Here is a 56,768-nt window from a genome sequence, read left to right on the forward strand (position 1 = left end):
GTTCAGGCTGGCGACAGGTTGGCGTGGCGAGGGAGCAACCCCTCGCCACGGGGGCTCAGTCAATGCGATTCAGATCGTTGTGACGGGTTTCCTTCAGGCACAGCACCGCGATTACGCTGAGCGCTGCGGCCACGGAAACGTAGCCGCCGACGTAGCTCAGGCCGCCCATCGCCACCAGTTTCTGGGCGAAGAACGGTGCCGCTGAGGCGCCGACGATGCCGCCGAGGTTGTAGGCAGCCGACGCGCCGGTGTAGCGCACATGCGTGGGAAACAGCTCCGGCAGCAACGCACCCATGGGTGCGAACGTTACCCCCATCAGGAACAGCTCGATGCACAGGAACAGCGCCACGCCCCAAGTCGAGCCGTGGGTCAGCAGGGGCTCCATGAGGAAACCCGAGGCAATCGCCAGGACGCCACCGACGATCAGCACCGGTTTGCGCCCGTAGCGGTCGCTGGCCCAGGCCGACAGCGGCGTGGCGGCGGCCATGAACAACACGGCGAAGCACAGCAGTCCAAGGAACGTTTCGCGGCTGTAGCCAAGGGTGGCGACGCCGTAGCTCAAGGAAAACACCGTCGAAATGTAGAACAGCGCGTAACACACGACCATGGCGGCAGCGCCCAGCAATGTCGGTGTCCAGTACTGGCTGAACAGCTCGACCAGCGGGATCTTCACGCGTTCCTGGCGAGCCATGGCATTGGCGAATACCGGCGTTTCATGAAGTTTGAGCCGCACATAGAGGCCGACGATCACCAATACGGCACTGAGCAAGAACGGAATCCGCCAGCCCCAGGACCGGAACTGCTCGTCATCCAGGCTCATGGCCAGGGTCAGGAACAAACCGTTGGCAGCCAGGAAGCCGATGGAAGGGCCCAACTGGGGAAACATGCCGAACCAGGCCCGCTTGCCCTTGGGCGCGTTCTCGGTGGCGAGCAATGCTGCGCCGCCCCATTCACCGCCAAGCCCGAGGCCCTGGCCGAAACGCAGCAGGCACAACAGGATCGGCGCCCAGGCGCCGATGCTGGCGTAGCCGGGCAGCACGCCGATAAGCGTGGTGCACACGCCCATCAACAGCAGCGAGGCCACCAGCGTGGACTTGCGTCCGATCCTGTCGCCGAAATGGCCGAACAGCGCCGAACCCAGCGGGCGAGCGAGAAACGCGATACCGAACGTCAGGAAGGACGACAGCATCTGTGCAGTGCCTGAGGTCTGCGGGAAAAACACCGGCCCGATCACCAGTGCGGCGGCTGTGGCGTAGACGTAGAAGTCATAGAACTCGATGGCGGTGCCGATGAAGCTCGCGGTCGCCACGCGGGTCGCCGAGTTGGTCGGTTGCGATGCCACGGCGTCGTTGCAAGTGGTGGTTGTCATGCGGTTATCCCTGACAGTCATGTGCTCCGTTGGAGCGAATTATTATGGTCGAACACCCAGGGATGTGGGTTAGGGCGCTGTCGCTGTTTCGGGTAGGAACAGTCGCAGGGTTGAAGCGGATATTGCCGGTGGACTGCACGAACTGTCCGAATGCAGGGTAGGCACGGGGTTCGGGCGGGGCTGGGTAAGCGAATCGAGTATAGGAAGGGGGCTAACGGATCGACAAGAGCGCTGGCACACAATATTGAAGCGTGCGCTGAGTTTTTGTGGCGAGGGAGCTTGCTCCCGCTGGGCTGCGCAGCGGCCCTGAAACCTGATCACTCGGTGTGTCAGGCAGGTTGGGGTGGCTGCTTTGGGGCTGCTGCGCAGCCCAGCGGGAGCAAGCTCCCTCGCCACGGGTATGGTGTTAGACCACTACCGGCACCGAGCTGTTATGCCACACCAGCACCTGGCTGACGCGGTTGTCGACGGTTTCGATGATTTCCAGCCGGTAGCGGCCGATCTTCAGGCAAACCGGACTCTCGGGGATGGTTTCCAGCGCCTCGGTCACCAGCCCGTTGAGGGTCTTCGGGCCGTCGCAAGGCAGATGCCAGCCCAGGGTCCTGTTCAGCTCGCGGATCGACGCCGCGCCATCGATCATCAAGCGCCCATCGGGCTGGGGATGGACGTGGGGGTTGTCGAGGCTGTGCTCGCTTTCAAACTCACCGACGATTTCTTCGAGGATGTCTTCCAGGGTCACGATGCCCAGCACTTCGCCGTATTCGTCCACCACCATGCCCAGGCGTCGCTGTTGCTTGTGGAAGTTCAGCAATTGCAGCTGCAACGGGGTGCTTTCGGGCACGAAGTACGGTTCGTGGCAGGCCGTCAGCAGCGCTTCCTTGGTCAGGCTCGCATCCGCCAACAGGTGACGGATCTGGCGGGTGTTGAGCACGGCTTCGACCTGGTTGATGTCGCTGTGGAACACCGGCAGGCGGGTACGACGGTTCAGGCGCAACTGCTCGATGATATCGCCGATGGAATCGTCGAGGTTGATGCCGTCTACCTCGCTGCGAGGCACGAGGATGTCGTTGACGGTGATGTTGTCCAGCGCGTGAATACCGGAAACCGGATGCGCCCGGCCGTGGCCGTGCTCCAGCTCGTGGTCGGTGCGCGGCGGTGCGGGCATTTCATCGTCGCTTTGCTGGACCGCGCCGCTCTTGCGGGCCAAGGGACGCAGCAGCAACTGGCTGAGGCCATTGAGCAGCCAGGCTGCGGGATAAAGAATTTTCAATGGCACGCCGAGTAAGCTGTTGCCCACGCTGAGCACCGCATCGGGGTGACGGGTGGCCAGGGTGCGTGGCAGGTAGTCGGCAAAAACCAGCAAGGCCGCGCTGCTGCCGAGCCAGGCCAGCCAGGGGCCATTTTCCAGCCAGGTGAAAATAGCCAGCCAAGTGCCGATGACCACGGCGAGGGCCCGACAGAAGGTATTGCAGAGGACCAGGCTGACCAGTGGAAAACTCAGCTTGGCCAGCGGCTTGTCGCCGGCGCGCGAGGCCCTGCGCTGGGCCAGCAAGTGCTGTTGGGCGGCTTCGATGGCCGTGAACAGGGCCGACCAGAGGATCAGCACGACCATTACCGCAAACAATGGCCCCAAGGGCAGCCTATCCATCAGCGTCATCCATCAAATATGCAGGATGTATTCACGGACCAGCTTGCTGCCGAAGTAGGCCAGCATCAGCAGGCAGAACCCGGCCAGCGTCCAGCGAATGGCCTTGTGGCCGCGCCAGCCGAGACGGTTACGACCCCACAGCAGCACGCTGAACACCACCCATGCCAGGCAAGCCAGCAACGTCTTGTGCACCAAATGCTGTGCAAACAGGTTTTCTACGAACAGCCAGCCGGAGATCAGCGACAGCGACAGCAACGTCCAGCCGGCCCAGAGAAAACCAAACAACAGGCTCTCCATGGTTTGCAGCGGTGGGAAGTTGCGGATCAGCCCGGACGGATGCTTGTGCTTGAGCTGGTGGTCCTGGATGAGCAGCAACAACGCCTGGAACACGGCGATAGTGAACAGGCCGTAGGCCAGGATCGACAGCAGGATATGTGCAAGGATGCCGGGTTCTTCGTCGATGATCTGCACCGTGCCCGACGGCGCGAACTGCGCCAGCAGCACCGTGGCCAATCCCAGCGGGAAGAGCAGCACCAGCAGGTTTTCCACGGGGATGCGCGAGCAGGCCAGCAGCGTCAGGGCAATCACGGCGACGGCGATCAGGCTGGCGGCGTTGAAGAAATCCAGGCCCAGGCCGATCGGCGTCATCAAGTGGGTAAAAAGACTGGCCGCATGGCCGAGCACCGCCAGCACGCCCAGCGTGACCAGCAGGCGTTTGTTCGCCTTGGCGCCAGTGGCCAGGCGGGTACCCTGATAAAAGGTCGCAGCGGCATAAAGACAAGCGGCGGCGAGGGAGGCAAGCAAGCTGGGTGACAAGGGGAGCATAAATCCTGTTAGGCAGGCCCGAAAGGCGCGAGTTTGGCATAGAACCCCCATCGCACGAAAGACCACCGCAACCGACAGCGAGGTGTACGTCGCACGCTTCTTCGCTATAATCCGCGACCTGCCCACGCCGCAGGCTCGCCGAGCACATATTTCACGGTCTGGGCCGCCATTATCCCGGTCTCATCTGGGCCTGAAAGGATCGCGCATGTTTGAAAACCTAACCGACCGTCTCTCGCAGACGCTGCGCCATGTCACCGGCAAGGCGAAACTGACCGAGGACAACATCAAAGACACCCTGCGCGAAGTGCGCATGGCGTTGCTCGAAGCCGACGTCGCCCTGCCGGTGGTCAAGGACTTCGTCAATTCGGTCAAGGAACGCGCCGTCGGCACCGAGGTGTCGCGCAGCCTGACGCCGGGCCAGGCGTTCGTGAAGATCGTCCAGGCCGAACTCGAAAGCCTGATGGGCGCCGCCAACGAAGACTTGAACCTGAGCGCCGTGCCGCCAGCCGTGGTGCTGATGGCCGGCCTGCAGGGCGCCGGCAAGACCACCACCGCCGGCAAGCTGGCGCGCTTCCTTAAAGAGCGCAAGAAGAAGTCGGTCATGGTCGTGTCTACGGACATCTACCGTCCGGCGGCGATCAAGCAGCTGGAAACCCTGGCCAACGATATCGGCGTGACGTTCTTTCCGTCCGACCTGAGCCAGAAACCGGTGGACATCGCCCAGGCGGCTATTAAAGAAGCGAAGCTCAAGTTCATCGACGTGGTGATCGTCGATACCGCCGGCCGCCTGCACATCGATGAAGAGATGATGGGCGAGATCAAGGCGCTGCATGCCGCGATCAACCCGGTGGAAACCCTGTTCGTGGTCGATGCCATGACCGGCCAGGATGCGGCCAACACCGCCAAGGCCTTCGGTGACGCGCTGCCACTGACCGGGGTGATCCTGACCAAGGTCGACGGTGACGCCCGTGGCGGTGCCGCGCTGTCGGTGCGGGCCATCACCGGCAAGCCGATCAAGTTCATTGGTATGGGCGAGAAGAGCGAAGCGCTCGAACCGTTCCATCCCGAGCGTATCGCTTCGCGTATCCTCGGCATGGGCGACGTGCTCAGCCTGATCGAGCAGGCCGAACAGACCCTCGACAAGGACAAGGCCGACAAACTGGCCAAGAAGCTGAAGAAGGGCAAGGGCTTCGACCTCGAAGACTTCCGCGACCAGCTGCAACAAATGAAGAACATGGGCGGTCTCGGCGGCCTCATGGACAAACTGCCGAACATCGGTGGCGTGAACCTGGCGCAGATGGGCAACGCCCAGGGCGCGGCTGAAAAGCAGTTCAAGCAGATGGAAGCCATTATCAATTCCATGACTCCGGCCGAGCGCCGCGACCCTGATCTGATCAGCGGCTCGCGCAAGCGTCGGATCGCCATGGGTTCCGGCACCCAGGTGCAGGACATCGGTCGCTTGATCAAGCAGCACAAGCAGATGCAGAAGATGATGAAGAAATTCTCCGCCAAGGGCGGAATGGCCAAGATGATGCGCGGTATGGGCGGTATGTTGCCCGGCGGCGGCATGCCGAAAATGTAAAGAATCCAGGCGCCGGCAGTCATGCCGGCGCTGCCCACGGGGACGTGGGATCTCCAGCCCGCTCGCTTCGGCGGGGGGCTGACCAGCCGTTTTCAACGACGGCTTCATGGCAGATCTGAACGGCACGCTGATAGGCGCCGGAAAAAGTCATTTGCAAAAGTCCGGATATTCCTTAGAATATGCGGCCTTTCGGGCACCTATGCCCGCTGTGCATTTAGATTTGCAGCACCGACTACAGGAACGATGTTCACATGCTAACAATCCGTCTTGCCCTTGGCGGCTCCAAAAAGCGCCCGTTTTACCACCTGACCGTAACCGACAGCCGCAACCCGCGCGACGGTTCCCACAAGGAACAGGTTGGTTTCTTCAACCCTGTTGCCCGTGGTCAGGAAGTTCGTCTGTCCGTGAACCAAGAGCGCGTAGCCTACTGGCTGAGCGTTGGTGCACAGCCTTCTGAGCGCGTTGCTCAGTTGTTGAAGGAATCGGCTAAGGCTGCGGCCTGAGCAATATGAACGCGACGCCAAAAGCTGCTGATGACTTGATCGTTGTCGGCAAGATCTATTCTGTTCATGGCGTTCGCGGCGAAGTGAAGGTGTATTCCTTTACTGATCCGATCAAGAACCTGTTGGAGTACAAAACCTGGACGCTCAAGCGCGAAGGTAGCGTGAAACAGGTGGAGCTGGTCAGCGGACGTGGGAACGACAAGTTCCTGGTCGCAAAGCTCAAGGATCTCGATGATCGCGAAGAAGCGCGTCTTCTGGCCGGTTATGAGATCTGCGTGCCGCGCAACCTGTTCCCTGAACTGACCGACGGCGAGTACTACTGGTACCAGCTGGTGGGTCTGAAGGTCATCGACCACCTCGGGCAATTGCTCGGGAAAATCGATCACCTGCTCGAGACCGGTTCGAACGATGTCATGGTGGTCAAGCCTTGCGTCGGCAGCCTGGATGATCGCGAACGCCTGTTGCCCTATACCGAGCAATGCGTGTTGGCCGTCGACCTTGCCGCAGGCGAGATGAAGGTGGAATGGGATGCGGATTTCTAGACGTGGCTAATTTGCGCGTTGAAGTCATCACATTGTTTCCCGAGATGTTTTCCGCCATCAGCGAGTACGGCATAACCAGCCGCGCGGTGAAACAGGAGCTGTTGCAGCTCACCTGTTGGAATCCGCGGGACTACACCACGGATCGACATCACACTGTGGACGATCGCCCGTTTGGCGGTGGTCCGGGCATGGTGATGAAGATCAAGCCCCTGGAAGATGCGCTGGTTCAGGCCAGGACAGCAGCCGGGGAGGGTGCGAAGGTGATCTACCTGTCGCCCCAAGGCCGCCAACTGACTCAGTCGGCGGTACGCGAGTTGGCGAATTCGGATGCATTGATCCTGATTGCCGGTCGTTATGAAGGCATTGACGAGCGTTTCATTGAAGCTCATGTCGATGAAGAGTGGTCGATTGGCGACTATGTACTGTCTGGCGGCGAGCTGCCGGCAATGGTGCTGATCGATGCGGTTACACGACTGCTGCCTGGAGCTTTAGGGCATGCGGATTCCGCTGAGGAAGATTCCTTTACGGATGGTCTGCTGGATTGCCCGCACTACACCCGACCGGAGGTGTATGCGGATCAGCGTGTTCCCGACGTGTTGCTAAGTGGCAACCACGCGCACATCCGGCGTTGGCGTTTACAGCAGTCCCTTGGTCGGACCTATGAACGACGCGCCGATCTTCTGGAAAGCCGCTCGCTTTCTGGAGAAGAGAAGAAGCTGCTCGAGGAATACATCCGCGAGCGGGACGATAGTTAACAACGTATCGATGGTAAGTCCGATGACTTGCCTTAGGAGCACAGCATGACTAACAAAATCATCCTTGCACTCGAAGCAGAGCAGATGACCAAAGAGATCCCTACCTTTGCCCCAGGCGACACCATTGTCGTCCAGGTGAAAGTGAAGGAAGGCGACCGTTCGCGTCTGCAAGCGTTCGAAGGTGTTGTTATCGCCAAGCGTAACCGCGGCGTAAACAGTGCATTCACCGTTCGTAAAATCTCCAACGGTGTTGGCGTAGAGCGTACTTTCCAGACCTACAGCCCGCAAATCGACAGCATGGCCGTGAAACGTCGTGGTGACGTGCGTAAAGCCAAGCTGTACTACCTGCGTGACCTGTCCGGTAAAGCAGCTCGCATCAAGGAAAAACTGGCTTAAGTCCAGCTTCCGATGCAAAAAAAGCAGCCTGCGGGCTGCTTTTTTGTTGCCTGCGATTTGCTCTTTGAGCACCCTGCCTGTCTTCGTTCTCCGTTTCGATGCCGTTTACACCTGCATCCAGTATGAGTTTTTATGCCTGCCATTGATCATCCATTGATAGACCAGTTTCTCGATGCCCTGTGGCTGGAGAAGGGCTTGTCCGACAACACCCGGCAGGCCTATCGCAGCGACCTGGCACTGTTCAACGGTTGGTTGCAGGAAAAGAACCTGGAATTGGCCAATGCCGGGCGGGAGTTGATCCTCGATCATCTGGCGTGGCGCCTGGAGCAGAACTACAAGCCCCGCTCCACCGCGCGGTTTCTCTCCGGTCTGCGTGGCTTTTATCGCTATCTGCTGCGGGAAAAACTGATCGCGGTGGACCCGACCTTGCGCGTGGAAATGCCCCAGCTCGGCCGTCCGCTGCCCAAGTCCCTGTCGGAAGCCGATGTGGAAGCGCTGCTCGCGGCACCCGACCTCAGCGAAGCCATCGGTCAGCGCGACCGGGCAATGTTGGAAGTCTTGTATGCCTGCGGCCTGCGCGTCACCGAATTGATCAGCCTGACCTTAGAGCAAGTGAATCTGCGCCAGGGCGTGTTGCGGGTAATGGGCAAGGGCAGCAAGGAGCGCCTGGTGCCGATGGGCGAGGAAGCGATTGTCTGGGTCGAGCGCTACATGCGCGATGCCCGTCATGAACTGCTGGGCGGGCGTCCCAGCGATGTGCTGTTTCCCAGCCTGCGCGGCGAGCAAATGACTCGCCAGACGTTCTGGCATCGTATCAAGCACCAGGCCAAGGTGGCCGGGATCAACAAATCCCTCTCTCCCCACACCTTGCGCCATGCCTTCGCCACGCACCTGCTCAATCATGGCGCCGACCTGCGGGTAGTGCAGATGCTGCTCGGTCATAGCGATCTGTCCACTACTCAGATCTACACCCACGTCGCCCGGGCGCGGTTGCAGGATCTGCATGCCAAGCATCATCCGCGCGGCTGAGTGGCGGACCGCCCTCGCCACGGCTATTGGTCCGTTGTGTTTTCTCTTGCGACAGCTGCATTCGGCCCCGCGAACCTTATGTGGTAGGCTTTGCCGGTTTGCACAGTGGGCGGCTGGAACCCGGATCTGCGGGTCGGCGTTTCCCCGTCCCATTTGTCCGCCTCAGGAGTCCCCATGCGTTTGATCCAGTTGTTTACAGCCGCCGCCATTGCGTTGGCCAGCACCTTTGCTTTCGCCGACGACGCGGCTGACCAGGCTATCCGCAAGAGCCTGGCCAACCTTGAGCTTGAAGTGCCGATCGAAGCCATCACCGCCAGCCCCATGTCCGGCCTGTATGAAGTCAAGCTCCAGGGCAGCCGCGTGCTGTATGCCAGCGCCGATGGCCAGTACATCGTCCAGGGCAACCTGTTCGCACTCAAGGGCGGCAAGCCGGTCAATCTCACCGAGATCACCGAACGCCAGGGCGTTTCCAAGCTGATCAACGGCATTCCGGTTGCCGAAACCGTGGTTTATCCGGCGGTCGGCGAAACCAAGTCCCACATTACCGTCTTCACCGATACCACCTGCCCGTATTGCCACAAGCTGCACGCCGAAGTGCCGGAGCTGAACAAGCGCGGCATTGAAGTGCGTTATGTGGCGTTTCCACGCCAGGGCCTGGGGTCGCCAGGTGACGAGCAACTGCAGGCGGTCTGGTGCTCGAAGGATAAAAAAGCGGCCATGGATAAAATGGTCGATGGCAAGGAAATCAAGGCCGCCAAGTGCGAGAACCCGGTTTCCAAGCAATTCGCCCTGGGCCAGTCCATCGGTGTGAACGGTACGCCGGCCATCGTTTTGGCGGACGGTCAGGTGATTCCGGGCTACCAGCCGGCGCCGCAAGTCGCCAAACTGGCTCTTGAGGCGAAATGATCATGGGCCGTGTGCTTCTGAAGATCACGGCTCGGCGAAAACTTTCGCCGGGCCGTTAAACACTGAGTCGCGTTGCTGCGCGGCTGTATTTCACGGCCGACCTTGCGTCGGCCGTTTCATGGGGAGTCAAGAGTGAATCCGGTCAAAGTAGGCATCTGTGGGTTAGGTACCGTCGGTGGCGGCACCTTCAACGTACTTCAGCGCAACGCCGAGGAAATTGCTCGTCGTGCCGGGCGTGGAATCGAAGTGGCACAAATTGCCATGCGCACGCCAAAGCCTCAGTTCCAGACGACCGGTATTGCGATTACCAACGATGTCTTCGAAGTGGCCACGAACCCTGAGATCGACATCGTGATAGAGCTGATGGGCGGCTATACCGTTGCCCGAGAGCTGGTACTCAAGGCCATCGAGAATGGCAAGCATGTGGTCACCGCGAACAAGGCGCTTATCGCCGTTCACGGTAATGAAATTTTCGCCAAGGCGCGTGAGAAAGGCGTGATCGTGGCGTTCGAAGCTGCGGTGGCCGGTGGCATCCCGGTGATCAAGGCGATTCGCGAGGGCCTGTCAGCCAACCGCATCAACTGGGTCGCGGGGATCATCAACGGCACCGGCAACTTCATCCTCACCGAGATGCGCGAAAAAGGGCGCACCTTCGAGGACGTGCTCACCGAGGCCCAGGCCCTGGGTTATGCCGAGGCCGATCCAACCTTCGACGTGGAAGGTATCGACGCGGCGCACAAGCTGACGATCCTGGCGTCTATCGCCTTTGGTATCCCGCTGCAGTTCGACAAGGCCTACACCGAAGGCATCACCAAGCTGACCACTGCCGACGTGAACTATGCCGAAGCCCTGGGCTACCGCATCAAACACCTGGGCGTGGCGCGCAGCACTGCCAACGGCATCGAATTGCGAGTGCACCCGACGCTGATTCCGGCCGACCGCCTGATCGCCAACGTCAACGGTGTGATGAACGCGGTGATGGTCAATGGCGATGCCTCCGGCTCGACGCTGTTCTATGGCGCCGGTGCCGGCATGGAGCCGACCGCGTCTTCAGTGATCGCCGACCTGGTGGACGTGGTTCGCGCCATGACCTCCGATCCGGAAAACCGCGTGCCGCACCTGGCCTTCCAGCCGGACTCGTTGTCGGCGCATCCGATTCTTCCGATCGACGCTTGCGAAAGTGCCTACTACTTGCGCATCCAGGCCAAGGACCATCCGGGCGTGCTGGCTCAGGTGGCGAGCATCCTTTCGGAGCGCGGCATCAACATCGAGTCGATCATGCAAAAGGAGGTCGAAGAACACGACGGCCTGGTGCCAATGATCCTGCTGACCCACCGCGTGGTCGAGCAGCGCATCAACGATGCGATTGCCGCACTGGAAGCCCTGCAGGGCGTGGTTGGCCCGGTGGTCCGTATCCGCGTCGAGCATTTGAATTGAAGCAGCCGTAAGCTCCAAGCTAAAAGCTGCAAGTTAAATCAATACAGCTGCAAGCCATGAGCTGCAAGCCACGAGTTAAAAGCCCGGCTGCTTTTAACTTGTAGCTTGACGCTTGAAGCTCGAAGCCCAAACCGAAGGTTTGCCCCTATGCGCTATATCAGCACCCGCGGCCAGGCACCGGCCCTGAATTTTGAAGATGTCCTGCTGGCCGGCCTGGCCACGGACGGCGGCCTCTACGTGCCGGAAAACCTACCGCGTTTCACTCAGGAAGAAATCGCCTCCTGGGCCGGCCTGCCGTATCACGAACTGGCCTTCCGCGTGATGCGCCCCTTCGTCACTGGCAGCATTCCAGACGCCGATTTCAAGAAGATCCTCGAAGAGACCTACGGGGTTTTTTCCCATAACGCTATCGCCCCGCTTCGCCAGCTCAACGGTAACGAATGGGTGATGGAGCTGTTCCACGGCCCGACCCTGGCCTTCAAGGATTTTGCCCTGCAATTGCTCGGTCGTTTACTCGATTACGTGCTGCAAAAGCGTGGCGAGCGCGTGGTCATTGTCGGTGCGACCTCCGGCGACACCGGTTCGGCCGCCATCGAGGGCTGCAAGCATTGCGAGAACGTCGATATCTTCATCCTGCACCCGCACAACCGCGTCTCGGAAGTGCAGCGTCGGCAGATGACGACGATCTTCGGCGAGAACATCCACAACATCGCTATCGAAGGCAACTTCGATGACTGCCAGGAAATGGTCAAGGCCAGCTTCGCCGACCAGAGCTTCCTCAAGGGCACCCGGCTGGTGGCGGTGAACTCGATCAACTGGGCGCGGATCATGGCCCAGATCGTCTACTACTTCCACGCGGCCCTGCAGCTGGGCGGCCCGGCCCGTTCCGTGTCGTTCTCGGTGCCTACTGGCAACTTCGGCGATATCTTCGCCGGGTACCTGGCGCGCAACATGGGCCTGCCGATCAACCAGTTGATCGTCGCCACCAACCGCAACGACATCCTGCACCGCTTCATGAGCGGCAACCAGTACGTCAAGGAAACCCTGCACGCCACGCTTTCGCCTTCGATGGACATCATGGTGTCGTCGAACTTCGAGCGCTTGCTGTTCGACCTGCACGGTCGCAATGGCGCAGCGATTGCCGGCTTGATGGACAGCTTCCGCCTGGGCGGTGGTTTCAGCGTCGAGGCCGAACGCTGGACCGAAGCCCGCAAGTTGTTCGACTCCCTGGCGGTGGACGATGCGCAGACCTGCGAAACCATCGCCGAAGTGTTCGAACAGAGCGGCGAATTGCTCGATCCGCACACGGCGATCGGCGTAAGGGCCGCCCGTGAATGCCGTCGCAGCCTGGATATCCCCATGGTTGTCCTTGGCACCGCTCACCCGGTCAAGTTTCCCGAAGCAGTGGAGAAAGCTGGCGTAGGAAAAGCGCTTGAACTGCCTGCACATCTTTCTGATTTGTTTGAGCGAAATGAGCGTTGCACCGTATTGCCCAATGACTTGAAAGCCGTGCAGGCCTTTGTCAGTCAGCATGGTAACCGCGGCAAGCCTCTCTGACGTCCGCAAGCTGTCACATTTTGAAGCCCGTCTCCTGACGGGCTTTCTTGTTTCTGCATGCCAAACTGGCCGGGTTTTCGCCTTGGAGGGAGGGGCGAATCATCTCGAAGGAAATGCAGATGTTGTTCTTTATCCGATGCAAACCAGCACTGAGCTGGATGATGGTTCTGACGCTGGCGTATTGGGCGCAGTGTGCAAGCGCCCAATTGGCGGCTTCCGGGCAATCAACGTTCGAGTCAGGAGGGCGGCTGGCGCTCGACGCCGATGAACTGAAATGGATCAGGGATAATCCACGTGTCGTCGTTGCCTCGATGCAGTTCCCGCTGTATCTGTTCAAGGATGAGCGTGGACAGTGGAATGGACTCACCGACGACATTCTCCGGCGCATCCAGGACATGACCGGGTTGGAGTTCGTCCATCGGGAATCGTTCTCCCCCGATCAATTGATGACGATATTGCAAAATGGCGAGGCGGACTTGACGACGACCCTGGTGATGAACGACGAGCGCAGGGAGTTCCTGACTTTCAGTCATGCATTTGGAGGGTCCGGTTGGATATTTGTCAGTCGTTTTGGAGAGCCGTTACTCCATTCGCTGAGCCAGCTCAACGGCAGAATTCTGGTACTGCCGGCACGGCATGCATTAGAAACGGAAATCAGGCGCGATTATCCGGCTATCGAGTTGCGAACAGTCAAGACCTATGGCGAGGCACGAGCCTTGGTCGAAAGCCGGGAAGCCTATGCCACCATCGAAAATGAAACCGGTGCGCACTTTTATCCCGCAGGGCACTTGCAAGTAGGCGGCAGTCTGGAAAACCGGTGGGAGCCGGATTATCTGGCTGTTCGTCAGCAACTGCGGCCATTGCTGGGGATTTTGAACAAGGCCTTGGAAGCTTTTCCGGCAGAAGACATGCGCGCGCTGCGCGCCAAGTGGCTGACGAGGTCGGTTGCCCCGCAAGCGCCTTCATCCTCGCTGCGCATCGCCCAGTGGGACTATTGGTGCGTGGTCGTGGCCGGGGTGTTCGGCCTGTTCTCGTTGCTATGGAACCGCCGCTTGCAAGCCCAGATCGACCAGCGCCTGAAGGCCGAGGCTGTCCTCAAAGACCAGTTGGCGTTCCAGCGAACGTTAATGAACGCCATTCCCGATCCGATCTTCATCCGTGATCTTGAGGGGCGCCTGATCATGTGCAATAAAAGTTATGAAGACCAGCTTGCGACTCGCTTCGAAACACTGCGCGGCACACGCCTGACGGACTCCGCGGCGTTTCCGCTGGCGACTGCCGAGCTGTTGCACGGGGAATTGATGGAGCAACTGCTAACCCGTCAGCCGAGATTCGTAGATCGTCAGCTGATGTTCAGCAATGGACTGAGGGATATCTACCACTGGTCGGTGCCGTTTTATGGCAGTGATGGCCAGTTACGCGGTCTGCTGGGAGGGTGGGTTGATGTCCGACCTCGAAGAGGCCGTTCCAACCGGTTCCTGGCTTGATTAACCGAAGACCCATGGTTGTTGTTTGTCTGTCACATTGGGCGCGCATTCTCGGTTGAACAGGGCGCAGGCGTGTCGGTTCGTTGCGCTGGCGAACTTTCTGCCGCAGCCCACGGTCACTTACTGTGCAGTTGTTTTTTTCGGATTATTGAAGGGTGATCGAATGGAAAGTATCAGCCTCTTGCTGAATGAAGCCTTGAGTCCGTATCAGGTCACGCTCACTCCCTCCGGCCCCCGTGAATGCCTGGTGACGTTGAGAAACCCGGCGGGCGCTATCATGGTCGAGCACGCGTTCAATCAGGCCCAGCTGGCCGACAAGCGCCAATTGACCGATGTGGTCGACGGCCTGCATCGCGATGTGCTGATTGCCGAGGGGCGCCTGGAGCCTTGTGTGATTGCGGCGTTGCGTAATGTGGCCCAGGACAAGGTCATGGCTGTTGCGAATTGATCTCTGAGGGAACCTTCCTACGTCCCGGTGAGTCAGACCTTTTACCAACAAGAGCAAGCATTGTGCTCCGGTGCTTGTCGCTTGTTGCACGGACCTTTAAGGGTCACGTTTAACCCCGAGTTGTCTCCCCACTTCTCGGGGTTTCTTTTTGCCCGGCGTTTATGGGCAGAGCGCATGCGTGCGCAAGCTCAGATGGCTCCCTCGGTACGCAATCGGGCGATGTGTTGTGCATCGTAGCCAAGCTCGTCGAGCACCTCTGCGGTATGTTCCCCGAGCGCCGGCCCGACCCACTCGGATGTGCCTGGTGTGTCGGAAAGTTTCGGTACGATGCCAGGCATCTTGAATGCCTTGCCGTCGGGCAGCTTGGCCTGCAAGAACATTTCACGGGCGAGGAATTGCGGGTCGCTGAACATGTCTTCGGCGCTGAAAATCCGGCTGGCCGGTACACCCGCCTGGTTCAGTTGTTCGATGACGGCATCCAGTGGCAACGAGTTGACCCAGCGATCGATGACTCCATAGAGCTCGTCGCGGCGACTGTCACGTCCGTCGTTGCTGGCCAACTGCGGGTCGTTGGCGAGGTCGTCGCGTCCAATGATTTGCATGAAGCGCTTGAAGATCGCGTCACCGTTTGCGCCGATTTGCACATGCTTGCCGTCGGCGCTGGTGTGGATGGACGAAGGTGTGATGCCGGGCATGATATTGCCGGTGCGTTCGCGGATGAACCCGAACACATCGAATTCCGGCACCATGCTTTCCATCATGGCGAATATCGCTTCGTATAACGCCACATCCACCACTTGTCCGGTTCCGCCATTGACCTCCCGATGACGCAAGGCCATCAGCGCGCCAATCACTCCCCACAGCGCGGCAATCGAGTCGCCGATGGAAATCCCGGTGCGCACCGGCGGGCGGTCCTCGAAACCGGTGATGTAGCGCAGGCCCCCCATCGACTCGCCGACGGCGCCAAAGCCGGGTTGGTCCTTCATCGGGCCGGTCTGGCCGAAGCCTGAGAGCCGTACCATGACCAATTTCGGGTTCAGCGCATGCAGTACGTCCCAGCCCAGGCCTAGCTTCTCCAGCACCCCGGGACGGAAATTCTCGATCAGTATGTCCGCTTCACCGATCAGTTTTTTAAGGACAGCCAAACCCTCCGGGTGCTTGAGATTCAGGGTCAGCGACTTTTTGTTGCGGGCCTGGACGAACCACCACAGGGACGTACCTTCATACAATTTGCGCCACTTGCGCAGCGGATCGCCGCCGTCGGGCGATTCGACCTTGATCACCTCGGCACCGAATTCACCGCAGATTCGCGAGGCAAAGGGGCCGGCGATCAAGGTGCCGAGTTCGATGACCTTGACGCCGGCAAGAGGTTTGGCAGTAAGCGACATGACGAATCCTGTAGGACAAAGGCAGAACGAATAGAGGGTTTTATCATAGGCGAAGGTCAGTCGCCGCAGGTTGGTGGTCGGCAATTCGTGGATTGCCCGTCTCATCGGTTAGACTTGCCGCCTTTCCTCGTATCAAGAAGCCCGTTCATGGCCCAGCCGTCCACGACCTATAAGTTTGAACTGAACCTCACTGACCTCGACCGCAGTGTGTACGAAACTGTGAAGCAGACCATCGCCCGCCACCCTTCGGAAACCGAAGAGCGTATGACCGTGCGCCTGTTGGCCTATGCGTTCTGGTACAACGAGCTGCTGGCGTTTGGTCGTGGTCTGTCGGACGTCGATGAACCTGCACTGTGGGAAAAAAGTCTGGATGACCGTGTCTTGCACTGGATCGAAGTCGGCCAGCCGGATGCCGATCGCCTGACCTGGTGTTCGCGTCGTACCGAGCGTACCAGCCTGCTGGCCTACGGCAGCCTGCGGGTCTGGGAAGGCAAGGTGATCCCGGCGGTGAAAAACCTGAAGAACGTGAACATCGCCGCCGTCCCCCAGGAGGTTCTTGAAACCCTGGCCAAGGACATGCCCCGCGTCATCAAGTGGGACGTGATGATCAGTGAAGGGACAATTTTCGTGACCGACGACCGTGGCCAGCATGAAGTCCAGCTGCAGTGGCTGTCGGGCGAACGCGGTTGAGCCATTGACGCGGTAGTGAGTGAATTTCATTGTCGCGAGGGGGCTTGCTCCCTCGCCGCAATCCAAGATCCCGAAAATAGAGAAATGTCCGTCACCCCATGCGCATAGAACCCCGCCAACTGCCCGACACCCTGCCATTTCTTGGCGACCTGCCGCCCTTGTTGACCCGTCTGTACGCCGCCCGTGGCGTGCAATCCGAGGCTGAGCTGGACAAGAGCCTGGCGCGCCTGATTCCTTTTCAGCAGCTCAAGGGGATCGATGCCGCGGTGGATCTGCTGGTGGTAGCGCTCGAGCAACGCCAGCGCATCCTGATTGTTGGGGACTTCGACGCCGATGGCGCGACGGCCAGCACGGTGGGCATGCTCGGGCTGCGCCTGCTCGGTGCGGCCCATGTCGATTATCTCGTGCCCAATCGCTTCGAGTATGGCTATGGATTGACGCCGGAAATCGTCGAAGTCGCCCTGACACGCGAGCCGCAGTTGTTGATCACCGTGGACAACGGCATCTCCAGCGTTGAAGGCGTGGCGGCGGCGAAAGCGGCGGGCCTGAAGGTGCTGGTGACCGACCACCACTTGCCGGGTCTCGAATTGCCGGCGGCCGATGCCATCGTCAACCCGAACCAACCCGGTTGCCAATTCCCGAGCAAGGCATTGGCGGGCGTCGGGGTGATTTTTTATGTATTGATGGCTCTGCGGGCTCGCCTGCGCAGCCTGGGCTGGTACGCCAGCACACCTCAGCCGAACATTGGCGAGCTGTTGGATCTGGTGGCGTTGGGGAGCGTCGCCGACGTGGTGCCCCTGGACGCCAACAACCGGATCCTGGTGCATCAGGGCCTCGAACGTATTCGCGCCGGGCGCGCCCGCCCGGGGATCAAGGCCATCCTGGAAGTGGCCAAGCGCGACTCTTCGCGAATTACTTCCACGGACCTGGGTTTCATTCTCGGTCCGCGGTTGAACGCGGCGGGGCGACTCGATGACATGAGCCTGGGTATCGAATGCCTGCTCACCGACGACCCGGCGCTGGCGCGGGACATGGCGGCGCAACTGGATGGCATGAACCAGGACCGCAAGTCCATCGAACAGGGCATGCAGCGCGAAGCGTTGGCCCAGCTCAAGGACCTGCCGGTGGAATCGATGCCGTTCGGCTTGTGCCTGTTCGACCCCCAATGGCACCAAGGCGTCATTGGTATCCTCGCGTCGCGTATGAAAGAGCGTTATTTCCGTCCGACCATTGCCTTCGCCGATGCCGGGGATGGCCTGCTCAAGGGCTCGGGTCGCTCGGTGCCGGGCTTTCACATTCGCGATGCGCTGAGCGTCGTCGCGGCGCAGCATCCGACGCTGATCAGCAAGTATGGCGGTCATGCCATGGCGGCGGGACTGACACTGCCCGAGGCGAACTTTCCCTTGTTCGCCGAGGCTTTTGACGCTGAAGTACGTAGGCAACTGCGCGAAGAAGACTTGACCGGAAGGCTCCTGTCGGACGGCACCCTCGCGGTGGAAGAGTTCCACCTGGAACTGGCCCGGGCACTGCGCCACGCCGGCCCCTGGGGCCAGCATTTTCCGGAGCCGATGTTTCATGGCGTGTTCCAGTTGGTCGAACAACGGGTGGTGGGCGAACGGCACCTGAAGGTCATCCTCAAGAGCGAATGTGGCTCGGTGAAGCTCGACGGTATCGCCTTCGGCATCGACCGCGAGATCTGGCCCAACCCCACCGTGCGCTGGGTGGAACTGGCCTACAAGCTTGATCTCAACGAATTCCGTGGCCAGGAAACGGTGCAATTGATGATTGCCCATATCGAGCCGCGGTAGCGATGCATCTATTCTCAACGCAAAACCTGTGGCGAGGGAGCTTGCTCCCGCTGGGCCGGTCCGACGCTTCGGGCGCAGCAGCCCCAAATTTGGCCTGACGCATCGTCTCGGCGAAACCGCATTGGCCGGTTTTGCGACTGCTGCGCAGCCGAGCGGGAGCAAGCTCCCTCGCCTCGGGGTTCAGGCAGGTCTTGAGTACCGGTTTTTAATCCGGAACCCTCCTTCATCCCCGGTTGTCGACTAGTCTCTAAGCACTGCTTGATAGCCCTTGTGACGTCTTGTCGAATTTTTTTGCCCGCGGGGGCGGGTGTTGCATCCTTTGTCACTCGTCGACTTTTCAAACAGAACCCTGGAGCCTGCCCACTGATTCGAGAGGTGCCCCATGAGTCTGCTGCTGGAACCCTATACCCTTCGCCAATTGACCTTGCCCAATCGCATCGCGGTATCGCCGATGTGCCAGTATTCGAGCGCCGATGGCTTGGCCAATGACTGGCATCTGGTGCACCTCGGCAGCCGCGCCGTGGGTGGCGCCGGCCTGGTGTTCACCGAAGCTACCGCCGTCACCGCCGACGGCCGTATCACCGCCCAGGACCTGGGGTTGTGGAACGACGGACAGATCGAACCCTTGCAACGCATCACTCGTTTCATCACCGCCCAAGGCGCGGTGCCGGGCATTCAACTGGCCCACGCCGGCCGCAAGGCCAGTACTTGGCGACCTTGGTTGGGCAAGCATGGCAGCGTCAAGCCCGAGGAGGGTGGCTGGGTTCCGGTTGGCCCATCGCCTATTGCCTTCGATCCGCAGCACACCCCACCGACCCAGCTGGATGAAGGGCAGATCGCCGATGTCATCCAGGCGTTCGTGGCGGCGGCCAAACGCGCCCTGACGGCTGGCTTCAAGGTCGTCGAGGTCCACGCCGCCCATGGTTATTTGCTGCATCAGTTCCTGTCGCCCTTGAGCAACCAGCGCCGAGATCAATATGGCGGATCTTTTGAGAATCGCATCCGGCTGGTGCTGCAAGTCACCGAAGCGGTGCGGGCCGTATGGCCTGAAGAACTTCCGGTGTTCGTCCGCGTCTCCGCCACCGATTGGGTGGAAGACGGTTGGAACCCGGATGAAACCGTCGAACTGGCGCGGCGTTTCAGAATATTGGGGGTGGACCTGATCGATGTGTCGTCGGGCGGTACCGCGGCGAACGCGGAAATCCCCACCGGCCCTGGCTACCAGACGCGCTTCGCCGAGCGGGTGCGCAAGGAATCGGAAATCGCTACCGGTACCGTGGGCATGATTACCGAACCGGCCCAGGCCGAACACATCCTGCGCACCTGCCAGGCCGATATCATCTTCCTGGCCCGCGAATTGTTGCGCGATCCCTATTGGGCGCTGCATGCCGATGACGACCTGGGTGGACGCAAGGCCACCTGGCCGGCGCAGTACCAGCGAGCGACGCATCGGGACCAGCCGATCCATGAGTCGGATTTGCGCGACTGAGTGCTCGATAAGACAAAAGCCCCGGTTGGTCTGGCCGGGGCTTTTGTTTATCTGGGGTGTAGTGCGTGCTTAAGGGTATTTACGTTTATCCGGGGCTGGCGGGAAGTACTGGTACAACCAGGTTTCGCTCAGGGTGCGGTCTTTGGTGCGGATAAACAGGCGCATTTCTACAGGATCCACGCGGTCGTCGGTCGGGTACCAGTCGAAGGTGATGCGGTAGCCCTTGATCGCATCCAGCACCAACACGTTGAAGTCCTTCACTTCGCCATGGGAGCAGGTCACCACCGGTTCGATGCCAGTGCCCGGAGGCAATTGATCGATGCCGCCGCCGGTGAAGTCCACGGCGAAACGTCGTGCCCAGACGGTTGGGTAATGCTCGCCGGGCGCCCAGCCTTCGATGAAGCCGCCCATGCCAGAACGCGTAGCGTCCACTCGCGCCAGGTCAGTGCTCACCGGTGGCAGCGCGCTCCAGTAGAGCTTGTAGCCATAGTTCAGCGAATCGCCGGCAGCGACCGGTTTCTTCGGCGTCCAGAAGGCCACGATGTTGTCGAGGGTTTCGCCGGTGGTAGGAATTTCCAGCAGATCGATAGAACCTTCACCCCAGGCCGTGGTGGGCTCGACCCACAGGCTTGGGCGTTTGCTGTACCAGTCCACGGTGTCCTGGTAGCTGTCGAAGTCATGATCGGTCTGCACCAGGCCAAAGCCTTTCGGGTTCTTGTCGGCGAAGGCGTTGAATTGCAGGGTGGCGGGGTTGTTAAGCGGACGGCAGACCCATTCGCCGTTGCCGCGCCACATGGCCAACCGGTCGGAGTCGTGGATCTGTGGGTGAATGGTGTCGCACATGCGCCGCTCGACCGTGCCGCAGCTGAACATGCTGGTCATCGGCGCGATGCCCAGTTGCTCGATGGCGGTACGGGCGTTGACGTGGGCGTCGATTTCCATGACGACCCGGGTCGGCTGGCAATCGATATCAAACCGATAGGCACCTGTGGCGCTGGGCGAGTCGAGCAGGGCGTAGACCACAAAACGCGTGCTGTTCTTGTCCGGGGTTTCGAACCAGAATTTGGTGAAGTCCGGGAATTCCTCGCGTTTCTTTGCGTAGGTGTCGATGGCCAGGCCGCGGGCCGACAACCCGTACTGTCCGCTCTCATCCACGGCGCGGAAATAGCTGGCGCCCAGGAATGAGACGATATCGTGCCGATCCAGCTCTGGAGCCTTGAATGCCCGGAACCCGGCGAAGCCCAAGTCACCGGTCAGTTGCGAGGTGTTGACCGTGGTCTTTTCGTAATTGAACAGCTCCGGGCGGAAATGCACCTCGCGGGCCATGCGGGTCTTCGGGTCGACGCTGTACATGCGCACCGGTTGCTTGAAGCCCATGCCGACATGGAAGAACTGCACGTCCAGTTGACCGTCCAGCGCATTCCACAACGAATGGTTGGCGTCGTACCGGATGGCATTGAATTGTAGGGGCGACATCTGGGCCAAGGTTGGCGGCAAGACTTGCTTGGTGTCGACGTAGCGGCTCGTGGCCAATTTCCGGGCCTGGTCTTTAAGCCCGTTGAAATCGAAGGGCCGGGCTTCGCCGTCGGCCGCCTGATCGGCCGCCCAGGCTCGTGCAGCCATGAGTCCAGAGGCTGAAAGCCCGGTGTAGGCGGCGAAGGCCATGGAGGCCTTTAGCAGATTCCTGCGGTGCATAAATACAACCTTTTCTCGAAACAATCCCGAGCCGATCCTGGCCGCGGCAATTGATAAGGGAGTTCGGACATGCCTTTGGCCAAACGCGACGAACGTAAGAACAGATGCCTGAGAGCTGGATCGGTTCACCGAGGCGCAAAATCATAGGGGAATTGCTGGGCGGGAGAGAAAGGAAAAGCGTGGTTTGGTCAAACTTTCTTACAGATATTTCTTTTTTTCGGAGGGTTTTTGGATCTTTTTGACTAATTACTCTAAAACTCCCTTCTCACGCTTCGAATCCTCCCTATTCTTAGCGTGGATAGACCGCGTCAACCCCTGATCACGGGGCGCTATCAGGCCAATTCGAGTAAAGAAGGACAACACTTATGACGAAAATACAGGGCATTACCGAAATGCTGGGAATCTTTCCGGGCCTGACCAATGGGCGCAGGACACGACGACTCAGCCTGGAAGAACTGAGGCTGGTCGAACGCTATCGGGAGCTGTCGGAAAACGACCGGATCGCCATGCGTTACCTGGTGGATGCGATGCGCAGTGTTTCGCGGTTTTGAACGGTGACTGCAACTGCGTACAAACGGCTTTCGGTTTTCCTACTCACGGGTGGGATTTTTCAAGCGAGGCCATGCACATCGGCCTACCGTCAGCGGCGGTTGCACGCCTGAGCGCGAAGTATTACTTTTCTATGCAAAGTAATACTTCGAGGAAAATACAATGCCGACGACTATGACCAGTAAAGGACAAGTCACCATCCCCAAGCCCATCCGCGACGCACTCCACTTGATTCCTGGTTGTGCAGTTGAGTTCAGCATCAATGCGCGAGGCGAAGTGGTGCTGCATGCAAGTAAGCCTGGGACAGCCGAGGCGTCCGCCAGCGATCGTTTTGACGCTGTCCGTGGCAAGGCGGATATCAAATGGCGTACAGATGATCTCATGGCGTTATTGCGTGGTGACGACTGATGATATTGGTCGATACCAATGTCTTGATTGATGTGCTGGAAGATGATCCGGTTTGGGCAGACTGGTCTATACAGCAGATGCGTGCTCAATCCAAAATTCATGATCTGGTCATCAATCCAGTTATTTATGCCGAACTGTCCCAGACATTTTCCACCTTCGAAGCGTTGGATGAGATTGTCGAGGAGCTGGGTCTGCTAATGCAGGAGGTACCTCGACCGGCGTTGTTTCTGGCAGGCAAGGCTTTCGTACGTTATCGAAAGGTGGGCGGTGGGAAAAATAATGTACTAGCAGATTTCTTTATTGGCGCCCATGCGGCGGTGAAGCGCCTTCCTTTGCTCACCCGTGATGCGAAGCGTTACCGAAGTTATTTTCCTTCGGTCGAGTTGGTAGTGCCATCCTGAGATACGCTTCACCACGACCAGTACGACCCGTTGGTCGTGGTGTACCTTCAATTGGCGTCGACTCAATGCTTGAACATCACATGCCGCACCACCGTGTAATCCTCCAGCCCATACATGGACATGTCCTTGCCATAACCGGAACGTTTCTGACCGCCATGGGGCATTTCGCTGACCAGCATGAAATGGGTGTTCACCCAAGTGCAGCCGTACTGCAAACGTGCCGCCAGGCGATGGGCGCGACCGATGTCGGCGGTCCACACCGATGAGGCCAGGCCGTAGTCCGAATCGTTGGCCCAGGCCAGGACCTGTGCTTCGTCGACGAATGGCGTGACGGACACCACCGGGCCGAAAACTTCCCGACGGACGATTTCGTCGTCCTGCTGGGCGTCGGCCAGCACCGTTGGTTCGAAGAAGAAGCCGTTGCCGTCGACGGCCTTGCCTCCAGTGATCAGGCGAATGTGCGGTTGGGCGATGGCCCGTTCGACGAAACCGGCCACGCGGTCGCGATGCTGGGCCGTGATCAGAGGACCCATCTCGGTGTCGGATGCGGTTTGCAGGCCGCACTTGATGCTACCCACCGCGGCGCCGAGCTTTTCGACGAACTGGTCATAGATGCCTTGCTGGGCATAGATGCGGCAGGCGGCGGTGCAGTCCTGGCCGGCGTTGTAGAAGCCGAAGGTGCGGATGCCTTCCACGGCCGCGTCAATGTCGGCGTCGTCGAAAATGATCACCGGGGCCTTGCCGCCCAGCTCCATGTGCGTGCGCTTGACGGTGTCGGCAGTGCTGGAAATGATATTCGAGCCGGTGGCGATCGAGCCCGTCAGGGAAACCATGCGCACTTTAGGATGGGTAACCAAGGGCTGGCCGACGGTTTGCCCGCGCCCAAAAACTACGTTGAGTACGCCAGCCGGGAAAATTTCCGACGCCAACTCCGCCAGGCGCAGGGCGGTCAATGGTGTCTGTTCCGACGGTTTGAGCACCACGGTATTACCGGCGGCCAAGGCTGGGGCGATCTTCCAGGCAACCATCATCAGCGGATAGTTCCACGGTGCGATGGAGGCAATCACGCCCACCGGGTCCCGACGGATCATCGAGGTGTGCCCCGGCAGGTACTCGCCGCCCGCCGAACCGTTCATGCAGCGGCTGGCCCCAGCGAAAAAACGGAACACGTCGGCAATCGCTGGAATCTCGTCATTCAGCGCGGCGCTCAAAGGCTTGCCGCAGTTATCCGACTCCAGCTTCGCCAGTTCTTCGCCGTTGGCTTCGATGGCATCGGCCAATTTGAGCAGTAGCAGGGAGCGGTCCTTGGGTGCCACTTGCGACCAGGATTCGAAGGCGCTGTCGGCGGCGCGCACGGCGGCATCGACCTGGGCTTCGCTGGCTTCGTTGATTTCCACCAGCACCCGCCCCAGTGCCGGGTTGAATACCGCCTGGCAGGGGCCTTCGCCGTTGACCAGGTGGCCGTTGATCAGCAGTTTGGTTTGCATGTCCATGTCCTCTTGAGTCTGGTTTGTAACCCCGTGGGGGCCGGTTTCACAGTGGCATTCATTTACCGCCGCTCCCCGCCACGCTCTCACCCCCGCGGGTCAGGTAATAGGCGCCGAGTATCGGCAGCATCGTGACCAGCATCACCAGCATGGCCACCACGTTGGTCACCGGCACGTCGCGGGGGCGGCTGAGCTGGTTGAGCAACCAGAGCGGCAGCGTGCGCTCATGGCCGGCGGTGAAGGTGGTGACAATGATTTCATCGAACGACAAGGCAAACGCCAGCATCCCGCCTGCCAGCAACGCCGACCCCAGGTTAGGCAAGATGATGTAGCGAAAGGTCTGCCAGCCGTCGGCGCCCAGGTCCATCGAGGCTTCGATCAGGCTGTGGGACGTGCGGCGCAGTCGGGCGATGACATTGTTGTAGACGATCACCACGCAGAAGGTCGCATGGCCGACGATGATGGTGAACATGCCGGGTTCGATGCCCAAGGTCTTGAACGTTGCCAATAGCGCGATGCCGGTGATGATCCCCGGCAAGGCAATGGGCAGGATCAGCATCAGCGAAATGCCCTGCTTGCCGAAGAAATCACGGCGATACAGCGCCGCCGAGGCGAGCGTGCCGAGGACCATGGCAATCAGCGTGGCGACGGCCGCGACCTGCAAGGACAATTTGATCGCTTCCAGCACGTCCGGTCGCGAGAAGGCGACGCCGAACCACTTCAGGGTCAAGCCCCTGGGCGGGAAGCTGAACGCCGCGTCTTCGGTATTAAAGGCGTAGAGAAAGATGATCAGGATCGGAAAGTGCAGGAACACCAGCCCGCCCCATGCCGCGGTCCGCAAGCCCCACGAGGCCCGAGAGTCAGAGTGCATCGAAAGCCCCCAGTCGCTTGACGATGGATAAGTAGATGGCGATCAGCACGATAGGCACCAACGTGAACGCCGCCGCCATGGGCATGTTGCCGATGGCCCCTTGCTGGGCGTAGACCATGCTGCCGACGAAGTAGCCCGGCGGGCCCACCAGTTGGGGCACGATGAAATCCCCCAGGGTCAGCGAAAACGTGAAAATCGAGCCAGCCGCGATGCCTGGGATCGACAGCGGCAGGATCACCTGCATGAACGTCTGGCGTGGCCTTGCGCCCAGGTCCGCCGAGGCTTGCAGCAGCGACGGTGGCAAACGCTCCAGGGACGCTTGGATCGGCAGGATCATGAACGGCAGCCAGATGTAGACGAACACCAGGAAGCGCCCCAGATGCGAAGTGGACAAGGTGCTGCCACCCACGCCGGGAATCCCCAGCACGAATTCCAATACCGGGCCCAGGCCCAGGTGCTGGACGAACCACTGCGCCACGCCGCCCTTGGCCAACAGCAATGTCCAGGCATAGGCCTTGACGATGTAGCTGGCCCACATCGGCAGCATCACCGCAATGTAGAAAAATGCCTTGGTCTTGCCGCTGGTGTAGCGCGCCATGTAATAGGCGATCGGGAAAGCGACGATGGCGCTGGCGATGGACACGGCGATTGCCATGGCCAACGTGCGCGCAATAATGTCGAAATTAGACGGCTGGAACAGTGCTGAAAAGTTCGCCAGGGTCAGGTCGGGCGTGACCGCCATGGTGAAGTCGTCGAAGGTGTAGAAACCCTGCCAAAGCAAGGTCAGCAGCGAACCCAGGTAGATCGCGCCGAACCAGATCAGCGGTGGCACCAGCAACATCGACAGGTAGAGGTTGGGCCGTCGGTACAGCAGGTTGGAAAAACGGCGTAACGGCGAGCCGTGCGCGGACGTTTGAGTGATGGCCACGGTGTTCATTTCAGGCCTCGCCGCCAACGGTGTCGTGCAGGGCAACCATCGCCTCACGCGCCCAGCGTACCGTGATCGGTTGGCCGGTCTGGTGCTGGGCGCTGTTGTCGTTCCATTGGGTGTTGGCCTGGCTGAGGCTAAGCGTCTGGCCGGTCTCCAGCGTCAGCTCGTAGCGCGTCGCGCTGCCTTGGTATTGGATGTCATGGAGCAGGCCGCTGACTTCGATTTCATGCCCAGCCAGCGGGCCTTCGGCAAAGCGCACATGTTCCGGGCGGATCGAGAACGGCTGTGGGTGCCCGCTCAGTTGCCGGGCCAGTTCGCCACGAATCACGTTGGAGGTGCCGACGAATTCGGCGACGAAGGTGGTGGCCGGGCGCATGTACAGGTTGCGCGGCGTATCGACCTGTTCGATGCGGCCCTTGTTGAACACCGCGACGCGATCGGACATCGACAACGCTTCGGTCTGGTCATGGGTGACAAAAATGAAGGTGATGCCCAGCTGCCGTTGGAGTTTCTTCAATTCGCTCTGCATTTGTTCACGCAGCTTCAGGTCGAGGGCGCCCAGGGGCTCATCCAGCAGCAGGACGCGCGGACGGTTGACCAGCGCGCGGGCCAGGGCGACGCGTTGACGCTGGCCGCCCGAGAGTTGCACCGGCTTGCGCTGGCCGTAGCCGTCCAGGGCAACCATCTCCAGTGCTTCGTCGGCGCGCTTGATGCGTTCGGCCTTGGCGACGCCTTTGACCTTCAGGCCATAGGCGACGTTGTCGCGCACGTTCATGTGGGGGAACAGGGCGTAGTCCTGGAAAACCGTGTTGACGTCCCGCTGATAGGGCGCGAGCCCCACGGCTTCCTCGCCGTGGATGCGGATCGAACCGGCGCTGGGCTGCTCGAACCCGGCGATCAGCCGCAGGCAGGTGGTCTTGCCGGAACCGGACGGGCCCAGCATGGAAAAGAACTCGCCGTCCTGAATGTCGATGGAGACCCGGTCAACGGCCTTCACATCGCCGAACTGACGGGAAACGTGGGTGAACTGGACTGCAAGCGTCATGGTGCGGGGCTCCACAAAACGGGGCGCTGTGAATTTTGAGATGCGATCCCGTGGTGAGGGAGCTTGCTCCCGCTGGGTGGCGCAGCCGCCCTAAAACCAGGCGATGCGGTGTGTCAGCTAATACCGCGTCGGTCCGTTTTGGGCGTGCTTCGCACACCAGCGGGAGCAAGCTCCCTCGCCACAGGGGCTACTCCCATTTATGTGCAGGGCGTTAACGCCCGCCCATGATCGCTATGTAATCCTGGGTCCAGCGGCTGTACGGCACGAACTTGCCGCCCTCGGCCTGTGGGGTTTTCCAGAAGGCGATCTTGTCGAACTGATCGAAGCCGTTGGTCTTGCAGCCTTCGGCGCCTAGCAGTTCGCTGCCTTTGCACGCCGCCGGCACGGCCGGCAACGAACCGAACCACGCGGCCACGTCACCCTGGACTTTCGGTTGCAGTGACCAGTCCATCCACTTGTACGCGCAGTTGGGGTGCTTGGCCTCGGCGTGCAGCATCGTCGTGTCGGCCCAGCCGGTGGCGCCTTCTTTCGGAATGGTCGAGGCGATAGGTTGCTTCTCGTTCATCAGGCCATTGACCTGATACGGCCAGGCGCCGGACGCCACCACGCCTTCGTTCTTGAAGTCGCTCATCTGCACCGTGGTGTCATGCCAGTAACGGTGGATCAACGGTTGCTGGGCCCGCAGCAATTCCAGCACGGCCTTGTATTGGGCTTCGTCGAGCTGGTACGGGTCCTTGATGCCCAATTCAGGCTTGGCGGTCTTGAGGTAGAGCGCCGCATCGGCGATGTAGATCGGGCCGTCGTAGGCTTGCACGCGTCCCTTGTTCGGCTTGCCGTCAGGCAAGTCCTGGGCGTTGAACAGCACGCTCCAACTGGTGGGCGCCTGCTTGAACACGTCGGTGTTGTACATCAGCACGTTCGGGCCCCACTGATACGGAGTGCCGTAGGTCTGTTGGTTGACCACGTACCACGGCGCGTCCTTGAGGCGCGGGTCGAGGTTTTTCCAGTTGCTGATCAATGCGGTATTGATCGGCTGCACGCGCTTGCCGGCAATCAGCCGCAAGGAAGCATCGCCGGAGGCGGTGACCAGGTCATAGCCGCCCTTGCTCATCAGGCTGACCATTTCATCGGACGTCGCGGCAGTCTTCACGTTGACCTTGCAACCCGTTTCCTTCTCGAAGCCGGTCACCCAATCGTAGGCCTTGTCGCTTTCACCGCGCTCGATGTAGCCCGGCCAAGCGACGATATCCAGTTGGCCTTCGCCAGTGCCAACCGCCTTGAGCGGTTCGGCGGCCTGGAGGCTGACGCTGGTCAGCAGCGCCGTGGTGATTGCACTGAGCAATGCGGTCTTTTGCGCGTACATGGAAATCCCTCTTGCTTTAATTATGGTCGGGGCAGGGTTCGAGAAACGTGTCGCTGGTTATTGTTTTAGCTTAGCTGCAAGCTTCGAGCGGCAAGCTGCAAGCCACACACGACCTGCTTTTGCTTGCAGCTTGAAGCTTGCCGCTCAAAGCTCCCGGCCATGGCGGGCCATGATATGGCGCACCACGCTGTAGTCCTGGAGCGAATCGCTCGACAAGTCTTTCCCATAGCCCGAGCGTTTCAGGCCGCCATGGGGCATTTCGCTGACCAGCATGAAATGGCTGTTGATCCAGGTGCAGCCGTATTGCAGTCGCGCGGCCACTTGCATCGCCTTATCAAGGTTATGGGTCCAGACGGAGGAGGCCAGGCCGTATTCCGAGTCGTTGGCCCAGTCCACCGCCTGGCTGAGCTCATCGAAGCGAGTCACCGTGACCACCGGGCCGAACACTTCGCGCTGGACGATCTCATCGTTTTGCTTGCAACCGGCCAACAGCGTCGGCTGATAAAAGAAGCCGGCGCCGGAATGCACCGCCGCACCCGTGACGCGTTCGATGTGCGGCTGGCCGAGGGCGCGCTCGACAAAACTGGCGACGCGGTCGCGCTGGCGGATGCTGATCAGCGGGCCGATCTCATTGTCGGCATCGCGCTTGCCGGCAAAACGCAGGCTGCCGACCGCCGCGCCGAGCTCGGCCACCAGACGGTCGTGGATCCCCGCCTGGGCGTAGATCCGGCATGCCGCGGTGCAATCCTGCCCGGCGTTGTAGTAACCGTAGGTGCGCACGCCTTTGATCACCGCTTGCAAGTCCGCATCGTCACAGACGATCACCGGAGCCTTGCCGCCCAATTCCAGGTGCGTGCGCTTGAGGGTCTTGGCGGCGGCCTGGAGGATCTTCTGCCCGGTGACGATATCGCCCGTCAACGAAACCATGCGTACCTTGGGATGACTGACCAGATGGCTGCCGACACCTTCGCCGCCGCCGCAGATAATGTTGATGACGCCGCGCGGCAGGATCTCGGCCAGTAATGGCGCCAGGGCCAGGATCGACAGCGGCGTGTGCTCCGACGGCTTGAAGACCAAGGTGTTGCCCGCGGCCAGGGCGGGAGCGATTTTCCAGGCCGCCATCATGATCGGGTAATTCCACGGCGCAATGGACGCGACCACGCCAATCGGATCGCGGCGCACCATGCTGGTATAGCCGGGCAGGTATTCTCCACTGAGTTGGCCGGTCTGGCAGCGCACCGCGCCGGCAAAGAACCGGAACACATCCACCGTGGCGCTCAGGTCATCCTGGCGTGCCAAGTGCAGCGGCTTGCCGCAGTTCAAGAATTCGAGGCGGGCCAGGTAATCGGCGTTTTTCTCGATCGCGCCGGCAATGTCCAGCAGCAGTTTTGAGCGCAGCTGTGGGGTGGTGCGCGACCAGCCGTCGAAGGCACGATGGGCGGCATGGATCGCGGCTTCGACCTGTTCGGTGCTGGCCTCGGCAATGTGCGCCAGCGTTTCACCGGTGGCGGGGTTGAGGATTGGCTCGACAAAGCCCTCGCCGGGCACGCTTTCGCCGTCAATCAGCAACGCGGTACACAACGGGGTCTGCGTGCCAGCCATTGTCGATTTCTCTTTTTGTCAGTGGCTCATAGGATGCAGCAAGACTAGTGTGCAGTCCGGCGGACAACAAATTCTAAATACTCAAGGCTGCGTTCGATTAAATAGATGGCTTGCGCCCGCCGTGACGCTGTTCCCTCGCGACTGCCAGGAACGGGTCGACCGACGCCGGCCGCGCGGTGCCTCGGCGCCAGGCCAGGCCGACGTCGAGGGTCTGGTTGAGGTCGGCAATTGGCCGGGCCTCGATGATGTCGCCTTCCAGTGACCAGGGGCGGTAGGTCATGTCCGGTTGGATCGACACGCCCAGCCCGGCCGCCACCAGGCTGCGCACCGCTTCGGTCGACGCAGTGCGCAGCGTGATGTTCGGTTGCAGGCCGGCTCCGCGCCACAGGCGTTGCGCGTTGCGATCCATTTCGTCGACATTCAATTGGATCAGCGGCTCGCGGGCTACGTCCGACAGGTGGATGCTGTCGTGCTCCAGCAACGGATGCTGGGCCGGGAGCCACAAGCGGTGGGGCGAGTGGGTCAGCACCTCCGTCTGAAGTGCGTGGCGATCTTCCAGGTTGGACAGGATCAACACGCCGACGTCGATTTCGCCACTGACCAGCAAATGCTCAATATACGGCCGCTCGTCTTCCATCACGCGAATCGCCACGTTGGGATAGGCGCGCTGGAAACGGGTCAGCAGGTCTGCCAGATAATACCCGGCAACGAGGCTGGTCACGCCGATGGTGACCTGGCCGGCGACCTGGTCGGTGCTCTGTTGCAGGCTGCGCTTGGCGTTGTCGACGGTGGCAAGGATCAGGTGGGCCTGGCGCAGGAATTGATGCCCCTGGTGGGTCAGCGTCATGCCCTTGGCGTGGCGGCTGAACAGGCTGACGCCGATGTCTTCCTCCAGCTGCTGGATGGCCAGGGTCAGCGTCGACTGGGAAATGAACGCCGTTTGCGCGGCAGCGGATATCGACCCGGTCTCGGCCACGGCGATGAAGTGACGGATCTGGCGCAGGGTCATCATGGTTGAATGCCGTCGAGCGAATTTATCGATGTCTTGGAGTGTATATCGTTTTTATCGAATGGCCGCAGGTCGACTGAATCCTGTCAGGCAACATCTCGAAGCAATCTCGCCGAGGCTGTCGGGCACTTTCGATCTAGGCTGGGGGCCTTATGATCCGGTTAACCCGAATGCGTGGAGGCAACAAATGAACACCCGTGGATTGCTCGATCAGTTACTCAAGTCCGGCCAGGAAATGCTGCAGAACAAGGCTGGCGGCTCCCAGGGCAAGTCGTCCGGCGGGTTGGGCGGATTGCTCGGTGGTTCCGGCAACCTGGGCGGAATGCTCTCCGGCGCGGGTGGCGGGGCGTTGGCAGCCGGGGCCATGGGCTTGCTGCTGGGCAACAAGAAAGCCCGCAACTTCGGCGGCAAGGCGCTGACCTATGGCGGCCTGGCTGCGTTGGGCGTCATTGCGTACAAGGCTTATGGCAATTGGCAGGCCAAACAGGGCACGGCACCGAAAACCGAGCCGCAGACCCTGGACCGCGTCCCGCCGGCACAAGTCGAGCAGCACAGCCAGGCGATCCTCAAGGCTCTGGTCGCGGCGGCCAAGGCCGACGGCCATGTAGACGAGCGTGAACGGCAGTTGATCGAAGGCGAATTCACCAAACTCGACAACGACCAGGAACTGCAGCATTGGCTGCACGCTGAACTCAACAAGCCCCTGGATCCCAGCGACGTCGCCCGGGCGGCAAGCACACCGGAAATCGCCGCCGAAATGTACATCGCCAGCGTGATGCTGGTGGACGAAGAAAACTTCATGGAGAAATCCTACCTCGACGAACTGGCGCGGCAGTTGAAGTTGGAGCCGGGGCTGAAAGCGGAACTGGAAAAGCAGGTGCGGCAGGCGGCTATATAGATCAGTCCCAACCTAAATTCCTGTGGCAAGGGAATTTGCTCCCTCGCCACAGGTGCGCCCCCGATCAAGACAACGGCGGCCGAAAAATCTCCCCCTGCCGCCATGCAGACGCACCATTGCCCTCGGCTATACTCCCGGCAATTCAAAGTGCCCCGAGGTTTTACTGTGAAGAACTGGACGTTGCGCCAACGCATCCTGGCGAGTTTTGCGGTGATCATCGCCATCATGCTGCTGATGGTAGTGGTCACGTATTCGCGGTTGTTGAAGATCGAGGCCAGCGAACAGAAAGTGCGTACCGACGCCGTCCCAGGGGTTTATTTCAGTTCCATGATCCGAGGCGGCTGGGTCGACAGTTACGTCAAGACCCAGCAGATCGTCGGCCTTTCCGGCCAGCGCGAAATCACCGCTGAGGACAAGGTGCTCTATCAGGGGTACGAGCAGCATCTTCGCGAAGAAATCCAGAACTATCAGAAGTTGATCCAGGAGCCGGCCGACCAGGCTTCGTTCGACGAATTCGAGGTCAATCACCAGGACTTCAACAAGGCCTTGGCAAAGGTGCTGGACCTGTACCAGCGCAAGGACTACGAAGGCGCACGCCTGGCATTGGAAAAAGAGCTGACGCCGGCATGGCTCGACGGCCGTGTGCATTTGAACCAGATCATCGAGCGCAATCGCGAGCTGGCGGAGCGAGCCGCTCAGACAATTGGTCATGCGGTGTCGGCCGCCGAGATTGCAATGGGCCTGTCATTTGTCGTTGCGGTGCTCGTGGCTGTGCTTTGCGGCCTGTTGCTGATGCGCGCGATCATGGCGCCCATGACGCGCATCGTGGAGATTCTCGATGTCATGCGCAGCGGCGACCTGAGCGGGCGCCTGAATCTGGCGCGCAAAGACGAATTCGGCGCCGTGGAGACTGGTTTCAACGACATGATGGCCGAGCTGACGTCGCTGGTGTCCCAGGCCCAGCGTTCCTCGGTGCAGGTCACCACCTCGGTGACCGAGATCGCCGCCACTTCCCGACAGCAACAGGCCACGGCGACCGAAACCGCCGCGACCACCACTGAGATCGGCGCAACCTCCCGGGAAATCGCCGCCACGTCCCGCGACCTGGTGCGCACCATGACCGAAGTTTCCACCGCCGCCGACCAGGCCTCGGTCGCTGCCGGGTCAGGCCAGCAGGGCCTGGCGCGCATGGAAGAAACCATGCACTCGGTGATGGGCGCAGCCGATCTTGTAAACGCCAAGCTGGCGATCCTCAACGAGAAGGCCGGCAACATCAATCAGGTGGTAGTCACCATCGTCAAGGTCGCCGACCAGACCAACCTGCTGTCGCTCAACGCCGCCATCGAGGCCGAGAAGGCCGGCGAATACGGACGTGGTTTCGCCGTGGTCGCCACCGAAGTCCGCCGCCTGGCCGACCAGACCGCGGTTGCCACCTACGACATCGAGCAAATGGTTCGCGAGATCCAGTCCGCCGTTTCGGCGGGCGTGATGGGCATGGACAAGTTCTCCGAAGAAGTGCGCCGCGGGATGGCCGAGGTACAGCAAATCGGCGAGCAGCTCTCGCAGATCATTCATCAGGTCCAGGCGTTGGCGCCGCGGGTGTTGATGGTCAATGAGGGGATGCAGGCCCAGGCCACCGGCGCCGAGCAGATCAACCACGCCCTGGTGCAACTGGGCGATGCCAGCAGCCAGACCGTGGACTCCCTGCGCCAGGCCAGTTCCGCCATCGATGAACTCAGCCAGGTGGCCGCGGGGCTGCGCAGCGGCGTCTCGCGCTTCAAAGTCTGATGGGCGAGTTCGAAGCCCGATCTGGCGCCGCTTCGGCGGCCCGGAAAACGCTGTTCCTGGTGTTTTGCATCGGAAACGAGCGCTACGCGTTGCAGGCTACCGACGTGGTGGAAGTATTGCCGCGCTTATCGCTCAAGCCGATCGCCCGAGCGCCGTCCTGGGTGGCGGGGGTATTTGCCTGGCGCGGCGTTGTCGTGCCGGTGATCGACCTTTGTGCCCTGACCTTCGGCCAGCATGCCCAGGCGCGCACCAGTACCCGGCTGGTACTTGTGCACTATCGGCCGCAGGCGCAGCAAGCCGCGCAGGTGCTGGGTTTGATTCTGGAACAGGCCACCGATACGTTGCGTTGTGATCCGGCCGACTTCGTGCCTTATGGCCTGGACAATCGCCAGGCGCCTTACCTCGGCCCGGTGCGTGAAGATGCCCAAGGCATGCTGCAATGGGTCCGCGTCAATGATTTGCTCGACGAGTCGGTTCGCGCAGTGCTGTTTCCCACGCCGCCGCTGGACCTCGACGGCAGCGAGGGAGGGCGATGAACAGCGACCAGCGTTTTTTCGACTTCCTCAAGGAGCGCATCGGGCTCGATGTCACGTCCGTCGGCACTGCCATTATCGAAAGGGCGGTGCGCCAGCGTGTCCTTGCCGTCCCCGGCCGATCCACTGACGAGTACTGGCAATCGCTGCAACACTCTGCCCAGGAGCAGCAGGCGCTGATCGAAGCGGTAATCGTCCCGGAGACCTGGTTCTTCCGTTACCCGGAATCCTTCGCCACGCTGGCCCGGCTGGCCACCCAGCGTCTCGCCGAGATCAGGCACCTGCGGGCGCTGCGCATTCTCAGCCTGCCGTGCTCCACCGGTGAGGAACCGTATTCGATCGCCATGGCCTTGTTCGACGCAGGCCTTGGGCCGCATCAGTTCAAGGTCGATGGGATGGACGTCAGCCCGCTGTCGGTGGAAAAGGCCAGGCATGCGCGTTACGGCAGGAACTCCTTTCGTGGTGCCGACCTGGGTTTTCGCGAACGATATTTCAACGCCGAGGATGACGGCTATCGTCTCGATGAGCGCGTACGCGAGCAGGTGCGCCTGCAAGTGGGCAACTTGTTGGACCCGGCCCTGCTGGTAAACGAGGTTCCCTACGATTTCGTGTTCTGCCGCAACCTGCTGATCTATTTCGACCAGCCGACCCAGCAGCAAGTGTTCGCGGTTCTCAAGCGCCTGACCCATGAGGACGGCGTGCTGTTCATCGGACCCGCCGAGGGCAGTCTGTTGGGGCGCCTGGGCATGCGCTCGATCGGTATCGCCCAGTCGTTCGCCTTCAGCCGCCAGGGCGCGCCGGAGCCGCAACCGCTGCCGGCCCTGATGCCGACGCCGCTGCCGATTCGCCAGCCGCCACCGCGAGTCGCTCCGCCGGTGATTCGGCCCCGACCGTTTGCCGGTGGTGTCACGCCAATTGCCGCACCGAAAAGCAGCGACGCCGCGACCTTGTTGGCCAGTATTACCGCCCTGGCCAACGGCGGCAAAAGCGCCGAGGCCCGCGCCGCCTGCGAACAGTACGTGCGCAGCCATGCGCCAAACGCCCAGGTCTTCTATTGGTTGGGACTGCTCAGCGACATGGCCGGCAGTGCACTCGAGGCCCAGGGTTTTTATCGCAAGGCCCTGTATCTTGAGCCGCAACACGCCGAGGCGTTGGTGCACTTGGCGGCGCTGCTGGCTTCCCAGGGGGACGCGGCCGGTGCCCGTCGATTGCAGGAACGTGCGGCCCGCAGTGGGCGCGCGGCTGACAGTGAGCGTAGATCATGAGCGGTTCGGCTTTCTATAACGTGACCCATGACGATACCCAGGCCATCGATGACTGCTGGAACCGCATCGGCGTTCATGGCGACAAGTCTTGCCCGCTGCTGGCTGAGCATATTCACTGTCGCAATTGCTCAGCGTATTCGGCGGCCGCCACCCGTTTGCTCGACCGTTACGCCCTGCGCCAGGACGACCGTGACTTGGCCTATGCCCCGGTGGACGCCGATGTCGTCACGCGCTCGCTGCTGATGTTCCGCCTGGGCGAAGAGTGGCTGGGCCTGACCACCCGCAGCCTGGTGGAAGTGGCGCCGTTGCAGCCGATCCATTCATTACCGCACCAGCGCTCCCGGGCCTTGCTCGGGGTTGCCAATGTGCGCGGGGCCTTGGTGGCTTGCTTGTCGCTGGTTGATTTGCTTGGGCTGGAGCCAGGCTCGGCGGCGCCCTCGGGGGGGCGGGTCATGCCGCGCATGCTGATCGTCGGCGCGCAAGGCGGGCCGGTGATGATGCCGGTCGATGAGGTGGACGGTATCCATGCCATTGATGAACGTATTCTGGCTAACGCTTCGCAATCGACCGGCAAATACACCCGTGGTGTGTTGCAGTACAAAGGCCGCAACCTGCGTTGGCTGGATGAAGAGCAACTGCTGTCCGCCGTGTCCCGGAGCTTGTCATGACCCCCGACCAGATGCGCGACGCCTCGCTGCTCGAGCTGTTCAGCCTGGAAGCCGAAGCCCAGACCCAAGTGCTGAGCGCCGGGCTGCTGGCGCTGGAACGTGATCCGACCCAGGCCGACCATTTGGAGTCGTGCATGCGCGCGGCTCATTCCCTCAAGGGTGCCGCGCGGATCGTCGGGGTCGATGCCGGGGTCAGCGTGGCTCATGTGATGGAAGACTGCCTGGTCAGCGCCCAGGAACGGCGCCTGGTGTTGCGCGCCGAACACATCGATGCGTTGCTGCAAGGCACTGATCTGTTGACCCGCATTGCGACGCCCGGCAACAGTGTCGGCGCCGAAGACGTCGAGGCCTATGTCGCACTGTTAGGCCGTTTGCTTGACCCTGCAACGACGCCAGCACCGACGGTTGCGTCGCCGAAGGACGACCTATCCGCCGAGCCCATTGCTTTCGAAATGGCCGAGCCCGCGCCCACGGAGCTCGTAGGGCCGCCCACCAGGAAAAAGCGCGTCACCGAAGAGGGCGAGCGGGTCTTGCGAGTCACCGCCGGGCGCCTGAACAGCTTGTTGGACCTATCGAGCAAGTCCCTTGTTGAAACCCAGCGTCTCAAGCCTTGGCTGGCGACCATGCAGCGGCTCAAGCGCCAGCAAGGCAATGGTCTGCGCGCCCTCGAGGATTTGAATGTGCACCTCAAGGACCACGTCCTGAGTTTGCAGGCCCAGGAAGCCCTCGGCGATGCCCGGCGCCTGCTGGCCGAAACCCAGCAACTGCTGGCGCAGGAAATAGCTGAACTGGACGAGTTCGCCTGGCAGGCCAGCCAGCGGGCGCAAGTGCTGTACGACACGGCGCTGGCCTGTCGCATGCGCCCGTTTGCCGATGTGCTTTCGGGGCAGGCGCGCATGGTTCGCGACTTGGGCCGCAGCCTGGGCAAACAGGTGCGCCTGGAAATTGAAGGGGAGAAAACCCAGGTCGATCGCGACGTATTGGAAAAACTCGAAGCGCCGCTGACGCACTTGCTGCGCAACGCCGTGGACCATGGCATCGAGACGCCGGAGCAACGAGTGTTGGCCGGCAAACCCGCCGAAGGCCTGATCCGCCTGCGTGCCTCGCACCAGGCCGGCCTGCTGGTATTGGAACTGGTGGACGACGGTGCCGGCGTGGACCTGGAGCGGGTACGCCGCAGTGTCGTGGCGCGCGGCCTGTCCCCCGAGCACACCGCCGCCAGCCTGAGTGAAGAAGAGCTGCTGGCGTTTTTGTTCCTGCCCGGCTTCAGCCTGCGGGACAAAGTGACCGAAGTGTCCGGGCGCGGTGTCGGCCTGGATGCGGTCCAGCATATGGTCCGGCAGTTGCGCGGCGCGGTGGTGCTGGAGCAGACGGCCGGGCGGGGCAGTCGTTTCCATCTCGAAGTACCGCTGACGCTTTCGGTGGTGCGCAGCCTGGTGGTGGAAGTGGGCGGTGAAGCCTACGCGTTTCCCTTGGCCCGTATCGAACGTATGTGCGACCTGGCGCCCGAGGACATCGTCCAGGTCGAAGGCCGCCAGCACTTCTGGCACGAAGGTCGCCATGTCGGCTTGGTTGCCGCCACTCAACTGCTCAATCGCCCGGCGACGCCGAACAGCGACCAGACCCTCAAGGTCGTGGTGATCCGTGAGCGGGAGGTGATTTATGGCGTGGCGGTGGAACGGTTCATCGGTGAACGGACCCTGGTGGTCCTGCCCCTGGATGAGCGCCTGGGCAAGGTCCAGGACATTTCCGCCGGCGCTTTGCTGGACGACGGCTCGGTGGTGTTGATTGTCGATGTCGAAGATCTCTTGCGCTCGGTGGAGAAGTTGCTCGATGCCGGCCGACTGGAGCGCATTGCCCGGCGGAACGAGGCCCAGTCGCCGCGCAAGCGGATCCTGGTCGTTGATGACTCGCTGACCGTGCGTGAGCTGGAGCGCAAGCTGTTGCTCAATCGCGGCTACGACGTGGCCGTGGCCGTCGACGGCATGGACGGCTGGAATGCGTTGCGCGCGGAAGATTTCGACCTGCTCATCACCGACATCGACATGCCCCGCATGGACGGTATCGAGTTGGTTTCGTTGCTGCGGCGCGATAGCCGCTTACAATCGCTGCCGGTGATGGTGGTTTCCTACAAGGATCGCGAAGAAGATCGTCGCCGTGGCCTGGACGCCGGGGCCGACTATTATCTAGCCAAGGCGAGTTTCCACGACGACGCCTTGCTTGATGCCGTGGTCGAATTGATCGGAGGAGCACGGGTTTGAAGATCGCCATCGTCAATGACATGCCCCTGGCGGTCGAGGCCTTGCGCCGCGCGCTGGCGTTAGAGCCTGCGCATCAGTTGGTCTGGGTGGCCGTCAATGGCGCTGACGCTGTGCAGCGGTGCGCCGAATACACCCCTGACCTGATCCTGATGGACCTGTTCATGCCGATCATGGATGGTGTGGAGGCGACGCGGCGGATCATGGCCGACACCCCGTGCGCCATCGTGGTCGTGACCGGTGACAGCCAGCAGAACGTCCATCGGGTATTCGAGGCCATGGGCCATGGCGCCCTCGACGTGGTCGATACGCCGGCCCTGGGCGTTGGCAGGCCGCAAGACGCTGCGGCACCGTTGTTGCGCAAGATCGCCAACATCGGCTGGCTGATCGGCGAGCGCGGGAACGCTGAGCGCGCCACCCCGACCGCACCGCGTGCGCCGTTGTCACGCAACAGCCTGGTGGCGATCGGCTCGTCGGCGGGCGGCCCGGCTGCGTTGGAAGTGTTGCTCAAGGGGCTGCCGCGTGACTTCGCCCCGGCCATTGTGCTGGTCCAGCACGTGGACGAAGTGTTCGCCGCTGGCATGGCCGAGTGGCTCAGCGGTGTGTCGGGCCTGGATGTCCGGCTGGCCCGGCATGGCGAGACGCCGCAAGGTGGCACGGTGTTGCTGGCAGGGACCAACCACCATCTGCGCCTGTTGAAAAACGGTACGCTTGCCTACACCGCCGAGCCGGTCAATGAGATCTATCGGCCCTCCATCGATGTGTTTTTCGAAAGTGTCGCCCATTACTGGAACGGCGATGCGGTGGGGGTATTGCTCACCGGCATGGGCCGCGACGGTGCGCAGGGGCTTAAACTCATGCGCCAGCAGGGCTGCGTGACCATCGCCCAGGACCAGCAGAGCAGCGCGGTGTATGGCATGCCGAAGGCGGCGGCGGCTATCGACGCGGCGGCGCAAATTCTCGCGCTGGATAAAATAGCGCCACGCTTGGCGGAGATTTTCACCCAATGACCAACCCCCGCACCCCAGGCAGTATTCAGGTGAGCCTTCATGAATGATTTACAGCTCGACGATTTCAAGCGCGACGAGAACGCCGCGATGGTCTTGCTTGTCGACGACCAGGCGATGATCGGCGAGGCGGTGCGGCGCGGGTTGTCGAATGAACAGAACATTGATTTCCACTTCTGTTCCGACCCTCACCAAGCCATTGCCCACGCCGTTCGCATCAAGCCGACGGTGATTCTCCAGGACCTGGTTATGCCAGGCCTCGACGGCTTGAGCCTGGTGCGTGAATACCGCAACCACCCGGCGACCCGAGACATTCCGATCATTGTCCTGTCCACCAAGGAGGACCCGCTGGTCAAGAGCGCGGCGTTTGCCGCCGGGGCCAATGATTACCTGGTCAAGTTGCCGGATAACATCGAGCTGGTGGCGCGCATCCGTTATCACTCGCGTTCCTACATGATGCTGCTGCAGCGCGACGCAGCTTATCGCGCCTTGCGGGTCAGCCAGCAGCAGTTGCTCGACACCAACCTGGTTTTGCAACGGCTGATGAACTCCGATGGCCTCACGGGGCTGTCCAACCGCCGGCACTTCGATGAATACCTGGAGCTGGAGTGGAGGAGGGCGCTGCGGGACCAGACCCAGCTGTCCCTGTTGATGATCGACGTGGACTATTTCAAGTCCTACAACGACAATTTCGGCCACCTGGAGGGCGATGAAGCCCTGCGCAAGGTCGCCACGGCGATCCGCGATTCCTGTAGCCGACCTTCGGATCTGCCGGCCCGTTACGGCGGCGAGGAATTCGCCCTGGTTTTGCCGGGCACCGCGCCTGGCGGCGCCCGGTTGATGGCCGAGAAACTGCGCCAAAGCGTGGTCGCCCTGAACATCCCTCATGCCACGCCTGACGGCGGCGAGAACCTGACCATCAGCATTGGCGTCTCGACCTTCACCCCACAGCAGGGCGGCGATTGCCGGCAACTGATTTCGGCGGCGGACAAGGGGCTGTACCTGGCCAAGCACAATGGGCGTAATCGGGTGGGGGTTGAATAAGCCTCTGCGGGATGGCTTTCGTGGCGAGGGAGCTTGCTCCCGCTGGGCGCGCAGCGCCCCTGAAATAAGTTGGCTCGGTGTGTCAGGTTGAGTGAGGGAGCCGTTTTGGGGCGCACTTCACAACCCAGCGGGAGCAAGCTCCCTCGCCACAGGGGCCGTGCGCTGAATCTCATTCCCCCTAAAGCCGCCAGGCGGGCTGCCGCTGGCGCTTGATTACGTTATACTCGCCGGCTTTCAAAAGTTCGCCAACGAGTGCTGCCCGCCATGGAAATCAACCCGATCCTGAACACCATCAAGGACCTGTCCGAGCGCTCCGAAACTATTCGGGGGTATCTTTGACTACGATCAAAAGCATGAGCGCCTGACCGAAGTCAATCGCGAGCTTGAAGATCCGAATGTCTGGAACAACCCTTCCTACGCCCAGGAGCTGGGCCGCGAGCGCTCTGCGCTGGCGCAGATCGTCGAGACCCTGGACGAAATGTCCAGTGGCCTGGCCGATTGCCGCGACCTGCTGGACATGGCCGTCGAAGAAAATGACGAAGGTGCGGTCGGCGATGTCGTCGCCGAACTGACACGTCTCGAAGAGGCCCTGGCCAAGCTGGAATTCCGTCGCATGTTCAGCGGCGAGATGGACATGAACAACGCCTACCTGGACATCCAGGCCGGTTCCGGCGGTACCGAAGCCCAGGACTGGGCCAACATCCTGCTGCGCATGTACCTGCGCTGGGCTGACAAACGCGGTTTCGACGCCACCATCATGGAACTGTCGGCCGGTGAAGTCGCCGGGATCAAGGGCGCCACCGTACACATCAAGGGCGAATATGCCTTTGGCTGGCTGCGTACCGAGATCGGCGTGCACCGCCTGGTGCGCAAGAGCCCATTCGACTCCGGCAACCGTCGCCACACCTCGTTCTCGGCGGTATTCGTCTCGCCGGAAATCGATGACAACATCGAGATCGAGATCAATCCGGCTGACCTGCGCATCGACACCTACCGCTCCTCCGGTGCTGGTGGCCAGCACGTCAACACCACTGACTCGGCGGTGCGGATCACCCACGTTCCGACCAACACCGTGGTCAGTTGCCAGAACGAACGTTCCCAGCACGCGAACAAAGACACCGCGATGAAAATGCTGCGGGCCCGTTTGTACGAGCAGGAAGTGCAGAAGCGCAATGCCGCGTCCCAGGCGCTGGAAGACACCAAGTCGGACATCGGCTGGGGTCACCAGATCCGTTCGTACGTGCTCGACGCCTCGCGGATCAAGGACCTGCGCACCAGCATCGAACGCAGCGACTGTGACAAAGTGCTCGACGGCGACATCGACGAATACCTGATCGCCAGCCTCAAGCAAGGGCTGTAACGCGACACCCACGCGGTGGGCAGGCACGCTTTCTCGGGAGCGCGGCTTGCCCACAAACTCCGGCCCCGGGGCCGGGGGCAACGAACCTGTGATGGAAACCTTAAAGACATGAGCGACCTAGAACTCGACCCGCAAGCCCTGCAACAGGAAGAAAACTCCCTGATCGCCCTGCGCAAGGAAAAGCTTGCTGCCGAGCGCGCCAAGGGCCAGGCCTTCCCTAACGACTTCCGCCGCGATTCGTACTGCGACGCCCTGCAGAAGAAGTATGCGGACAAGACCAAGGAAGAGCTGGCCGAGGCGGCGATTCCGGTCAAGGTTGCCGGTCGCATCATGCTCGACCGTGGTTCGTTCCTGGTGATCCAGGACATGACCGGTCGCATCCAGGTCTACGTCAACCGCAAGACCCTGCCGGAAGAAACCCTGGCCGCCGTCAAGACTTGGGACCTGGGCGACATCATTGCCGCCGAAGGCACCCTGGCCCGTTCCGGCAAGGGCGACCTGTATGTCGAAATGACCAGCGTGCGCCTGCTGACCAAGTCCCTGCGCCCATTGCCGGACAAGCACCACGGCCTGACCGACACCGAGCAGCGCTATCGCCAGCGTTACGTCGACCTGATCGTCAACGAAGACGTGCGCCACACGTTCCGCGTGCGTTCGCAGGTCATTGCCCACATTCGCAGCTTCCTGATGAAGCGCGACTTCCTCGAAGTCGAGACGCCGATGCTGCAGACCATTCCTGGTGGCGCGGCGGCCAAGCCGTTCGAAACCCACCACAACGCCCTGGACATGGAAATGTTCCTGCGCATTGCGCCCGAGCTGTACCTCAAGCGGCTTGTTGTCGGTGGATTTGAAAAGGTCTTCGAGATCAACCGCAACTTCCGTAATGAAGGCGTTTCAACCCGGCACAACCCCGAGTTCACCATGCTCGAGTTCTACCAGGCCTACGCCGACTACGAAGACAACATGGACCTGACCGAAGAGCTGTTCCGCGAGCTGGCGCAGTTGGTATTGGGCACCACCGACGTGCCTTACGGCGACAAGGTGTTCCACTTCGGCGAACCGTTCGTGCGCCTGTCGGTGTTCGACTCGATTCTCAAGTACAACCCGGATATCACCGCGGCCGACCTGCAGGACATCGACAAGGCTCGCGCCATCGCCAAGAAGGCCGGCGCCAAGGTCCTTGGCTTCGAAGGCCTGGGCAAGTTGCAGGTGATGATTTTCGAAGAGCTGGTCGAGCACAAGCTGGAGCAGCCGCATTTCATTACCCAATACCCGTTCGAAGTCTCGCCGCTGGCCCGTCGCAACGACGAGAATCCAAGCGTGACCGACCGTTTCGAGCTGTTCATCGGTGGCCGTGAAATCGCCAACGCCTACTCCGAGCTCAACGACGCGGAAGACCAGGCCGAGCGCTTCATGGCCCAGGTGGCCGACAAGGACGCTGGCGACGACGAAGCCATGCACTACGACGCCGACTTCGTGCGTGCCCTGGAGTACGGCATGCCGCCGACGGCTGGCGAAGGCATCGGGATCGATCGCCTGGTGATGTTGCTGACCAACTCACCGTCGATCCGCGATGTCATCCTCTTTCCGCACATGCGGCCCCAAGCGTAAGTGTTTCAATTAAAAAGCCGCCTCGATGGGCGGCTTTTTATTGCCTGTCTGGTACAAACGTATCAAATGGTTACTTCTGACTAGCGAGGAAAGACCTGTCGTGAATCGTGCAATGGCTCCAGAAGGTGCAGCGGGCGTCGCCACTGCTGTCGCTGAAAGTGTTCAGTACCAGGGTCGCAAGGCCAGCCGACAGGGCAGTGAACAGCGCCGCCAGGAGATTCTCGACGCGGCCATGCGCATCGTGGTGCGCGATGGCGTGCGGGCGGTGCGACACCGCGCGGTGGCTGCTGAAGCGGGCGTGCCGCTGTCGGCCACCACTTACTATTTCAAGGACATCGACGACCTGCTCACCGATACCTTCGCCCAGTATGTGGAGCGCAGCGCGGCATTCATGGCCAAGCTGTGGACCAACAATGAAGGCCTGTTGCGCGAAATGGTCGCCTATGGCGACGGCAGCGCCCAATCGCGCTCGCAACTGGCGGACGATATTGCCCGGATGACGGCTGACTACGTGCGGCACCAGTTGGACAGTCGTCGCGAGTACCTGATGGCCGAGCAGGCCTTTCGCCAGGAAGCCCTGCTCAACCCGCGCCTGGCGGAGTTGGTGCGTTCCCACCAGCAGATTCTGCTGCACGGCACGTGTCAGTTTTTCCAAGTATTAGGCTCGCGCGAGCCGCAACAGGATGCCAAAGTGTTGACGGCGATTATCGGACGGATGGAATATCAGGGCTTACTCAATGGCGCCGAGCCGGTAGCCGATGAAGACATGCTCGGCATCCTGACTCGTTACATGCACCTGGTACTGGCGTCGGTGTAACCCTTTTTGGGTCCACCGCAGCCCCTGTGGCGAGGGAGCTTGCTCCCGCTGGGCTGCGCAGCAGCGCCTTTTTTGTGAGCGCTGCGCACTGGAGCGCCAGCCCGGTCAAGCGGGAGCAAGCTCCCTCGCCACAGGGGGATAAAAGCGACCTGTACCATAGGGAGTTCAAATGAAAGCCTGGCGTGCCGTTGTACTGGCCGTGTCGTTGTTGTTACTCAGTGGTTGCCTGGTGTCGTTCAAGGCGCCGCTGCCCGACAGCGAAGCCGCGCCCAAGGGCCTGCTCGGCCAGTGGACCAGCACCAACGCCTGGGGTGAACCGTTGAACCTGGAGCTGACGGAAGTCGGCAAGCACCGCTACCAGGCGATCAGCTATTTCAGGGCCAAGCCCCAGGAGCGCGAAGCCATTCCCCTGACCGTCTCCCGTCACGGCAGCCGCTGGTACCTGTCGGCCAAAGTGCCGGCGCGCTATGGTGGGCATTTCCTGATCGCCGGCTTCGAACTGACCGACAAACATGAGCTGGTGGTCTACAACCTGGACCTGGAGCAGATCAACCAGGCGATCGGACAGAAGATTCTCAGTGGTCAGCCGAACCAGAGCGGGGAAGGCGACGGCGTGTTGGTGGACAGTGACATGGACAAGGTCTTCAGCTATCTCGACGACCCGGCGAACTCCGATGTGTTCTCGGAAGCCGTGCGCTACCAACGACTGACCCAACCCCAATAACTGCAACAAGCGGACGTTTTTTCACAGGAGTTCCGGGTGGACGATTACCAGCAGACGATACGCAACCTGTCCGATCGCATTGTGCTGGCGCAAACGCCGATTCGCATTCTCGACGCGGTGAAGTGGGACGAGAACATCCGCAAGGGCTTTCTCAAGGCTAAGGGCAAGGAAATGCCCGCCGTGGACCGCGACTATTACCTCAACCGACCGCTGGCGTTCGATTCGAGCAAGGTGAAGCTGGAATTCCAGAACATCGAGCGCGACATCACCCGCCAACTCGGGCAGTTCAACCCGGTTGGCCAGATCATGCGGCGCATGTGCAAGGAGTACCGCATGGTGGTGCGCATGCTCGAAGCGCGCGGCACCGAGGATTTCGGGTTGATTTCCCAGGAGCTGTACGGCGCCGCCTCCGACGCCTTCCATGCCGGTGACCCGACCCTGGCCGACCTGGGCCTGATGCTCTCCGACTACTTGAATAACATCGATGGCCGTGGCGACCTCAAGGACGAACCGAAAGTCCTCAGCGCCAAGGAGGCGGTAAGCCTGTTGCAGCATCGCCTCAATCGGGTGTTTGGCGAGGCCGAGGAAACCATCCGCGTGTTCGAGTCCGACGGCATTGTCGCCGACGCGGCGGCAGGCGCCGACTACATCAAGATCCGCACCGACGCGATGTTCAATGAGCGCGACGTGCGGGCCCTGGAAGTCCACGAGGGATTGGTGCACGTCGGCACCACCCTGAACGGTTTGAACCAGCCGATCTGCACCTTCCTGTCCAAGGGGCCGCCCTCGTCGACGGTGACCCAGGAAGGCTTGGCGATCCTCATGGAAATCATCACGTTCGCCTCTTACCCAAGTCGCCTGCGCAAGCTCACCAACCGCACCCGCGCCATCCACATGGTGGAGGAGGGGGCCGATTTCCTCCAGGTGTTCGAGTTCTTCCGCGAGCAAGGTTTTGAAATGGCCGAAAGCTATGGCAACGCCAGTCGGGTTTTCCGTGGCTCGGTGCCGACCGGTCTGCCATTCACCAAGGACTTGTCCTACCTCAAGGGCTTCATCATGGTTTACAACTATATTCAGCTGGCCGTGCGCAAAGGCAAGCTGGAGCAAGTGCCACTGCTGTTCTGCGGCAAGACCACCCTGGAGGACATGCGCACGTTGCGGCAACTGGTAGACGAAGGCCTGGTCGTCCCGCCCAAGTACCTGCCCGAACAATTTCGCGACATGAACGCGCTGTCGGCCTGGATGTGCTTCTCCAACTTCTTGAACCATCTGAGCCTGGACCGGATCGAAGCGGATTATTCCAACATCCTTTAAGCATCACGAAGTCCAACCACGGGGGGACTGCGTTCAACTTCTGACTTGCGAGGCTGCACCGGATGCGAACCCTCGGCATCATTTGCCTGTTGTTGGCCTTGAGCGGTTGCAGCTCCCTGCTGTTCTACCCAGAGCGCGGCCTGCCTTTCACGCCGGAGCGGGCCAAGCTCGAATACCGCGATGTCACCCTGACCACCGCTGACGGCCTGAAGCTGCGCGGCTGGTGGCTGCCGGCCAAGCCGGGCGTCGAGGTCAAGGGCACGGTGCTGCATCTGCACGGCAATGGCGGCAACCTGGCCTGGCACCTCGGCGGGAGCTGGTGGTTGCCCGAGCAGGGTTATCAAGTCTTGATGATCGATTATCGTGGCTATGGCGTATCCGAAGGTGAGCCAAGCCTGCCGGCGATCTACCAGGACATCGACGCGGCGTTCCAATGGCTCGACCAGTCGCCCGACGTCCAGGGCAAGCCGCTGGTATTGCTTGGCCAGAGCCTGGGCGGCGCGCTGGCGGTGCATTACCTTGTCGAACATCCCCAGCGCCAGCGGCAGCTCAAGGCGCTGGTGCTCGACGGCGTGCCCGCCAGTTATCGCGATGTCGGCCGTTTTGCCTTGGGCACGTCATGGCTGACCTGGGCGTTGCAAGTGCCGTTGTCATGGCTGGTGCCGGACGGTGACAGCGCCATCGGCTCGATGGCGCAACTGACCGGCCTGCCGAAACTGATCTACCACAGCCTTGACGATCCCATCGTGCCCCTTTCCAATGGCATCCGCTTGTACCAAGCTGCGCCGCCGCCCCGAGTCCTGCAACTGACGCGTGGCGGGCATGTACAAACCTTCGCCGACCCGACCTGGCGAACCGTGATGCTGCGCTACCTCGACGATCCCCAGCACTTCGACGGCCTGCGCCGCCTGGGCGAGGTTGCGAATTACCCGAAATCATCCGTTGAATCACCTGAGAATCCGCAATGAGCGAAGAACGTAACGCCATCCCCCTGATCATCACTGGCATCTGCAGCATCCTCGGCACCGTCGCGGTGCTCTGGTATTACGGCTACCTGCATTTCGCCAAGCCCGAGGATGCGTTGCTGCTCGACCAGTTCACCATGCTCAAGACCGTCCCGGGTGAGGATTACAAAGTCGCCCTGGAGCCTGCGCCACAAGTCGCCCAATGTATCGATGGCGTGCTGGTGTTGTTCGACACCGAGCAGAAAGGCCTGACTGGCGTGCTGATCAACCAGAAGAAGCGTGCCGTGCGCTGCATGGGCCAGGAAACGCCGCAGAAACTGCAGCCTTGAGCGATTCCATGGTATGAGCCAATAAAAAGCCCCGCCTGAGCTAACCCAGGCGGGGCTTTTTATCATGCGGTCAGCCGATCATTGCGCGCTCATGGTCGAACGTGGGGCGACTGGCTGGTTGTCGTTGGAGATGGTTACTTCCACGCGACGGTTCATGGCACGGCCCGAGACGCTGGTGTTGTCGGCGACCGGGAATTCCTTGCCGTAACCCTGGGTCACGATGCGGGCTGGGTCGACGCCCATTTTCACCAGGGCGGTACGCACGGAGCTGGCGCGGCGCTCGGACAGCGACTGGTTGTACGAGTCGGAGCCGGTGCTGTCGGTATACCCTTCGATGATCACTTTGCGATCCGGGTTTTCCTGGAGGAACTGCGCCAGTTTGCTCACGTTGGTCATGCCGCTGGTACGCAGGTCGGACTTGTTGGTGGCAAACAGCACGTCGCCGAAGGTCACCAGCGTACCGCGCTCGGTCTGCTTGGCGTTGAGGCTGTCCTGCAGCTGCTTGATCTGTGCGTTACGGGCTTCGAGCAGCGCGCGGGCGCGTTCGTCACCGGCGTTTTTCAGCTCGGCTTCGGCGTTGCGCAGGGCGATGGTCTGTTTGGCCACCTCGACACGCTGGTTGGTCAGGTAGGCCAGTTGGTCAACCTTGGCTTCGTCTTCCTTGTCCAGGTAGGCCTTGTCGGCCTTGGCCAGGAAATCGGCGGCGTCCTTGGTTTCCAGGGCGGCGACTTTAGTGGCGGCTGGATCGGCCTGCAGGCCGTTGTAGTTGGTGCGGGCCTGTTCCAGGTTCGCGTTCGGGTCGTGGGAGCAAGCGGCCAGGGCTACGCAGGCAGCGAGCAGGGCGGGCATCATGAAATGTTTGTGCGTCATAGTCTGTCGTCCTTTTATCGTTGAGAAGTACGTCGTGGCGTGAACAGGTTTACTGGACCTTGTTCATGCCTTCCTGACGCAGTTCCTGAACCCCTTTCTGGGAATCCTTGAGTGCTTGTTCGGCCTTGGCGGCCTGGGCCTTGCGCTCGGCGACGCGGGCGTCCCACTCGGCCTGTTCGGCCAGACGCTTGGCCTCTTCGTAATTCTCGTCGTGCATGGCGATCTCGGCCTGCTTGAGCTTGTCCTGGGCCGATTTCATTTCCACTGCAGCGAACTCGGTGCCACCGGCGCTGACGGCGCTGTTGACCGCTGATTGCGTGACTGCGTACTGCTCAGAAGGTGGATTGCCGGCACAACCGGCCAGGATGAAGCTGCTACCGATAGCCAGGGCAGCCAACTTCAGGCCGCGCAGGCCAGTGGATGAGGGTTTGGCAGTGCAGGTATTCATAGGCTTCAACTCCATTGGAAAACTCCTGAAAAAACACTTATCCATGCTGGGACCGAAGCCGTGACGTCTGTTTTGGCGCTGGCGCCAGGGGCGTTTATTTAAACGGCCGTTCCAGCATGGTTACTCGGTGTGACCCGAGGCGTTTTTCAAAAGTTCAGGCAAGGATGGCCAATCGCCAAAAGAAATGTTGACTGATCGGTCAGGCGCTAAAAAGCTGAACTTTCAAGGCGTGCGGCGGTATTCCCGGCACCTTGAGATCAAGTGCAGTGCCGGGAATCGCGCAAAAATGGAGGGGGGATCAGTGCCTGGACTTGTCGTTCTGCGAAGAAAGTTGCTGCAAGTGACGACGCGACAGCGCGAGAAAACGTGGGGTTGGACCGACATCTTCATACAGCGGATCGCCTTCCTCGTCGGTGGCGACGACATGCGAACCCTTGATGTAGGGAAAGCTCGCTTCGAGCTCCTCCAGCGCTGCGCCGATCAATTCGCCGAGCAGCTCCTCAGGCTGGCGCTTGGGGTACATGTCGCAGATTGCCGCCAGTCGCGCGGCCGCCTCCACATCCAAATGAATCGAGTAGCCGGTCTGGGTCAGGTGACCCTTGGCGTTTTCTTCCCAATGCTGGGCGAGCTCACGGATTTTCATGATGGCCTCAGTGGGCCTGCTCGTGGCAGGCGCGATAGTGACAAGCCGTTGTGTGGCTTATTCATGAGACTAGCTTTGTCCGACAAGGTTTAAAGTCCCTTCGTCGCTTGTCATAAACGACTGGCATCGGCACTCTCTTCCCAGGAGCTGTCTTCTACAAAGCTGTCCGGACCTTTTTGCTGGAGAACTGCCGATGACCGATATCGATGCCCGCTTGCGCGAGGATGTCCACCTGCTTGGCGAACTGCTGGGCAACACCATTCGCGAGCAGTACGGGGACACCTTTCTCGACAAGATCGAGCAGATCCGCAAGGGCGCGAAGGCTGACCGTCGCGGCTCCATGGACGCCGAGCTGAGCGCCAGTCTCAACCAATTGAGCGAGGATGAGCTGCTGCCGGTGGCGCGTGCGTTCAACCAATTTCTCAACCTGGCCAACATCGCCGAGCAGTACCAACTGATCCATCGGCGCGAAGAATCGAAGCCGGCTCCGTTCGAAGCAAGGGTGCTGCCCGAATTGCTGGCGCGCCTGCGAGGCGAAGGCCATGGCGCCGAATCCCTGGCCCGGCAGTTGGCGCGGCTGGACATTGAACTGGTGCTCACCGCCCACCCGACGGAAGTGGCCCGACGCACGCTGATCCAGAAGTACGACGCCATCGCTGCGCAGCTGGCAGCCCAGGACCACCGCGACCTCACCAGCGCCGAGCGTGCGCAGATCCATACGCGCTTGCAGCGGTTGATCGCTGAGGCCTGGCACACCGAAGAAATCCGCCGGACCCGACCCACGCCGGTGGACGAGGCCAAGTGGGGCTTCGCGGTGATCGAGCATTCGCTGTGGCATGCCATCCCCAATTACCTGCGCAAGGCTGACCAGGCCTTGCATGCCGCCACCGGGCTGCGCCTGCCGCTGGAAGCCGCGCCGATCCGCTTTGCCTCGTGGATGGGCGGCGACCGGGATGGCAACCCGAACGTCACTGCGGCGGTCACTCGCGAAGTGTTGTTGCTGGCGCGTTGGATGGCGGCGGACCTGTATTTGCGCGATGTTGATCAACTGGCCGCCGACTTGTCCATGCAGAACGCCAGCGAGGCCTTGCGTGCCCAGGCCGGCGACAGCGCCGAACCCTATCGCGCGGTGCTCAAGCAATTGCGCGAACGCCTGCGGGCCACGCGCAATTGGGCCCAGGCCTCTTTAAAAGCCACGACGCCGGCCACCGCCGAGGTATTGCAGAACAATCGTGAACTGCTCGATCCGCTGGAGCTGTGCTATCAGTCGCTGCACGACTGCGGCATGGGCGTGATCGCCGACGGACCACTGCTCGATTGCCTGCGTCGGGCGGTGACCTTCGGGCTGTTCCTGGTGCGCCTCGATGTGCGCCAGGACTCGACGCGCCATACGGCGGCCATGACCGAAATCACCGATTACCTGGGACTGGGACGCTACGAGGAATGGAACGAGGAACAGCGCATCGGCTTCCTGCTCGATGAGCTGAATAACCGTCGTCCCTTGTTGCCGCCGCACTTCAAGCCATCGGCCGACACTGCCGAAGTCCTGGCGACGTGTCGGGAAGTCGCGGCGGCGCCAGCGGCGTCCCTGGGTTCCTACGTGATCTCCATGGCCGGCGCGGCTTCCGATGTACTGGCGGTGCAACTGCTGCTCAAGGAAGCCGGCGTGCTCAGGCCGATGCGGGTGGTGCCGCTGTTTGAAACCCTCGCCGACCTGGACAACGCCGGGCCAGTGATCGAGCGCCTGTTGCTGCTGCCGGGCTATCGCTCGCGCCTGCAAGGACCGCAGGAAGTCATGATCGGTTACTCCGACTCGGCCAAGGACGCCGGGACCACGGCGGCGGCCTGGGCGCAATATCGGGCGCAGGAGCGGCTGGTGGACATCTGCCGCGAGCAGCAAGTCGAACTGCTGCTGTTCCATGGTCGCGGTGGCACGGTCGGCCGTGGTGGCGGCCCGGCGCATGCGGCGATCCTGTCCCAGCCGCCGGGCTCGGTGGCCGGTCGTTTCCGCACCACTGAACAAGGCGAAATGATTCGTTTCAAATTTGGCCTGCCGGACATCGCCGAACAAAACCTCAATCTATACCTCGCCGCGGTGCTCGAAGCGACCCTATTGCCACCGCCGCCGCCCACGCCCGAATGGCGGCACCTGATGGACGAATTGGCCGCTGACGGCGTCAATGCCTACCGCGCCGTGGTGCGGGAGAATCCGCAGTTCGTCGAGTATTTCCGTCAGTCCACGCCGGAGCAGGAACTCGGCCGCCTGCCGTTGGGTAGCCGTCCGGCCAAGCGTCGCGCCGGCGGTATCGAAAGCCTGCGGGCGATTCCGTGGATCTTCGGCTGGACCCAGACCCGCCTGATGTTGCCGGCCTGGCTCGGCTGGGAAACGGCCCTGGGCAAGGCGCTGGAGCGGGGCGAGGGCCAACTCCTCGCGCAGATGCGCGAGCAATGGCCGTTCTTCCGGACTCGCATCGATATGCTGGAAATGGTGCTGGCCAAGGCCGACGCCGACATCGCGCTTTCCTACGATGAGCGCTTGGTGGAGCCGGCGCTGTTGCCACTGGGTGAGCATTTACGCGACCTATTGTCGCAGGCCTGTTCGGTGGTCCTGGGCCTGACCGGCCAGTCGCAGCTGCTGGCACATAGCCCAGACACGCTGGAATTCATCCGCCTGCGCAATACCTACCTCGACCCGTTGCACCTGTTGCAGGCCGAGCTGCTAGCCCGTTCGCGGCAACAGGACGTGGCCCAGGGCAGCCCCGTGGAACAGGCATTGCTGGTGTCTGTGGCAGGGATTGCCGCCGGTTTGCGCAACACCGGCTAATCTCCCGGAGGGTCAAAAAACAGCGCGCCCGGCATGTCCGGGCGTAGCTGTTAGCAGGGGCAGCGAGGTCGACCAGGCGACAGTTTGTTGTCCGGTTGCGACTCTCATCACCCCCTACGAAGGTCGCGTGCGGCGCGGGTTACTCCGACTTTCGGCGGCTTGTGTGGGTCGGGCCTGCTGTGTATCTTGATCAGCCTTTGGCCGTTTGGGCGGTCACGATCCTGTTTTCGAAGATTGGCCCCACGAGGCGAATCCGAGCGTTTTACATAAAAAAATTGAGGAGCACATCGATGCGCGTCATTCTGCTGGGAGCTCCCGGGGCCGGTAAAGGTACTCAGGCAAAGTTCATCACCGAAAAATTCGGTATCCCGCAAATCTCCACTGGCGACATGCTTCGCGCCGCGGTCAAGGCTGGTACTCCGCTGGGTGTTCAGGCCAAGAGCATCATGGATGCCGGCGGCCTGGTATCGGATGACCTGATCATCGCCCTGGTCAAGGACCGCATTGCTCAAGCCGACTGCGCCAACGGCTTCCTGTTCGATGGCTTCCCACGGACCATTCCCCAGGCTGAAGCGCTGGTGAGCGCTGGTGTCGAGCTGGATGCGGTCGTCGAAATCGCCGTCGAAGACGAAGAAATCGTCCAGCGCATTGCCGGCCGACGCGTTCATGAGCCGTCTGGGCGCGTCTACCACACGGTCTACAATCCTCCGAAAGCTGAAGGCAAGGACGACCTGACCGGTGAAGAACTGGTGCAGCGCAAGGACGACACCGAAGAAACCGTGCGTCATCGCCTCTCGGTCTACCATTCCCAGACCAAGCCGCTGGTGGAGTTCTACCAGAATCTGTCCGCCAAGAACGGCGGCAAGCCGAAATACAGCCACATCCCGGGCGTCGGCTCGGTTGAAGAAATCACTGCCAAAGTGCTTGCAGCGTTGAGCTGAAAAGTCTGATCAGCTGCATCAACTCCGGCCCGCTTGCGGGCCGGAGTTGTTTATACTGGCGCACTTTTTTCCCACCTGATTTACGGACACATCGATGAGCACCTTGCTGGCCCTGGACACCGCGACTGAAGCTTGCTCCGTTGCCTTGCTGCATGACGGCAAGGTCACGAGCCATTACGAGGTGATCCCGCGCCTGCACGCGCAAAAATTGCTGCCGATGATCCAGCAATTGCTCAGCGATGCCGGAATCACCTTGCAAGCCGTGGATGCGATCGCCTTTGGCCGTGGCCCAGGGGCGTTTACCGGCGTGCGCATCGCCATTGGCGTCGTGCAGGGCCTGGCTTTTGCCTTGGAACGCCCAGTCTTGCCGGTCTCGAACCTGGCGGTGCTGGCCCAGCGGGCCATGCGTGAGCACGGCGCACGTCAGGTGGCAGCGGCCATCGACGCGCGCATGGACGAGGTGTATTGGGGCTGCTATCGCGAAACCTCCGGTGAGATGCGCCTGGTCGGTGCTGAAGCGGTGTTGCCTCCCGAAGCGGCGGCGTTACCGGCTGATACCAGCGGTGATTGGTTCGGCGCCGGGACTGGCTGGGGCTATGGCGAGCGAATCGGCGTCAGCCTCATCGGCCAGGACGCTTCGATGTTGCCTCATGCCGAAGACCTGCTGACCGTGGCACGCTTCGCTTGGGAACGCGGCGAAGCCATCCCGGCTGACGATGCGCAGCCGGTGTATCTACGCGACAAGGTCGCCACGCCCAAGTCCGAGCGGCCCTGATCTCATTTTCAAGTGAAAGCCCTTGTGGCGAGGGAGCTTGCTCCCGCTCGAGTGCGTAGTGCTCGCAAAGTGGTGGGTCATACACTTAGCTGAGGGCTGCTTCGCACCCCAGCGGGAGCAAGCTCCCTCGCCACAAGGGCATCGACTTATCTCTGGCAAGGTCAAAAAGTTACTCCCCCATCCAAAAGTCACACCCAAAATTGCCAGTCGTCACTTTTTTTGCCGGTTTTTAAACCTTTTTGGCTTTATGTGTTCTAGTTATCACTTGCGCATTTGCGCGGACACGAATGTGCCGCTAAATTGCCATCATTGATACCGAGCATTCTGTTATGCGTATAGACGGCGTTTCATCCCAGTCCTACCCCATCAAGCGTCGGCCTCGTGCGGGTAAAGCCGCTGAGCCTGAAAACTTCGATGATATCGAGGGTGAACTGGAATTTCCGTCCGAAGAGCAACTGGCCGCCCGTGCTGCCAAAGCTTCTGCGCAACGCCTGGGCAATCTTCCCGCCCGTCAGCAGGACATGCTGTATCACCGCGCAATGAGCCGCAGCGTCGCCACCGCGCTGGCCAGTTACCTGAGCACCGCCGGTTTCGTCGACTGGGATATGGAAGTGCTGGGGCTCGACCTCTACATCTGATGCGGTTGCCTTACTATCTCGGCTGCCCGTCATGGAGTGAAAACGCCTGGCGCGATTATCTTTATCCGCAGGACGCCAAAAGCACCGATTTCCTTAGTCTCTACTCTCAAGTGTTCAACGCCGTGGAAGGCAACACGACCTTCTACGCGAGCCCGGCCGCGACCACCGTTCAGCGCTGGGCCGAGATCATGCCCGAGCACTTTCGCTTCACCGCCAAGATCCCGGGTGACATCAGCCACGGCGGCGACCTGCGCGAACACCTGACCGCCACCGAAACCTTTGTTCAGTTGCTGAGCCCGTTGGGTGAGCGGGTTTCGCCATTCTGGCTGCAATTATCCAAGGCGTTCGCGCCCAATCGATTGCCGGAGTTGGCAGCCTTCATCGACGCGTTCCCACGGCCGCTGGCCGTCGAAGTGCGTCACAATGAGTTTTTTGCCAAAGGCGACGCCGAACGACAGCTCAATCGCTTGCTGCTCGATCGCGGCGTCGAACGCATCTGCCTCGATCCCCGGGGCCTCTTCAGCTGCGCGTCGAGCGCCCCTGAAGTGATTCACGCGCAATATAAGAAACCACGGGTGCCAACGCGGCCGGCGGCGTTCACTCAATGTCCGCAGGTGCGTTTCGTCGGTCATCCTGTAGTCGAGGCCAACGAGCCATTCCTGACGCCATGGGTAGAGAAAGTCGCCGTGTGGATCGAAGAGGGGCGCACGCCGTATATGTTCCTGCACACCGCCGACAACTTGCTGGCGGCGAAGCTCGCGATGCATTTTCACAGTCGCTTGATGGATCGTTTGCCTGGCTTGCCGGCCCTGCCTGAGCTATATAGAGAACCCGCCGCTGAGCAACTGGGATTGCTCTGAGGCGAACTCTTCCACAGCTCAGGAGCGACTTTGATGGATGCGCAAACCCGACGAGCCCAGGCGTTCAAGACCTTGCACGAACGCGAAGGGGCGTTTGTCATTCCCAATCCATGGGATGCCGGTTCGGCAAAGATGCTCGCCAGCCTTGGCTTTGAAGCATTGGCTACGACCAGTGCCGGTCACGCTTTTTCCCTGGCACGACCTGACGGCGCCCTGGGCCTGGATGACACGCTGGCGAATGTGCGAGCGATTGTTGCGGCCACGGACCTGCCAGTGGCCGTCGACCTGGAGAACGGTTTTGCCGATGCGCCCGAAGACTGCGCCCGCAGTTTGCTCCGCGCGGCGGAAGCTGGGGCCGTGGGTGGCTCCATCGAAGACGCCACGGGCCGCGAAGACGACCCGATCTATGCGTTCGAGCACGCAGTGGCTCGGGTCAAGGCCGCCGCTGAGGCGGTGCGCAGTCTGCCTTTCCCTTTCCTGCTGACCGCGCGGGCGGAAAACTTCCTGCATGGCAGGCCCGATCTGGACGACACGATACGGCGCCTGAAAGCCTTCGCCGACGCCGGCGCCGACGTACTGTACGCGCCGGGGCTGAGCAGCGCCGAGCAAGTCCTGGCGGTGGTCCGTGCCGTGGCGCCCAAGCCCGTTAACGTACTGATGTCCGGCGCGCTGGACCTGACGCTGGCGCAATTGAGCGAACTGGGTGTCAAGCGCATCAGTGTCGGATCGGCCCTCGCGCTGGCGGCATATGGCGAATTCTTCCGCGCTGCCGAGGAAATCCAGCGGCAGGGGACCTTCACCTTCACGCGTCGCTCGATGCCTTTCAGCCAGGCCAATCAATTATTCAAGGGCTGATGCCCGAGGCGTTGTCGTGCGGTTTTTGAAAGGACTGATGGTATTGGCGCTGATCGCTGGCGTCGCAGTGTTGGCGGTATGGCGCGGCTGGCTGGCCGTGCCGCCGCAATGGA

General features: G+C 61.2%; 54 protein-coding genes (1 of these 54 running past the window's edge). 39 read left to right on the forward strand and 15 right to left on the reverse strand.

Annotation, left to right across the window (positions count from 1 at the left end):
- Positions 1-55: 55 nt before the first annotated feature.
- From HU806_RS09420 to HU806_RS09430, 3 genes are all read right to left on the reverse strand, one after another.
- A complete protein-coding gene (locus HU806_RS09420; protein ID WP_186611120.1) occupies positions 56-1,369 on the reverse strand; it encodes an MFS transporter in 1,314 nt (437 codons plus the stop codon).
- A 406-nt stretch (positions 1,370-1,775) separates the two neighbouring features.
- The gene (locus HU806_RS09425; RefSeq protein WP_186611121.1) at positions 1,776-3,017 is read right to left on the reverse strand and encodes a CNNM domain-containing protein; all 1,242 of its coding nucleotides are present in this window, start codon (positions 3,015-3,017) and stop codon (positions 1,776-1,778) included.
- A gap of 12 nt (positions 3,018-3,029) precedes the next feature.
- A complete protein-coding gene (locus tag HU806_RS09430) occupies positions 3,030-3,842 on the reverse strand; it encodes a cytochrome C assembly family protein (RefSeq protein WP_186611122.1) in 813 nt (270 codons plus the stop codon).
- A 205-nt stretch (positions 3,843-4,047) separates the two neighbouring features.
- Between HU806_RS09430 and ffh the strand changes: the two genes are divergently transcribed.
- From ffh to HU806_RS09485, 11 genes are all read left to right on the forward strand, one after another.
- Positions 4,048-5,424, forward strand: coding sequence for a signal recognition particle protein (gene ffh / locus HU806_RS09435; protein ID WP_186611123.1), 1,377 nt, complete (start codon positions 4,048-4,050; stop codon positions 5,422-5,424).
- 251 nt (positions 5,425-5,675) lie between these two features.
- Complete coding sequence (gene rpsP, locus HU806_RS09440; RefSeq protein WP_003198088.1) at positions 5,676-5,927, forward strand: 30S ribosomal protein S16; 252 nt, start codon at positions 5,676-5,678, stop codon at positions 5,925-5,927.
- Between the two features lie 5 nt (positions 5,928-5,932).
- Positions 5,933-6,469: a ribosome maturation factor RimM gene (rimM, locus tag HU806_RS09445; protein ID WP_186611124.1), complete on the forward strand. Its 537-nt coding sequence runs from the start codon at positions 5,933-5,935 to the stop codon at positions 6,467-6,469.
- A complete protein-coding gene (gene trmD / locus HU806_RS09450; protein ID WP_186611125.1) occupies positions 6,451-7,224 on the forward strand; it encodes a tRNA (guanosine(37)-N1)-methyltransferase TrmD in 774 nt (257 codons plus the stop codon). Before rimM ends, trmD begins: the two co-directional genes overlap by 19 nt.
- Before the next feature lie 45 nt (positions 7,225-7,269).
- Entirely contained in the window at positions 7,270-7,620 is a 351-nt protein-coding gene (gene rplS / locus HU806_RS09455) for a 50S ribosomal protein L19 (RefSeq protein WP_003175895.1), read from the forward strand.
- Between the two features lie 132 nt (positions 7,621-7,752).
- Positions 7,753-8,649 (forward strand): site-specific tyrosine recombinase XerD, encoded by an 897-nt coding sequence (xerD, locus tag HU806_RS09460; protein WP_186611126.1) that lies wholly within the window; start codon positions 7,753-7,755, stop codon positions 8,647-8,649.
- Between the two features lie 174 nt (positions 8,650-8,823).
- Positions 8,824-9,555, forward strand: coding sequence for a bifunctional protein-disulfide isomerase/oxidoreductase DsbC (gene dsbC / locus HU806_RS09465; RefSeq protein WP_186611127.1), 732 nt, complete (start codon positions 8,824-8,826; stop codon positions 9,553-9,555).
- 132 nt (positions 9,556-9,687) lie between these two features.
- Complete coding sequence (locus tag HU806_RS09470) at positions 9,688-10,992, forward strand: homoserine dehydrogenase (protein WP_186611128.1); 1,305 nt, start codon at positions 9,688-9,690, stop codon at positions 10,990-10,992.
- A gap of 147 nt (positions 10,993-11,139) precedes the next feature.
- Entirely contained in the window at positions 11,140-12,549 is a 1,410-nt protein-coding gene (gene thrC, locus HU806_RS09475) for a threonine synthase (protein ID WP_186611129.1), read from the forward strand.
- A gap of 119 nt (positions 12,550-12,668) precedes the next feature.
- Entirely contained in the window at positions 12,669-14,036 is a 1,368-nt protein-coding gene (locus tag HU806_RS09480) for a transporter substrate-binding domain-containing protein (RefSeq protein WP_186611260.1), read from the forward strand.
- A gap of 163 nt (positions 14,037-14,199) precedes the next feature.
- On the forward strand, positions 14,200-14,484 hold the full coding sequence (locus tag HU806_RS09485; RefSeq protein WP_186611130.1) for a DUF3509 domain-containing protein: 285 nt from the start codon (positions 14,200-14,202) through the stop codon (positions 14,482-14,484).
- Positions 14,485-14,672: 188 nt separating this feature from the next.
- Here HU806_RS09485 and HU806_RS09490 read toward each other — a convergent pair whose 3' ends face one another.
- Positions 14,673-15,872, reverse strand: a complete 1,200-nt coding sequence (locus HU806_RS09490; protein ID WP_186611131.1) for a CaiB/BaiF CoA transferase family protein — start codon at positions 15,870-15,872, stop codon at positions 14,673-14,675.
- A gap of 147 nt (positions 15,873-16,019) precedes the next feature.
- Here HU806_RS09490 and HU806_RS09495 point away from each other — a divergent pair, with 147 nt between their 5' ends.
- From HU806_RS09495 to HU806_RS09505, 3 genes are all read left to right on the forward strand, one after another.
- Positions 16,020-16,562 carry a YaeQ family protein gene (locus tag HU806_RS09495; RefSeq protein ID WP_186611132.1) on the forward strand — a complete coding sequence of 181 codons (543 nt, stop codon included), beginning with the start codon at positions 16,020-16,022 and terminating at the stop codon, positions 16,560-16,562.
- A gap of 98 nt (positions 16,563-16,660) precedes the next feature.
- On the forward strand, positions 16,661-18,370 hold the full coding sequence (gene recJ / locus HU806_RS09500; protein ID WP_186611133.1) for a single-stranded-DNA-specific exonuclease RecJ: 1,710 nt from the start codon (positions 16,661-16,663) through the stop codon (positions 18,368-18,370).
- Between the two features lie 382 nt (positions 18,371-18,752).
- Positions 18,753-19,859, forward strand: coding sequence for an NADH:flavin oxidoreductase/NADH oxidase (locus HU806_RS09505; RefSeq protein WP_186611134.1), 1,107 nt, complete (start codon positions 18,753-18,755; stop codon positions 19,857-19,859).
- Between the two features lie 69 nt (positions 19,860-19,928).
- On the opposite strand, the gene HU806_RS09510 is transcribed toward HU806_RS09505, so the two are convergent.
- On the reverse strand, positions 19,929-21,554 hold the full coding sequence (locus HU806_RS09510; RefSeq protein WP_186611135.1) for a glucan biosynthesis protein D: 1,626 nt from the start codon (positions 21,552-21,554) through the stop codon (positions 19,929-19,931).
- Between the two features lie 365 nt (positions 21,555-21,919).
- Here HU806_RS09510 and HU806_RS09515 point away from each other — a divergent pair, with 365 nt between their 5' ends.
- The 3 genes from HU806_RS09515 to HU806_RS09525 all read left to right on the forward strand — a co-directional run bounded on the left by HU806_RS09515 (position 21,920) and on the right by HU806_RS09525 (position 22,912).
- A complete protein-coding gene (locus HU806_RS09515) occupies positions 21,920-22,105 on the forward strand; it encodes a hypothetical protein (RefSeq protein WP_109753657.1) in 186 nt (61 codons plus the stop codon).
- 160 nt (positions 22,106-22,265) lie between these two features.
- Positions 22,266-22,511 (forward strand): AbrB/MazE/SpoVT family DNA-binding domain-containing protein, encoded by a 246-nt coding sequence (locus tag HU806_RS09520; RefSeq protein ID WP_186611136.1) that lies wholly within the window; start codon positions 22,266-22,268, stop codon positions 22,509-22,511.
- Complete coding sequence (locus HU806_RS09525; protein ID WP_186611137.1) at positions 22,511-22,912, forward strand: type II toxin-antitoxin system VapC family toxin; 402 nt, start codon at positions 22,511-22,513, stop codon at positions 22,910-22,912. Before HU806_RS09520 ends, HU806_RS09525 begins: the two co-directional genes overlap by 1 nt.
- Positions 22,913-22,974: 62 nt before the next feature.
- Here the strand turns inward: HU806_RS09525 and HU806_RS09530 are convergent, their stop codons facing one another.
- The 7 genes from HU806_RS09530 to HU806_RS09560 form a co-directional block, all read right to left on the reverse strand.
- Positions 22,975-24,399 (reverse strand): gamma-aminobutyraldehyde dehydrogenase, encoded by a 1,425-nt coding sequence (locus HU806_RS09530; protein WP_186611138.1) that lies wholly within the window; start codon positions 24,397-24,399, stop codon positions 22,975-22,977.
- A gap of 58 nt (positions 24,400-24,457) precedes the next feature.
- The gene (locus HU806_RS09535) at positions 24,458-25,270 is read right to left on the reverse strand and encodes an ABC transporter permease (RefSeq protein ID WP_186611139.1); all 813 of its coding nucleotides are present in this window, start codon (positions 25,268-25,270) and stop codon (positions 24,458-24,460) included.
- Positions 25,260-26,207 carry an ABC transporter permease gene (locus HU806_RS09540; RefSeq protein WP_186611140.1) on the reverse strand — a complete coding sequence of 316 codons (948 nt, stop codon included), beginning with the start codon at positions 26,205-26,207 and terminating at the stop codon, positions 25,260-25,262. Before HU806_RS09540 ends, HU806_RS09535 begins: the two co-directional genes overlap by 11 nt.
- Before the next feature lies 1 nt (position 26,208).
- A complete protein-coding gene (locus HU806_RS09545) occupies positions 26,209-27,246 on the reverse strand; it encodes an ABC transporter ATP-binding protein (RefSeq protein ID WP_186611141.1) in 1,038 nt (345 codons plus the stop codon).
- A gap of 211 nt (positions 27,247-27,457) precedes the next feature.
- On the reverse strand, positions 27,458-28,609 hold the full coding sequence (gene ydcS, locus HU806_RS09550) for a putative ABC transporter substrate-binding protein YdcS (RefSeq protein ID WP_186611142.1): 1,152 nt from the start codon (positions 28,607-28,609) through the stop codon (positions 27,458-27,460).
- A 144-nt stretch (positions 28,610-28,753) separates the two neighbouring features.
- The gene (locus tag HU806_RS09555) at positions 28,754-30,211 is read right to left on the reverse strand and encodes a gamma-aminobutyraldehyde dehydrogenase (protein WP_186611143.1); all 1,458 of its coding nucleotides are present in this window, start codon (positions 30,209-30,211) and stop codon (positions 28,754-28,756) included.
- A 97-nt stretch (positions 30,212-30,308) separates the two neighbouring features.
- Positions 30,309-31,223, reverse strand: coding sequence for a LysR family transcriptional regulator (locus HU806_RS09560; RefSeq protein WP_186611144.1), 915 nt, complete (start codon positions 31,221-31,223; stop codon positions 30,309-30,311).
- 184 nt (positions 31,224-31,407) lie between these two features.
- On the opposite strand from HU806_RS09560, the gene HU806_RS09565 reads away from it, so the two are divergent.
- From HU806_RS09565 to HU806_RS09635, 15 genes are all read left to right on the forward strand, one after another.
- Entirely contained in the window at positions 31,408-32,118 is a 711-nt protein-coding gene (locus HU806_RS09565) for a tellurite resistance TerB family protein (protein WP_186611145.1), read from the forward strand.
- Positions 32,119-32,283: 165 nt separating this feature from the next.
- Positions 32,284-33,906 carry a methyl-accepting chemotaxis protein gene (locus HU806_RS09570; RefSeq protein WP_186611146.1) on the forward strand — a complete coding sequence of 541 codons (1,623 nt, stop codon included), beginning with the start codon at positions 32,284-32,286 and terminating at the stop codon, positions 33,904-33,906.
- Positions 33,906-34,442, forward strand: coding sequence for a chemotaxis protein CheW (locus HU806_RS09575; RefSeq protein WP_186611147.1), 537 nt, complete (start codon positions 33,906-33,908; stop codon positions 34,440-34,442). The genes HU806_RS09570 and HU806_RS09575 overlap by 1 nt, the downstream gene beginning before the upstream one ends.
- A complete protein-coding gene (locus tag HU806_RS09580) occupies positions 34,439-35,704 on the forward strand; it encodes a CheR family methyltransferase (RefSeq protein ID WP_186611148.1) in 1,266 nt (421 codons plus the stop codon). Before HU806_RS09575 ends, HU806_RS09580 begins: the two co-directional genes overlap by 4 nt.
- The gene (locus HU806_RS09585; protein ID WP_186611149.1) at positions 35,701-36,372 is read left to right on the forward strand and encodes a chemotaxis protein CheW; all 672 of its coding nucleotides are present in this window, start codon (positions 35,701-35,703) and stop codon (positions 36,370-36,372) included. Before HU806_RS09580 ends, HU806_RS09585 begins: the two co-directional genes overlap by 4 nt.
- On the forward strand, positions 36,369-38,633 hold the full coding sequence (locus HU806_RS09590; RefSeq protein ID WP_186611150.1) for a hybrid sensor histidine kinase/response regulator: 2,265 nt from the start codon (positions 36,369-36,371) through the stop codon (positions 38,631-38,633). The genes HU806_RS09585 and HU806_RS09590 overlap by 4 nt, the downstream gene beginning before the upstream one ends.
- Complete coding sequence (cheB, locus tag HU806_RS09595) at positions 38,630-39,640, forward strand: chemotaxis response regulator protein-glutamate methylesterase (protein WP_186611151.1); 1,011 nt, start codon at positions 38,630-38,632, stop codon at positions 39,638-39,640. Before HU806_RS09590 ends, cheB begins: the two co-directional genes overlap by 4 nt.
- A 39-nt stretch (positions 39,641-39,679) precedes the next feature.
- Entirely contained in the window at positions 39,680-40,681 is a 1,002-nt protein-coding gene (locus tag HU806_RS09600) for a diguanylate cyclase domain-containing protein (RefSeq protein WP_186611152.1), read from the forward strand.
- Between the two features lie 264 nt (positions 40,682-40,945).
- Positions 40,946-42,041 (forward strand): peptide chain release factor 2 gene (gene prfB, locus HU806_RS09605; protein WP_186611153.1). Its coding sequence is split into 2 segments (ribosomal slippage): positions 40,946-41,017 and positions 41,019-42,041, totalling 1,095 coding nucleotides; the frame shifts between segments, so codons are not numbered across the junction.
- A gap of 108 nt (positions 42,042-42,149) precedes the next feature.
- Positions 42,150-43,652, forward strand: a complete 1,503-nt coding sequence (gene lysS, locus HU806_RS09610; RefSeq protein ID WP_186611154.1) for a lysine--tRNA ligase — start codon at positions 42,150-42,152, stop codon at positions 43,650-43,652.
- Positions 43,653-43,752: 100 nt separating this feature from the next.
- Positions 43,753-44,469, forward strand: coding sequence for a TetR family transcriptional regulator (locus tag HU806_RS09615; protein ID WP_186611155.1), 717 nt, complete (start codon positions 43,753-43,755; stop codon positions 44,467-44,469).
- Between the two features lie 169 nt (positions 44,470-44,638).
- Complete coding sequence (locus tag HU806_RS09620) at positions 44,639-45,193, forward strand: hypothetical protein (protein WP_186611156.1); 555 nt, start codon at positions 44,639-44,641, stop codon at positions 45,191-45,193.
- A gap of 36 nt (positions 45,194-45,229) precedes the next feature.
- On the forward strand, positions 45,230-46,507 hold the full coding sequence (locus tag HU806_RS09625; protein ID WP_186611157.1) for a flavohemoglobin expression-modulating QEGLA motif protein: 1,278 nt from the start codon (positions 45,230-45,232) through the stop codon (positions 46,505-46,507).
- Positions 46,508-46,569: 62 nt separating this feature from the next.
- Positions 46,570-47,475, forward strand: coding sequence for an alpha/beta hydrolase (locus HU806_RS09630; RefSeq protein WP_186611158.1), 906 nt, complete (start codon positions 46,570-46,572; stop codon positions 47,473-47,475).
- Positions 47,472-47,801, forward strand: coding sequence for a PA3694 family proteiin (locus HU806_RS09635; RefSeq protein ID WP_186611159.1), 330 nt, complete (start codon positions 47,472-47,474; stop codon positions 47,799-47,801). Before HU806_RS09630 ends, HU806_RS09635 begins: the two co-directional genes overlap by 4 nt.
- 78 nt (positions 47,802-47,879) lie before the next feature.
- On the opposite strand, the gene lptF is transcribed toward HU806_RS09635, so the two are convergent.
- From lptF to HU806_RS09650, 3 genes are all read right to left on the reverse strand, one after another.
- Positions 47,880-48,671, reverse strand: coding sequence for a lipotoxin F family OmpA-related lipoprotein LptF (gene lptF, locus HU806_RS09640; protein WP_186611160.1), 792 nt, complete (start codon positions 48,669-48,671; stop codon positions 47,880-47,882).
- Between the two features lie 49 nt (positions 48,672-48,720).
- Positions 48,721-49,134: a DUF4398 domain-containing protein gene (locus tag HU806_RS09645; RefSeq protein ID WP_014336761.1), complete on the reverse strand. Its 414-nt coding sequence runs from the start codon at positions 49,132-49,134 to the stop codon at positions 48,721-48,723.
- A gap of 283 nt (positions 49,135-49,417) precedes the next feature.
- On the reverse strand, positions 49,418-49,762 hold the full coding sequence (locus tag HU806_RS09650) for a pilin assembly protein (RefSeq protein ID WP_186611161.1): 345 nt from the start codon (positions 49,760-49,762) through the stop codon (positions 49,418-49,420).
- Positions 49,763-49,955: 193 nt separating this feature from the next.
- On the opposite strand from HU806_RS09650, the gene ppc reads away from it, so the two are divergent.
- The 7 genes from ppc to HU806_RS09685 form a co-directional block, all read left to right on the forward strand.
- On the forward strand, positions 49,956-52,586 hold the full coding sequence (ppc, locus tag HU806_RS09655; RefSeq protein WP_186611162.1) for a phosphoenolpyruvate carboxylase: 2,631 nt from the start codon (positions 49,956-49,958) through the stop codon (positions 52,584-52,586).
- Positions 52,587-52,876: 290 nt separating this feature from the next.
- Positions 52,877-53,527, forward strand: coding sequence for an adenylate kinase (gene adk / locus HU806_RS09660; protein ID WP_186611163.1), 651 nt, complete (start codon positions 52,877-52,879; stop codon positions 53,525-53,527).
- 94 nt (positions 53,528-53,621) lie between these two features.
- Positions 53,622-54,302, forward strand: a complete 681-nt coding sequence (tsaB, locus tag HU806_RS09665) for a tRNA (adenosine(37)-N6)-threonylcarbamoyltransferase complex dimerization subunit type 1 TsaB (RefSeq protein ID WP_186611164.1) — start codon at positions 53,622-53,624, stop codon at positions 54,300-54,302.
- A 329-nt stretch (positions 54,303-54,631) separates the two neighbouring features.
- Positions 54,632-54,940, forward strand: a complete 309-nt coding sequence (locus HU806_RS09670; RefSeq protein ID WP_186611165.1) for a hypothetical protein — start codon at positions 54,632-54,634, stop codon at positions 54,938-54,940.
- Positions 54,940-55,800 (forward strand): DUF72 domain-containing protein, encoded by an 861-nt coding sequence (locus HU806_RS09675; protein WP_186611166.1) that lies wholly within the window; start codon positions 54,940-54,942, stop codon positions 55,798-55,800. Before HU806_RS09670 ends, HU806_RS09675 begins: the two co-directional genes overlap by 1 nt.
- 33 nt (positions 55,801-55,833) lie before the next feature.
- Positions 55,834-56,655 carry an isocitrate lyase/PEP mutase family protein gene (locus HU806_RS09680; protein ID WP_186611167.1) on the forward strand — a complete coding sequence of 274 codons (822 nt, stop codon included), beginning with the start codon at positions 55,834-55,836 and terminating at the stop codon, positions 56,653-56,655.
- 16 nt (positions 56,656-56,671) lie between these two features.
- A protein-coding gene (locus HU806_RS09685; protein ID WP_186611168.1) for an extensin family protein crosses the window boundary here: on the forward strand, positions 56,672-56,768 show its beginning. It continues 602 nt past the right edge of the window; 97 of the gene's 699 nt are visible here — the first part of the coding sequence; the start codon lies at positions 56,672-56,674; the stop codon falls past the right edge of the window.

The sequence above is a fragment of the Pseudomonas sp. SWRI154 genome (genome assembly GCF_014268645.1).
GTDB lineage: Bacteria > Pseudomonadota > Gammaproteobacteria > Pseudomonadales > Pseudomonadaceae > Aquipseudomonas > Aquipseudomonas marvdashtae.

Excerpts from the sequence above, each read along its gene's own strand:
- HU806_RS09540 (WP_186611140.1), bottom strand. The coding sequence starts at position 26,207 with ATGAACACCGTGGCCATCACTCAAACGTCCGCGCACGGCTCGCCGTTA.
- HU806_RS09520 (WP_186611136.1), top strand. The coding sequence starts at position 22,266 with ATGCCGACGACTATGACCAGTAAAGGACAAGTCACCATCCCCAAGCCC.
- ppc (WP_186611162.1), top strand. The coding sequence starts at position 49,956 with ATGACCGATATCGATGCCCGCTTGCGCGAGGATGTCCACCTGCTTGGC.
- HU806_RS09505 (WP_186611134.1), top strand. The coding sequence starts at position 18,753 with ATGAGTCTGCTGCTGGAACCCTATACCCTTCGCCAATTGACCTTGCCC.
- thrC (WP_186611129.1), top strand. The coding sequence starts at position 11,140 with ATGCGCTATATCAGCACCCGCGGCCAGGCACCGGCCCTGAATTTTGAA.
- lptF (WP_186611160.1), bottom strand. The coding sequence starts at position 48,671 with ATGACGCACAAACATTTCATGATGCCCGCCCTGCTCGCTGCCTGCGTA.
- HU806_RS09630 (WP_186611158.1), top strand. The coding sequence starts at position 46,570 with ATGCGAACCCTCGGCATCATTTGCCTGTTGTTGGCCTTGAGCGGTTGC.
- HU806_RS09585 (WP_186611149.1), top strand. The coding sequence starts at position 35,701 with ATGAGCGGTTCGGCTTTCTATAACGTGACCCATGACGATACCCAGGCC.
- HU806_RS09425 (WP_186611121.1), bottom strand. The coding sequence starts at position 3,017 with ATGGATAGGCTGCCCTTGGGGCCATTGTTTGCGGTAATGGTCGTGCTG.
- HU806_RS09525 (WP_186611137.1), top strand. The coding sequence starts at position 22,511 with ATGATATTGGTCGATACCAATGTCTTGATTGATGTGCTGGAAGATGAT.
- HU806_RS09590 (WP_186611150.1), top strand. The coding sequence starts at position 36,369 with ATGACCCCCGACCAGATGCGCGACGCCTCGCTGCTCGAGCTGTTCAGC.
- HU806_RS09535 (WP_186611139.1), bottom strand. The coding sequence starts at position 25,270 with ATGCACTCTGACTCTCGGGCCTCGTGGGGCTTGCGGACCGCGGCATGG.
- HU806_RS09510 (WP_186611135.1), bottom strand. The coding sequence starts at position 21,554 with ATGCACCGCAGGAATCTGCTAAAGGCCTCCATGGCCTTCGCCGCCTAC.
- HU806_RS09645 (WP_014336761.1), bottom strand. The coding sequence starts at position 49,134 with ATGGAGTTGAAGCCTATGAATACCTGCACTGCCAAACCCTCATCCACT.
- rimM (WP_186611124.1), top strand. The coding sequence starts at position 5,933 with ATGAACGCGACGCCAAAAGCTGCTGATGACTTGATCGTTGTCGGCAAG.
- HU806_RS09545 (WP_186611141.1), bottom strand. The coding sequence starts at position 27,246 with ATGACGCTTGCAGTCCAGTTCACCCACGTTTCCCGTCAGTTCGGCGAT.
- HU806_RS09565 (WP_186611145.1), top strand. The coding sequence starts at position 31,408 with ATGAACACCCGTGGATTGCTCGATCAGTTACTCAAGTCCGGCCAGGAA.
- HU806_RS09580 (WP_186611148.1), top strand. The coding sequence starts at position 34,439 with ATGAACAGCGACCAGCGTTTTTTCGACTTCCTCAAGGAGCGCATCGGG.
- ffh (WP_186611123.1), top strand. The coding sequence starts at position 4,048 with ATGTTTGAAAACCTAACCGACCGTCTCTCGCAGACGCTGCGCCATGTC.
- rplS (WP_003175895.1), top strand. The coding sequence starts at position 7,270 with ATGACTAACAAAATCATCCTTGCACTCGAAGCAGAGCAGATGACCAAA.
- HU806_RS09600 (WP_186611152.1), top strand. The coding sequence starts at position 39,680 with ATGAATGATTTACAGCTCGACGATTTCAAGCGCGACGAGAACGCCGCG.
- ydcS (WP_186611142.1), bottom strand. The coding sequence starts at position 28,609 with ATGTACGCGCAAAAGACCGCATTGCTCAGTGCAATCACCACGGCGCTG.
- HU806_RS09480 (WP_186611260.1), top strand. The coding sequence starts at position 12,669 with ATGTTGTTCTTTATCCGATGCAAACCAGCACTGAGCTGGATGATGGTT.
- HU806_RS09650 (WP_186611161.1), bottom strand. The coding sequence starts at position 49,762 with ATGAAAATCCGTGAGCTCGCCCAGCATTGGGAAGAAAACGCCAAGGGT.
- HU806_RS09620 (WP_186611156.1), top strand. The coding sequence starts at position 44,639 with ATGAAAGCCTGGCGTGCCGTTGTACTGGCCGTGTCGTTGTTGTTACTC.
- HU806_RS09555 (WP_186611143.1), bottom strand. The coding sequence starts at position 30,211 with ATGGCTGGCACGCAGACCCCGTTGTGTACCGCGTTGCTGATTGACGGC.
- recJ (WP_186611133.1), top strand. The coding sequence starts at position 16,661 with ATGCGCATAGAACCCCGCCAACTGCCCGACACCCTGCCATTTCTTGGC.
- HU806_RS09680 (WP_186611167.1), top strand. The coding sequence starts at position 55,834 with ATGGATGCGCAAACCCGACGAGCCCAGGCGTTCAAGACCTTGCACGAA.
- HU806_RS09485 (WP_186611130.1), top strand. The coding sequence starts at position 14,200 with ATGGAAAGTATCAGCCTCTTGCTGAATGAAGCCTTGAGTCCGTATCAG.
- HU806_RS09560 (WP_186611144.1), bottom strand. The coding sequence starts at position 31,223 with ATGATGACCCTGCGCCAGATCCGTCACTTCATCGCCGTGGCCGAGACC.
- HU806_RS09515 (WP_109753657.1), top strand. The coding sequence starts at position 21,920 with ATGACGAAAATACAGGGCATTACCGAAATGCTGGGAATCTTTCCGGGC.
- tsaB (WP_186611164.1), top strand. The coding sequence starts at position 53,622 with ATGAGCACCTTGCTGGCCCTGGACACCGCGACTGAAGCTTGCTCCGTT.
- HU806_RS09430 (WP_186611122.1), bottom strand. The coding sequence starts at position 3,842 with ATGCTCCCCTTGTCACCCAGCTTGCTTGCCTCCCTCGCCGCCGCTTGT.
- xerD (WP_186611126.1), top strand. The coding sequence starts at position 7,753 with ATGCCTGCCATTGATCATCCATTGATAGACCAGTTTCTCGATGCCCTG.
- adk (WP_186611163.1), top strand. The coding sequence starts at position 52,877 with ATGCGCGTCATTCTGCTGGGAGCTCCCGGGGCCGGTAAAGGTACTCAG.
- HU806_RS09530 (WP_186611138.1), bottom strand. The coding sequence starts at position 24,399 with ATGCAAACCAAACTGCTGATCAACGGCCACCTGGTCAACGGCGAAGGC.
- HU806_RS09575 (WP_186611147.1), top strand. The coding sequence starts at position 33,906 with ATGGGCGAGTTCGAAGCCCGATCTGGCGCCGCTTCGGCGGCCCGGAAA.
- HU806_RS09670 (WP_186611165.1), top strand. The coding sequence starts at position 54,632 with ATGCGTATAGACGGCGTTTCATCCCAGTCCTACCCCATCAAGCGTCGG.
- rpsP (WP_003198088.1), top strand. The coding sequence starts at position 5,676 with ATGCTAACAATCCGTCTTGCCCTTGGCGGCTCCAAAAAGCGCCCGTTT.
- HU806_RS09495 (WP_186611132.1), top strand. The coding sequence starts at position 16,020 with ATGGCCCAGCCGTCCACGACCTATAAGTTTGAACTGAACCTCACTGAC.
- trmD (WP_186611125.1), top strand. The coding sequence starts at position 6,451 with ATGGGATGCGGATTTCTAGACGTGGCTAATTTGCGCGTTGAAGTCATC.
- HU806_RS09420 (WP_186611120.1), bottom strand. The coding sequence starts at position 1,369 with ATGACAACCACCACTTGCAACGACGCCGTGGCATCGCAACCGACCAAC.
- lysS (WP_186611154.1), top strand. The coding sequence starts at position 42,150 with ATGAGCGACCTAGAACTCGACCCGCAAGCCCTGCAACAGGAAGAAAAC.
- HU806_RS09635 (WP_186611159.1), top strand. The coding sequence starts at position 47,472 with ATGAGCGAAGAACGTAACGCCATCCCCCTGATCATCACTGGCATCTGC.
- dsbC (WP_186611127.1), top strand. The coding sequence starts at position 8,824 with ATGCGTTTGATCCAGTTGTTTACAGCCGCCGCCATTGCGTTGGCCAGC.
- HU806_RS09490 (WP_186611131.1), bottom strand. The coding sequence starts at position 15,872 with ATGTCGCTTACTGCCAAACCTCTTGCCGGCGTCAAGGTCATCGAACTC.
- HU806_RS09675 (WP_186611166.1), top strand. The coding sequence starts at position 54,940 with ATGCGGTTGCCTTACTATCTCGGCTGCCCGTCATGGAGTGAAAACGCC.